The following is a 43,256-nucleotide window of genomic DNA, read 5'->3' as shown; positions in this document are numbered from 1 at the left end:
TCAAAGTTTCCTCTGTAACATCAACCACTTGCGCTTTCGATCTCTCGTTAGCGGGAGGCGAATTCTACAGCGTTACACGCTGCTGTCAACACCTCATTTCCTGCTTCGATGACTTGAAGCTGACACCGCCGAAAACCGTCCAACTCATTGAAACTCAAGGAGTTTTCCGTTTCGACTGCGCCGGACGTGGGGCGAATTATAGGCCGTTTGAATCTAGGGTCAAGCACTAATTTGAACTTAAATCGCAGAAGCTGATTTCTTCTTATATAGACGCGGAATCCGGCTCTTCACCATCGGTATGCGCAGTGCCAGCAGACCTACACCTATACAGGCATAAATCGACCATTCCTTGAGGTCCGCCCGCACTATCCAGAGCATATGCAGCAACCCCAAGCCCACTACCACATACACCAGACGATGGAGCTTCTTCCAGCGCGTGCCCAAGCGTCGCTGACTGTAGCGATTCGACGTCACCGCCAACGCCAGTAAACACAAGAACCCCAGGCTGCCGACAATAATGTAGGGACGCTTGCTTAGCTCAACACCCAACTGCGACCAGTCAAACCCCAGCACGAAAGTCAGGTAGGCACACAGATGCAGCACCACATAGGCAAAACACCACAAGCCGAGCTGTCGACGCACCGTGACCCAGCCCGACCAGCCCGTCAGTCTATGCATCGGCGTCATGCTCAACGTCACCAACAGCAGTATCAACGTTCCCAGCCCCAGACGATCGACCAACACCTTTCCCGGGTCTGGCCCCAAGGCAAAGATCCAGGCCTCGTACAACCAATACAAAGGCCAGATGGCCACCACGATAAAGACGCCAAGGCGCCAAGGTAGATGCTTCATCAGTAGTTCTTCCGCAGATCCAGGCCTGTATATAAAGAAGCAACCTCATCGGCGTAACCGTTGAACATCTGCGTATCGCGCACATTGGGACTGAACAGACCGCTCGGCAAGCGTCGCTCACGCGCCTGTGTCCAACGCGGATGATCAACTTGCGGATTCACGTTGGCATAGAAGCCGTACTCATCCGCAGCAATGCTTTGCCAGGTGGTTTTTGGCTGATCCTCGACCAGACTGATACGCACGATGGATTTCACGCTTTTGAAACCATACTTCCAGGGCACCACCAACCGTAGCGGCGCGCCATTTTGATTGGGCAATTCGCGGCCATACATGCCCACCGCCAAAATCGCCAACGGATTCATCGCCTCATCCAGCCGTAACCCTTCTACATACGGCCAGTCAATCAATGCAAAACCCGAACGCTGCCCCGGCATGACCTTAGGATCCTGCAATGTTTCAAAACGGATGTACCTGGCTTTGGAGGTTGGCTCCACCTGCTTGAGCAATGCCGAAATGGGAAATCCCATCCACGGGATCACCATCGACCAGGCCTCTACACAACGCAGACGATAAATCCGCTCCTCCAACTGATAAGGCTTCATGAAGTCTTCCAGCGCGTAACGACCCGGTTTGCCCACCTCCCCGTCGACTACCACAGTCCAGGGCTCGGTTTTCAAGGCACCAGCGTTTTGCGCCGGATCCCCCTTGTCAGTGCCGAACTCATAGAAGTTGTTGTAGTGGGTCGCATCCTTGAAAGGCGTGATCGCCTCCCCCTTCACCGTGACGGCCTGCCATTTGGTCTGCGCTAGCTTGTCGGCAAACCAGGCTGGAGCCTTGCCCGGTTCAACATCTGCATAGCGCACCGCATCTTCGGCACTGGCCAAACGTGGAAGCGCGCCCACAGCCAATCCGGCAAGCGAACTACCCAACAATGCACGACGGGATAAATAGAAGGATTCAGGCGTAACGTCCGACTCTTTGCAGTCGGACGCTTTAGGCAGCTTGATGAGCATGACAACTCCGCAGTATTGGAGGGCTGATGCACCAATAGACTACGGAGTATGGGAGAAATTACATCACTCGGCGTTTTTGTTACGACGCAAACGCAGCAAGTACTGGATCGGCCCCGATGCCGCATATGCCAGGAAGGCCAGCAACAGAATGCGCGGCGGATCGCTGAACACAACCGCGAAGACCAGTACCACAGCCAGAATCGCCACAAAAGGAACACGCCCTTTCAAGTCCAGTTCCTTGAAGCTGTTGTACTTGATATTGCTGACCATCAGCATGCCGGCTGCCGCTACGAGCAAGGCAACCAGGAACGACATTTTCGAACCCTGAATACCGTAATCACTGAATGCCCATACGATACCCGCCACCACACCAGCCGCCGCCGGGCTGGCCAGGCCGATAAAGTAGCGTTTGTCCGCTGTACCTACCTGGGTATTGAAACGCGCCAGACGCAACGCCGCGCCCGCAACATAGATGAAGGCAACCATCCAGCCGACCTTGCCCATGTCCCCCAGTGCCCAGCCAAAAGCCAGCAACGCAGGGGCAACACCAAAGGCAACCATGTCCGACAAGGAATCGTACTCGGCACCAAAGGCACTTTCGGTATTGGTCATGCGGGCTACGCGGCCATCAAGACCGTCGAGCACCATGGCGACAAAAATGGCGATGGCTGCAAAGGCAAAGTATTTGCTGGCCCCAGCAGTATCACCCGCACTCATGGCACTTTGCGCACTCATGGAACTGATGATGGAGTAAAAACCGGCGAACAGGTTCGCAGTGGTGAAAAGGTTCGGCAGCAGATAGATACCACGATGCCGGACTTTTCGGCCTTCGGCGTCATGCCCTTCTTCGACATGCTCATCGATAGGCAGCAGGCTATCGGCGTCTGAAGCCGCTTTTGGCTCTTCGGGACGTTCGCTCATGGACATTACCTTGCAACGATATGGGAAGTTTCGGTAGAAGCTTGGGGCCAACACGCACCCGCAAACGATCCTGCTTTATACCAGAAGCCGCCGCTTAAACGAAAAAACGCGGCCTAGGCCGCGTTTTCTCTACAGGCTGGGAACTTAGTTCTTTGCCTGGTCAACGATTTTGTTGGCGCCGATCCAAGGCATCATCGAGCGCAGTTGCCCGCCAATGACTTCGATACCGTGAGCGGCGTTGTTGCGACGCTTGGCAGTCATCGAAGGGTAGCCGGTAGCACCCTCGCTGATGAACATTTTCGCGTATTCACCGTCCTGGATGCGTTTCAGAGCGTTACGCATTGCCTGACGGGATTCAGCGTTGATGACCTCAGGGCCAGTCACGTACTCGCCGTATTCGGCGTTGTTGGAGATCGAGTAGTTCATGTTGGCGATACCGCCTTCGTACATGAGGTCAACGATCAACTTCAATTCGTGCAGGCACTCGAAGTAAGCCATTTCTGGCGCGTAACCGGCTTCAACCAGAGTTTCAAAGCCAGCCTTAACCAATTCAACAGTACCGCCACACAGAACTGCCTGCTCGCCGAACAGGTCGGTTTCGGTTTCGTCCTTGAACGTGGTTTCGATGATGCCGGTACGACCGCCGCCTACGCCCGAAGCATAAGACAGGGCCAGGTTCTTGGCGTTGCCCGACGCATCCTGGTAGATAGCGATCAGGTCAGGGATACCACCGCCACGTACGAACTCGGAACGAACGGTGTGACCTGGCGCTTTTGGCGCGATCATGATCACGTCGAGGTCGGCACGCGGCACAACCTGGTTGTAGTGAATCGCGAAACCGTGGGAGAAGGCCAGGGTGGCGCCCTTCTTGATGTTCGGTTCGATTTCATTTTTGTACAGCGCGGACTGGAACTCGTCCGGGGTCAGAATCATGACCAGGTCCGCAGCGGCAACAGCGCTGGCAACGTCAGTTACTTTCAGGCCATGAGCTTCAGCCTTGGCGACAGTGGCCGAACCCTTGCGCAGGCCAACGGTAACGTCAACGCCGGAATCTTTCAGGTTGCAGGCTTGAGCGTGACCCTGGGAGCCGTAACCGATGATGGCTACTTTTTTGCCCTGGATGATCGAAAGGTCGCAGTCTTTGTCGTAATAAACTTTCATGATTTTCCCTTATATCCAGGCCATTCAGGCCAATTAGCACTTGTTAGTTTTAGATGCTGAGTACTTTGTCGCCACGGGCAATCCCGGTGACGCCACTGCGAACTGTTTCCAGGATCGAGGCGGTTCCAATCGACTGAATGAAACTGTCGAGCTTCTCACTGGTGCCTGTCAACTGCACGGTATACACACTGGCGCTGACATCAACGATCTGCCCACGGAAAATATCCGTGGTGCGTTTGATTTCTGCGCGCTGTGCACCCGTTGCCTTGACCTTGACCAACATCAGTTCGCGCTCGATGTGAGCGCTTTCCGACAGATCCACCAGCTTGACCACTTCGATCAGCTTGTTCAGGTTTTTGGTGATCTGCTCGATCACTTCATCATGCCCCACCGTGGTCAGGGTCAGACGCGACAGGGTCGGGTCTTCTGTTGGTGCCACGGTCAGGCTTTCGATGTTGTAGTTGCGTTGCGAAAAAAGCCCGACAACGCGAGACAATGCGCCCGGTTCGTTTTCAAGAAGCAAGGAAATAATGTGCCGCATGATTAAGTACGCTCCGTCTTGCTCAGCCACATGTCGCGCATGGAGCCATCTTTGATCTGCATCGGATAAACGTGCTCACTGGTATCAACCTGAATATCCAGGAACACCAGGCGATCCTTCATGGCAAAGGCTTCTTCCATTTTCGGCTTGAGGTCTTTCAGATCGGTGATCCGGATACCTACATGCCCGTAAGCTTCAGCCAGCTTGACGAAATCAGGCAGCGATTCCATATACGAATGGGAGTGACGACTGCCGTAGTTCATGTCCTGCCACTGACGCACCATCCCCAGCACTCCGTTGTTGAGGCTGACGATTTTGACGGGCAAGCCGTACTGCAGACAGGTGGACAATTCCTGAATGTTCATCTGAATACTGCCCTCGCCTGTCACGCAGGCAACGTCAGCATCAGGGAAGCTCAGTTTTACCCCCATCGCAGCCGGGAAACCGAAGCCCATGGTGCCCAGGCCTCCGGAGTTGATCCAGCGGTTGGGCTTATTGAAGCGGTAGTACTGGGCCGCGAACATCTGGTGCTGCCCCACATCGGACGTTACATAGGCATCGCCCTTGGTCACTTCGCAGAGCATCTCGATAACAGCCTGAGGCTTGATCTGGCTGCCGTCGCCCTTGTTGTAAGGGAACAGGTCACCGTCTCCGCGCCACTCGTCGATTTGCTTCCACCAGCTGGCAACCGCTTCCGGGTTTGGCTTGTCGCCGATGTCCTTGAGGATGGCGACCATTTCGGTCAGCACGCTCTCAACAGGGCCTACGATCGGCACGTCCGCCTTGATGGTTTTGGAGATGGACGCCGGGTCGATATCGATATGGATGATCTTGGCATTCGGGCAGAACTTGGACGGGCCGTTGATGACCCGGTCATCGAAGCGTGCACCTACCGCAAGGATCACGTCTGCGTTGTGCATCGCCATGTTGGCCGTGAAGCTGCCATGCATGCCAAGCATGCCGATAAACTGACGGTCGGTGCCAGGGTATGCACCCAGGCCCATCAGCGTATTGGTCACGGGCACGTTGAGCATTTTTGCCAGCTCGGTCAGTGGCTCCGAGCCACCGCCCAAAATAACCCCGCCGCCTGCGTAAAGCACAGGGCGCCTGGCCGCCAGCAGCATCTCTGCCGCCTTGCGGATCTGGCCGGAGTGGCCACGCAAGGCCGGGCTGTAGGAGCGCAGCTTGGCTTTTTTCGGGAAAACGTATTCGAATTTTTCGGCCGGGTTGGTCATGTCTTTCGGGATATCGACCACGACCGGACCAGGACGGCCGGATTGCGCCAGGTAGAACGCCTTTTTCATGACTTCCGGGATTTCCGAAGCATGCTTGATCATGAAGCTGTGCTTCACGATGGGCCGGGAGATACCGATCATGTCGGTTTCCTGGAAGGCATCAGTTCCGACCATGGTACTAGGCACCTGGCCCGAAATGATCACCATCGGAATGGAGTCCATGTAGGCAGTGGCAATACCGGTGATGGCGTTGGTAGCACCCGGCCCGGAAGTCACCAGTACTACACCGGCTTTACCGGTGGCACGGGCGTAGCCGTCAGCCATATGGGTTGCAGCTTGTTCATGACGAACCAGGATGTGGGTAACTTCCGGCTCTTTGAACAGTGCGTCGTAGACATGCAGGAGAGCACCACCTGGGTACCCGTAGATATATTTGACACCTTCGTCGCGCAAAAAGCGGACGAGCATCTCACCACCAGACAAAAGCTCCACGTTGTTCACCTCTAAAACGCCAGAATACCGTCCACAAAAATACGAACGGGTCTTAATAGGTTTACTTTTCAGCAGAGCATGAGCGACGGTGGTCGCCGACTACGTCAGCACTGACTGAGCAAGTATTGGGAACTCCCCAAGTATTGCGGGGGTTTCCCACCCAGCGCGAGGTAACGCGTTGCGGGTGTAACAGGTCGGCGCGGGTGTGCGCCTCATGATCTGCTGAGAGAGCCTGCTTCTGGCAGCCCCTCTACAGCGGGAGTTCGATTCTTGTCATTAGGCCTGTCCAAGTCAAGCCATCAATTCAATTTATTTGCATAAATCGACAGGAACGCACAAAAAAACGCGCAAAATGACAGAAGCCAACAAGAAAATGGATGGCTGCCAGTAAAAACTGGCAGCCATGACCTCAGGAGGCAGGGCTGATCAGGTGGTCAAAGTCTTGGAAATGCTTGAGCAAGGGTTTCCAGTTGCCACGACGCTGGGCAAACACATGCTCAGCCATATGCCAAATACCCGAGACACTGGGCAGAGGCTGCCCCCGTTCGACGATGGTTTTCATTTTCGGCAGGAAGATCCACTGCACCCATTGCTCAAAATCCAGGCGATCGACACTGAACGGCTCCAGGCTGGAAAGGTCGTGTTCGGTCGGGACCTTGTCACTCCACAAGCCCTGGGTGCGCATTTCGTGTTCGATCAGCAGCAGGAACCCGGCAACTTCAGATGTGCGTGCATCCATGACCATCAGAGGCTCACCTTGGCTTTTTGACGGGCCAATGCAGCACCAGCGGCATCACCTTGCTTCTCACGGGCCTGGGCAATCAAACCCCACAAGCTCGCCTGCAAATCCGGACGACCACTAGCGAACGTCAAACCACGGCGGGCAAACTGCTCAGCCTGGGCGGCATCGCCCTGGGCCATACGCACCTGAGCCAGACGATAAAGCACCTGAGGCTCACGAGGGGCCACGCGCTGGGCACGTTCAAGGCTCGATGAAGCGCCGTTCAAGTCGCCGCTCGCCTGTTGTTGCTGAGCGGTGGTAAGCAGCGCCAGCACCGGGCCATCCAGTTGCTCGTCGGCAGCCAGGCCGCCGCTGTTCGACGGAATGCCGCTGGGGGTAATGGCCGTCGGGGCACTGTAGGCCGCGCCCGGTGTGTAGCTACCCGTGCTGATGGGGGCTGCGGCAGGGCCGGGGGTGATCGGCCCCGGCGTAAATGGCTGGGTGCTGATCGGCGTCGACACGCTGGCAGCGCCGCCCGGAATCATCACCACAACCCCCGAGTCCTCGGTAATCGTACGTGCCTGAGCGGCACGCGGCGCAGTGGCCTGTGGATAATTCCCCGCCGTACGCTGGGCCGAAACACGCTCGTTATTCGACACCGCAACACCAGAATCGACCACAGGGATGGACCCCTGCGGCACGCTGGCACAACCATTGAGCAAAGCCAGGGCTGAAACAGCCGCAATCCACAACTTATTCACGTCATACCCTCTTTGCTTAATTCAACCAGCCCTTGACCCAATCCATCACGGCTTCACCGGTGGCGGGCTCTTGCCCACCACAACTGGCACCAGCTGGCGGTTCACTGCCGCGAATATACGGCATCTGTACCGCGCCAGGGCAGCCGGCATCCGATCCTTGACCGGTATGCGGATCAATCCAGGCCTGCACAATGTTATCGGGCTGAGGCATGTCGAGCGGCAGCGGGTCAGCCTTCTTCATAAAGCTGGTCCACACCTGCAAGGCACCGGTTGCCCCCGTGAACGGGGTTTTGCCGTTGTCATCGCGCCCCAGCCAGACCACTGCCAGCAAGTCCTGGCTAAAGCCGGCAAACCAGCTGTCACGGGAATCGTTACTGGTGCCGGTCTTGCCCGCCAACGCGAGACTCTTGGGCAGCACGTTATAAACCGAGCGCCCCGTACCTTCGCGCATCACATGCTGCATGGCGTTCTGGATCAGAAAGATCGAGCCCGGATCAAAGCGTTGCTGGATCTGGAACGGGTAACGTTTGAGCGGCTCGCCTTCGGCTGTCAGCACGCTGCGAATGCCGCGCATCGGCGTATTGAAGCCGCCGTTGGCCAAGGTCTGGTACATGGTCGCCACTTCCATCGGGCTCAAGGCACCAGCCCCCAGCAACATGGACGGGAATGCCGGAAACTCGCGCTCCACACCCAGTCGCGCCAGGGTCTTGAGTACATTAGGCACGCCGACTTCCTGCCCCAGCCTTACCGTACCGAGGTTGTAGGAGTTCATCATGGACTGATAGAGGAAAATCGTACCGTGAGAGCGGCGGTCATAGTTCTGAGGCTTCCAGATCTGACCATCAGCGCCTTTGATCGACAATGGCTCATCCGACAGCCAACTGGTCAGCGTGTACTTGCTCGGCCGCTCAAGTGCTGTGAGATAGACCGCAGGCTTGATCAGCGAGCCAATCGGTCGCACCGCATCCAGTGCACGGTTGAAACCTGCGTAGCCTGGCGCACGACTGCCGATCAGTGCCTGGACTTCGCCGGTTTCAGGGTTGGTCACCACCATGGCGGCTTCCACTTCATCCGCGCCCTGGCGCCCGGCCAGACGCTTGAAGGTCTCGCCCACCGCAGCTTCGGACTTCATCTGCAGGATCGGGTCGAAGCTGGTGAAGATTCGCAGCCCTTCTTCGGTCAAGTCTTCGTCGCGGTAGTCTTCACGCAGCTGACGCTTGACCAGATCCAGGAACCCCGGGAACGAGCTGTCTGCCAGACTGCCGCGCTTGGTCACGCCCAAAGGCATTTTTTTCGCTGCAGCCACTTGCTCGGGCGTTGCAACACCTTGCTGCTCGAGCAGGTCGAGCACCAGATTACGTCGTACAAGCGCACGCTCGGGGTAACGCCGCGGGTTATAGGCCGAAGGCCCTTTAACCATACCGACCAGCAGTGCTACCTGGTGCAACTTGAGCTCGGCCAGCGGCTGGCTGAAGAAGAACTGGCTGGCCAGACCGAAACCGTGCACCGCGCGTTGACCGTCCTGGCCGACAAACACCTCGTTGAGGTACGCCTCAAGGATTTCGCGCTTGTCATAGTGCAACTCAAGCAGCAGCGCCATCATTGCTTCGGTCAGCTTGCGGCTCAGGCTGCGTTCGTTGGTCAGGTAGAAGTTCTTGACCAGTTGCTGGGTCAAGGTACTGCCGCCCTGGCGCATTTGCCCGGCCGAGGTATTGACCCACATGGCGCGTGCAATCGACTTGGGCGACACCCCGAAATGGTGATAGAAGTCCCTGTCCTCGACGGTGACCAGGGTTTCCAGCAGAAACGGCGGTACCTGATCGATATTGATCAGGATCCGGTCTTCAAGGTTTTTCGGGTACATGCCGCCAATCAGCAGCGGCTCAAGGCGCACCACCGGCAGTTTGGAACCATTGGTCGAGGAAAGCTCGGCAACATAGTCGCCAGAAAATCTTACCCGCACCGGCTGCGCCTGCTCGGCACCTTCATAAAACTGAAAGCCACGGGTATTGAGGTCAACCGTGTTGCCATTGACGGATGCCGCGCCCGGGCCGTTGGCCACGCTTTCACGGCGATAACCCAGCGCATCGAGCTCGGTGAGGAAGTCGTTCTTGCTCAGCTTCTGGCCGACGAACAGCTCCAGCGGGCGCGCATACACCTTGGCCGGGATGGTCCAGCGCTTTCCGGAGAATTTCTCCTGAACGATGGCATCCAGATAGACGGCAAAACCTGCCAGCACCACCAGGCCGACCAGACTGAGCTTGATTGCCCAGCCCAGCCAGGGCCTGAGGCCGCCAGAGGGACGTTTGGAACGGGAACGAGGAGATCGGTTACGAGTCATGGCGCGAGATTATACGCACTTTATTCATGTTCATCATGCGCAGCCCGGCGGTTTGCACTCCCGCTGCCAGCCGCCATAATGGCGCATCGAATATTCCCGACCTTGAAGGATCAACCGTGAGCCAGAACCTGATTGCCGCCCTGCAAAACCCGGACCTCTATCCCCATGAAGTCGAAGGATTTCAGGTTATCGAGACGCATATCTCCTGGGTCATCCTTACCGGGCCGTATGCCTATAAATTGAAGAAACCGGTCAACTTCGGCTTTCTTGACTTCACCGAACTCAGTGGCCGCGAACACTTCTGCAATGAAGAGTTGCGTCTCAACCAGCGCCTGACCGAAGGCCTGTACCTGGACGTACTGCCGATCACCGGCAGCGCCGACGTACCAGCATTCGGTGGTGAAGGCCCGGCCATTGAATACGCGTTGAAAATGCGCCAGTTTCCGCAAAGCCAGCTGCTGAGCACACTGCAAGCCAATGGCGAACTGAATGCCGGCCATGTCGACGAAATGGCCCAGCAGATCGCCCGCTTCCACATGCAGGCGCCCCATGTGCCTGCTGCGCACTACCAGGGCACGCCTGAGGCGGTAATGGACCCGGTTCGTCAGAACTTCGAACAAATTCGCCCGTTCCTTTCGGACAAAGCCGACCTGTTGCAACTGGAAGCACTCCAGGCCTGGGCAGAGGCCAGCTTCACCCGCCTCAAGCCGCTGTTCGAGCAGCGCAAGGCCCAAGGCTTCATTCGCGAATGCCACGGTGACATTCACCTGGGCAATGCCACGATGATTGACGGCAAGGTGGTGATTTTCGACTGCATCGAGTTCAACGAACCGTTCCGCTTCACCGACGTCTACGCCGATACCGCTTTCCTGGCGATGGACCTCGAAGACCGCGGTCTGAAATGCCTGGCCCGCCGTTTCGTCAGCCAGTACCTGGAACTGACTGGTGATTATCAGGGCCTGGAGCTGCTGAACTTCTACAAGGCCTACCGCGCACTGGTTCGCGCCAAAGTCAGCCTGTTCAGCATGCCTGCCGAAGCCAGCCCTGTGCAGCGCGCAGCCACTCTGCGTCAATACCGCAACTACGCGAACCTGGCAGAGAGCTACAGCACGATTCCTTCACGTTTTCTGACCATTACGCACGGTGTTTCGGCTGTAGGTAAAAGCTCGGTAGCCATGCGACTGGTTGAAGCTTTGGGGGCGATTCGCCTGCGCTCAGACGTCATCCGCAAGCAACTGTTCGGTCAGCAGACGGCAGAAAACGCAGTCGGCGATGGCATCTACAACGCCGATGCCAGCGCAGCTACCTACAATAAACTGCATGAACTGGCCGGCATCGTCCTGCGTGCAGGCTTCCCGGTGGTGATCGATGCCACTTACCTCAAGCGTGAGCAGCGCGATGCGGCCGCCAAAGTGGCCGAAGCGACAGGTGTTCCTTGCCTGATCCTTGACTGCACCGCCCCGGACGCCGTGATCGAAGGCTGGCTGGCCCATCGCAAGTCCGTGGGTACCGACCCGTCTGACGCCACCCTGGAAGTAGTCAAAGCTCAGCAAGCCAGCCGCGAAGCGCTGGGCGCTGATGAGATCCTGCGCAGCAAGCGTGTTGAAACCCACAACAGCAAAAGCCTCGACACTCTGATTGCCGACATTCGCCAGCGCTTGCCGGGCCTGTAAGGTCCATGTTCGCCGTGGAACCGCAACGGTTTCACGGCGTTTACCTGCGTAACATCGCCCGTTAACACAAATACGACATCAGCTCCGGCGCTGGCGTTTCACAGTCGCCAAGGTCGATTGAATGGCCATGGGCGCTCTACCCTCTTGGGTCCAGGGAACTGATTTGCGCCTTACTACAGCACATTCGCTCAATTCCAACTCCGCCTTGTTCCAAAACCGACTAACGGACTACGAATTTCCTACTGAGCGCTACACTCAATAGAGTCAACATACCCCGTAAACGCTGAGCTCACGCCGTCGCAAGGAGAGCTGATGAACGATGAACTCCAGCATTTGAAAAATCTTGGCAAGACTTCTTCACAATGGCTGCACGCTGTTGGCATTCACAGTGCCGCGGACTTGAAGCGCCTGGGCGCAGTGGATGCCTACCGGGCGGTGAAGGCACGAGGGTTCAGAGCCTCCAAAGTACTTTTATATGCTATCGAAGGTGCCCTGCTGGATGTTCACTGGAACGATATTCCTGCAGAACGCAAAGAGGCCCTCAATCAGCAAGTCGAGCATCTGGCCACACTGAAAAAGGCCTGATACGGCAGGCTGGCAACGAACACGATGAACGGTAAAAAACAGTTGTTGACTTGGTAATGAGAATTGTTATGATTACGCCATCTGGTCGCGAGACCAGTCGATCTTCTGAAAGGCCCTTGGTTCGGACTCTCAGAAAATCTCCTCATCAGGCTAATCACGGTTATTTGACCCGGCTCTTGCCGGGTCTTTTTTTGCCTGTGGAAAAGTGCTTGGGCGGCTGCTCATCGAGCAATTACCATCGGGCAACCCAGCTCCGGGTGCGGCTGCACTAAAACATCGAGCCCAAACACGGCCTTGAGTTCATCCGGCTGCAATACCGCTTGCGGGCAATCCAGAGCCCGTGGGCGCCCCTGTTCCAGCAAGAGCAAGCGGTCACAGTAACGCGCCGCCAGGTTAAGGTCATGCAGGATGATCAACACCGCGGCGCCGCGATCAGCAAATGCCCGAATGGCCTTGAGCGTGGTGTGCTGATGCAAGGGGTCGAGCATTGAAGTGGGTTCATCAAGCAACAGGGTCTGCCCGTTTTGCCCCGGCCATAATTGCGCCAGTACCCGTGCCAGATGCACACGCTGACGCTCGCCCCCCGATAAGGCCAGGTAGCTGCGCCCCGCAAGATGCTCAACATCGGCGGCCTGCAATGCCTCATGGATTATTTCGGCGTCGCGAGTGCGACCCGTCTGATGAGGCAGTCGGCCCATGCCCACCACTTCTTCAACGCGAAAGGCAAAATCCAGGGTCGAGGTTTGCGGCAGGACAGCGAGGCGTTGTGCCCGCTGCGCGCCCTTCCAGTGGCTCAAGGCCAGCTCATCCAGCCAGACCTGCCCGCCACTCGGCGCCAGCTCCCCGCACAAGGCCGCCAGCAGGGTACTTTTACCCGCGCCATTGGGGCCTAGCACACCCAGTACTTCCCCCGGGCGTACATCAAGGGTGACATCCGCCAGCACGATTTTCTGATCGCGACGGATCTGCAGGTTTTCCGTACGCAGCATCAGTGGCGTCCTCGCATCAGCAAATACAGGAAGAAAGGTGCACCGAGAAACGCAGTAACAATCCCGATGGGCAGTTCGGCTGGCGCCAGCGCCAGGCGAGCGATCAAGTCGGCAAACAGCAACAAGGTGGCCCCCGCCAGTACCGAAGCAGGCAACAGCACCCGGTGATCAGGCCCCGCCAGCAGTCGTACCAGATGCGGCACCACCAGCCCGATAAAGCCAATCATGCCTGCCGCTGCCACAGCGGCCCCCACCCCCAGGGCCGTGCAGAACACCAGTTCGCGCTTCAGGCCTTCAACGTCGATGCCCAGGTGATTGGCTTCGGATTCCCCCAACAGCAGTGCATTGAGCGCGTTCGCCCGCCGGGGGAGCCACAGTGCGACCCCCACCGTCACAATCAACAGTGGCCACAGCCGTGCATAGCTGGCGCCATTGAGACTGCCCAGGTTCCAGAATGTCAGGGTGCGCAAGGTCGCGTCATCGGCGAGATAGGTAAACAAACCCACAGCAGAACCAGCCAAGGCTGTCAGGGCAATGCCCGCAAGCAACATCACCGCCACATTGGTCTGACCGTTGCGCCGGCCCAACCGATACACCAGCGCCGTCACCCCCAAACCACCGATAAACGCACACAGCGACAGCAGGTACGGGCCCATCACTTCCGGCAACCCGCCAAAAGCAGCCCCGCCGACAATCGCGATCGCCGCCCCGAGGGCGGCACCGCTGGATACGCCGACCAACCCCGGATCGGCCAGCGGGTTGCGAAACAACCCCTGCATGGCTACACCTGAGAGCGCCAGCACGCCACCCACCGCCAGCCCCAACAAGGTTCGCGGCAAGCGGATCTGCCCCAGGATCAATTCGGCCTGCTCCAGGCCTTCACCCGCAATCGGCACCCCGATCAGGCGCAGTGCCGCGCGCAAGGTGTCAAACAACGGCAGGCTCACCGGCCCCAGTGCCAGCGACAGCCAGATCGACAACAGGCACAACGCGCTCAAACCTGTAAACAGGGCCCGGGGTTTAACCAACGTCCTCATTGGCTGACCGGAACCGCGGGATAGAACTCAGCCGTCAGTTGCTTCAGGCGTTCCGGCAGACGCGGCCCCAGGCCACCCACCAGCAGCGTCGGGTCCAGCTCATAGACACGGCCATTTTTAGCGGCGCGTATAGATGCCAGTACCGGGTTTTCTTTCATAAGCGCTTTGCGCGCCGCCTCACCGGTCAGGCTGCGATCGGCAAATACCAGCACTTCAGGGTTGAGCCCCGCCAGCGCTTCCACAGAAAACGGCTTGTAACCGCTGTGGGTCGCCAGGTTATGTCCCCCCGCTTGCGTCAGCAGCCAGTCCGCCGCCGTATCTTTGCCAGCAATCATCGGTTTACCACCGGCATGGCCCAACAGTAGCAATACCCCGGGTGCCTGATGACTGGCTTGTGCGGCCTTGACCTGCTGTTGATGCTCTTCCAGTTGCTGCTGGTAGTCCTTGAACACTTGCGCTGCCTGCGCCTCATCCCCCAGCAGGCGCCCCAAATGCTGCAAGGTGCCCTCAAGGCTGGCAAGGTCTGCCTGGGCCGAAAACATCTCCACCGGCACACCGGCACCGCGAATCTGCAACAACACCGCGGCCGGGCCCATTTCTTCAGTGCCGATCAGCACATCCGGCTTCAGGCTCAGGACACCTTCTGCCGAGAGTTGGCGCTGATAGCCGATACTGGGCAGCGATTTGAGTGATTCAGGATGCTGGCTGGTGGTATCGACCCCAACCAATTTAGACTCCGCACCCAATACGCTGACCCACTCCGAAAGCGCTCCTCCGGCGCTGACCCAACGTTGTGGCAACTCGCCAGCCAGGCTGACATGACTGATCATAAGGCCTGCACAGAACGTAATCAGGCGGGTACTCAGGCGCATACAGAGGCTTTCCTTGAATAAAGAGGGCTCACAATTTTCACGCTGTGAAAACAGCACATGCAGAGCAAGCCGCCATTTGATAATTGTTTGCATTTGCACGTCAACCTGTTAACCCGCTCAGAAACCCGTCATCGACTCAACCGTTTAGCTGTTATTAAGGATTGTCATGAAGTTTTTATGCTCATCGCATGCACTGAGCGAAGGTACCAGCCGTGGCTTTGAGCTGGATGAAGTGCGGCTGCTGATCACTCGCCGGGAGGGCCGGGTGTATGCCTACAAAAACCGCTGTCCCCATCGCGGGGTGGCACTGGAATGGCAACCCGACCAGTTTCTCGATCCCAGCGCCAGCCTGATCCAGTGTTCAACCCACGCAGCATTGTTCCTGATCGAAAGCGGGGAATGCGTGGCTGGGCCCTGCGCGGGACAATTTCTGACAGCCCTCGACTGCCGTGAAGACAGCCAAGGGATCTGGATTACACCGCAAGCCTCAGAGGATGACGTCTAGACGGCGATCAACCACTACAGCATCCGATGTCAGGCTGACCCCATAAGCCAGCACCTGCACCCCGGCCGCCACAGCCTCGCGCAGGGCAGCGGCATAACCCGGGTCGATTTCTTCAGCCGGACGCACCGCATCGATCCCCGTCAGGTTGACGCAATACAACTGCACTGCACGCACGCCCTCCTTCGCCAGGGTCGCCAGCTCGCGCAGATGCTTGGCGCCACGCTGGGTCACGGCATCCGGAAATGCCGCGACACGGGAACCGTCAAACCCCAGGGTGACACTCTTGACCTCGACATAGGCAAAGCCCTGCGGGTACTCAAGGCGAAAATCGATGCGACTTTTTTCCTGCCCGTAAGGGACCTCGCGCTTGAGCGCGGTAAAACCCTCCAGCTCGGTAATCACCCCGGCCAGCAGCGCCTCTTCGATCAAGTGATTGGCGCGCCCGGTGTTCACGCACGCCAGCCGTCCTTGCGGGGTTTGGCTGATTTCCCAGGTACCCGGCAACTTGCGTTTGGGGTCGTTGGAACGACTGAACCACACCTGACCACCCTCGACCATGCAATTGAGCATGGAACCGGTGTTCGGGCAGTGGATGGTCATCAATTCGCCGGCGCTGGTTTCGATATCCGCCAAAAAGCGCTTATAGCGCTTGATCAGGCGCCCTTCTTCCAGTTCAGGTGAAAAACGCATCAGCCCTTCCAGTTCTTGAGGCCACGGGCAATCCGCTCAACAGCTTCCTGCAGGCGTGGCAAATTTTGGGTATAGGCAAAGCGTACGTGATGCCCGGATTTGTAACGGCCGAAATCCAGGCCTGGGGTAAAGGCGATGTGCTGGGTTTCCAGAAAATGCTGACAAAACGCGAAGGCATCACCGCCAAACGCGCTGATGTCGGCATACAGGTAAAACGCACCTTCAGGCTCAACCGCAATGCCAAAGCCCAGCTCGCGCAAGGCCGGCAACAGAAAATCGCGACGACGGCCAAACTCGGCCCGACGCTCTTCCAGAATCGCCAGGGTCTGCGGTTCGAAGCAGGCCAATGCTGCGTACTGGGCCATGCTTGGCGCGCTGATATAGAGATTCTGTGCGAGTTTCTCCAGGTCGGCCACTGCCTCAGGCGGCGCCACCAGCCAGCCCAGGCGCCAGCCGGTCATGCCGAAATACTTGGAAAAACTATTAAGCACAAACGCGCTGTCATCAACTTCCAGCACGCTCGCCGCATCACAGCCATAGGTCAGGCCGTGATAGATCTCATCCACCACCAGATGCCCATTGCGGGCCTTGACCGCTGCAGACAGGGCTGCCAGTTCGTCACGACTCAACAGTGTGCCGGTCGGATTGGCCGGGGACGCCACCAGCGCGCCTACGCTGTCCTGGTTCCAGTGGCGTTCGACCAGTTCGGCTGTGAGTTGATAGCGCACATCGGGACCTACAGGCACCAGTTGGGCCGCCCCCTCTACCAAACGCAGGAAATGTCGGTTACATGGGTAGCCTGGGTCTGCTAGCAACCAGTGTTTACCCGGATCAACCAGCAGGCTGGAAGCCAGTAACAGGGCACCAGAACCACCGGGCGTTATAAGAATTCGCCCGGGGTCGATATTCAAGCCATAGCGCTGCCGGTAAAACCCGCTGATCGCTTCACGCAGTTCCGGCAGGCCACGGGCGGCGGTATAACGGGTTTTGCCGGCGGCCAGGGCAGCCTGGCCGGCAGCAATGATCGGCTCGGCCGTGGTGAAGTCCGGCTCGCCGATTTCCAGGTGAATCACATCGTGCCCGGCAGCCTGCAACTCATTGGCCCGCGCCAACAACGCCATCACGTGGAACGGTTCGATTGCGCGGCTGCGCGCACTGTATGACTGAGCCATGAGCCTGCCTTCCTGGGTAAGCAAAAAGCCGATTCTACCCAAGCAGTGCTATAAGAGAGAGCTAATTACGGTCTTAGCCCACTTGCCGATAGAACCAAACAACCCGGCCTTTAGTCATAGCTCGACTAAAATTATTAATTAGCCACTAATCTCAAGCACCACAGGCTCTGCACACATACCCTGAGAACGGGCTGGACATGCGGGAGTAGCGCAGCCCGATTTGATCTGGTAAGTTCGCCCGCTTGCAGCCGCAGGGCCGGCAGGTGTCGGTGATGTTGCAATCCTGCGCAATGGATTAGAAGAATGAGAGGCGGTCCATTTCATGCCCACACAAGCAAAGCAACAGAATACTCAACTTAGCGGCTTCGAACCCTACGTTGAAAAGAAGGGTGAAGAGTACATGGGCGAGCCCATGCGTAAACACTTCACCAAGATTCTGCAAAAGTGGAAACAGGACTTGATGCAGGAAGTCGACCGCACCGTTGATCATATGAAAGACGAAGCGGCAAACTTTCCTGACCCATCCGACCGCGCGAGCCAGGAAGAAGAATTCAGCCTGGAACTGCGCGCCCGCGATCGCGAGCGCAAGCTGATCAAGAAAATCGACAAGACGCTGCAACTGATTGAAGACGAAGAATATGGCTGGTGCGAATCCTGCGGCGTCGAAATCGGTATCCGTCGACTCGAGGCCCGCCCTACTGCCGACATGTGCGTAGACTGCAAGACCTTGGCTGAAATCAAGGAAAAACAAGTCGGCAAGTAATCGCCAACTTGACCAGATGGGGCGTGCGAACGCCCCATTTTTGTTTGTGAAATTTCAGTGCCCTGCGTGGGAGCGGGCTTGCTCGCGATAGCATCACCGCGCCAAAGGTTCAAAACCGGGTTGCCCCATCGCGAGCAAACCCGCTCCCACAAGAAATCGGCCCACGTCCATGACTGCACCCTCCTATATCGGGCGCTTCGCCCCAACGCCCAGTGGCCATCTGCATTTTGGCTCGTTGGTCGCCGCCCTTGCGTCATACCTCGATGCCCGCTCCGTAGGTGGCCGCTGGTTGCTGCGCATGGAAGATCTCGATCCGCCGCGGGAAATGCCCGGCGCCCAGGCCGCGATTCTCGATGCCCTTGAGCGCTACGGTTTTGAATGGGACGGCGAACTGGTCCGTCAAAGCGAGCGCCACGAAGCCTATGCGCACGTGCTAAACCGACTGTTCAGCATGGGCCTGGCCTACGCCTGCACCTGTTCACGCAAACAGCTGGAAGGTTACAACGGCATTTACCCCGGCTTTTGCCGCAATGCCGGGCACTCAATGGATAACGCAGCCATCCGCATTCGCGTCCCTGAGCTGGAATATGCCTTCACCGACCGGGTTCAGGGCGAGTTCCGCCAGCACCTGGGGCGCGATGTCGGTGATTTCGTGATTCGTCGCCGCGACGGACTCTATGCCTACCAATTGGCGGTGGTGCTCGATGATGCCGCCCAGGGTGTGACCGATATCGTGCGTGGCGCCGACCTGCTCGACTCCACCCCGCGCCAACTTTACCTGCAAGAGTTGCTGGGTTTGTCACAACCGCGCTATCTGCATGTGCCGCTGATCGTGCAGCCTGATGGCCACAAACTCGGCAAATCCTATCGCTCACCGCCCCTGACCCCGGATCAGGCCACCCCGCTGCTGCTGCGGGCCTTGCGTGCTCTGGGTCAGACAACAGAGCAACACCTGAACGACGCTACCCCGCGTGAGGTGCTGGATTGGGGCATTGCCCACTGGAACGCCGCCAATATCCCACGCACACTGACCCTCGCCGAGGCGCAATTACGCTGACAGCCCTTGCAGGTTGCCAGCCATCCGTTACCATCGCCGCACGTTTTTGGGCATGCGGCCTGTAAAAGTGAGGGCGGGATGTATATCTATCGATTGGTCCTGTTGCTGGTTGTCGGGATCTACCTGTTTTCTCCCGCCATCATGGATTGGTGGATCGATGCGACAGGCGCCTGGTACCGGCCCTATCTGCTCTGGCTGATTCTGATCGTTGTGACCTTTATTCTGCAGAGCCAAAAAGATGCCGATGAGCTTTAGCCTGACCCAGATGATCCTGATCAGCGCCGCCTACCTGCTGGTGCTGTTTGGCGTGGCCTGGATCAGTGAACGCGGCATGATCCCGCGCGCAATCATTCGTCACCCGCTGACCTACACCCTGTCTTTGGGCGTTTACGCCAGTGCCTGGGCGTTCTACGGCACAGTGGGGCTGGCTTACGAATATGGCTACGGCTTTTTGTCCAGCTACCTTGGGGTTTCCGGGGCTTTTCTGCTGGCGCCTGTGTTGCTTTACCCCATTCTAAAAATCACCCGCACCTACCAGCTCTCATCGCTGGCCGACCTGTTCGCCTTTCGCTTCCGCAGCACCTGGGCCGGAGCCCTGACCACGATTTTCATGCTGATAGGCGTGTTACCGCTATTGGCCCTGCAAATCCAGGCCGTGGCCGACTCCATCAGCATCCTCACCCGCGAGCCGGTGCAACACCGCGTAGCCCTGAGCTTCTGCGCACTGATCACCCTGTTTACGATCTTCTTCGGCTCTCGGCATATAGCCACCCGTGAGAAACACGAAGGCCTGGTATTCGCCATTGCCTTTGAGTCGGTGATCAAGCTGATCGCCATTGGCGGTGTGGGCCTTTACGCGCTTTATGGCGTGTTCGATGGCCCGCAACAGCTGGAAGTCTGGCTGCTGCAAAACCAGACCGCCCTCGCCGCACTGCACACACCGCTTCAAGAAGGGCCATGGCGCACCCTGCTGCTGGTATTTTTCGCCTCGGCCATTGTGATGCCGCACATGTATCACATGACCTTCACCGAGAACCTCAACCCGCGCGGGCTGGTCAGCGCCAGCTGGGGCCTGCCGCTGTTCCTGTTGCTGATGAGCCTGGCCGTGCCGCTGATCCTGTGGGCCGGCCTCAAGCTGGGCGCCACCACCAATCCGGAATACTTCACACTCGGTATCGGTATTGCCGCCAACAGCAAACCCCTGGCGCTGCTGGCTTATGTGGGCGGGCTTTCGGCCTCCAGCGGGCTGATTATCGTCACCACCCTGGCGCTTTCGGGCATGGCCCTCAACCACCTGGTGCTGCCGCTTTATCAACCGCCCGCCGAAGGTAATATCTACCGCTGGCTGAAGTGGACCCGCCGCGCCCTGATCGTTGCCATTATCATGGCCGGCTACGGCTTCTACCTGCTGCTGGGCGCCGAGCAGGATCTGGCCAACCTCGGCATCGTGGCCTTTGTCGCCACGTTGCAGTTTTTGCCGGGCGTGCTCTCGGTACTGTACTGGCCGACGGCCAACCGACGTGGCTTTATTGCCGGTCTGCTGGCCGGGATACTGGTGTGGATGGCGAGCATGCTGTTCCCGCTGATCGGCAACTTCCAGGGCTTCTATATCCCGTGGTTGAACATGATCTATGTGCTGGACGATACCAGCTGGCACATGGCAGCCATCGCCTCGCTGGCGGCCAACGTGCTGATGTTCACCCTGATTTCCCTGTTCACCAACGCCAGCCCTGAAGAAGCCAGTGCCGCCGAAGCCTGTGCTGTGGATAACGTACGCCGCCCGCAACGTCGCGAGCTGCACGCGGCCTCCCCGCAGGAGTTCGCTACTCAGCTGGCCAAACCTCTGGGCGCCAAAGCGGCGCAAAAAGAAGTCGAACAGGCGCTGCGTGACCTTTTCCTGCCTTTCGATGAACGTCGCCCCTATGCCTTGCGACGCCTGCGCGACAGGATCGAAGCCAACCTTTCCGGCCTGATGGGCCCCAGCGTCGCACAAGATATGGTCGAAACCTTTTTGCCCTACAAGTCCGGCGGCGAAAACTACGTTACCGAGGACATTCACTTTATCGAAAGCCGGCTTGAGGACTACCACTCACGCCTTACCGGGCTGGCAGCCGAGCTCGACGCCTTGCGCCGTTATCACCGCCAGACCCTGCAAGAGTTGCCGATGGGCGTGTGTTCACTGGCCAAGGATCAAGAGATCCTGATGTGGAACAAGGCTATGGAAGAGTTGACCGGCATCCCGGCCCAGCGCGTGGTGGGTTCGCGCCTGGGTACCCTGGGCGATCCATGGCGCGAGTTGCTGCAAGGTTTTATCGACCTGCCGGACGAACACTTGCACAAGCAGCACCTGGCCCTTGATGGCCAGACCCGCTGGCTCAACCTGCACAAAGCCGCCATTGACGAGCCGCTGGCACCGGGTAACAGCGGCCTGGTGCTGCTGGTCGAGGACCTGACGGAAACCCAGATGCTCGAAGACAAGCTGGTGCACTCCGAGCGCCTGGCCAGCATCGGGCGGCTGGCGGCAGGGGTGGCTCACGAAATCGGCAACCCGGTCACCGGCATTGCCTGCCTGGCGCAGAACCTGCGCGAGGAACGCGAAGACGATGGTGAACTGACCGAAATCAGCAGCCAGATACTTGAACAGACCAAACGCATCTCACGCATCGTCCAGTCTCTGATGAGCTTCGCCCATGCCGGCAGCCATCAACACAATGACGAGCCCGTCTGTCTGGCCGAAGTAGCCCAGGATGCCATTGGCCTGCTGGCCCTGAACCGACGCAATTTCGAAGTGCAATTCTACAACCTGTGCGACCCGGACCACTGGGTCGACGGCGACCCGCAGCGGCTCGCCCAGGTATTGATCAACCTGCTCTCCAACGCCCGCGACGCGACGCCTGCCGGCAGTGCCGTACGGGTCAAGAGCGAGGCCAGCGAGCACACCGTCGACCTTATTGTGGAAGATGAAGGCACTGGCATTCCGCAGAACATCATGGACCGGTTGTTCGAACCGTTTTTCACCACCAAGGACCCTGGCGAAGGTACAGGTCTGGGCCTTGCACTGGTCTATTCCATCGTTGAAGAGCATTATGGACAAATCACCATCGACAGCCCGGCTGACATTCACAGCCAACGCGGAACCCGTATCCGGGTGACACTACCGCGTCATGTCGAAGCGACGTCCGCTGTGAACTGAGACCGTCGAGAGAACCGAATCAATGCCGCATATTTTGATCGTCGAAGATGAAACCATCATCCGCTCCGCCCTACGCCGCTTACTGGAGCGCAATCAATACCAGGTCAGCGAGGCTGGCTCGGTGCAAGAGGCGCAGGAGCAGTTCAGCATCCCGTCGTTTGACTTGATTGTCAGCGACCTGCGCCTGCCCGGCGCTCCGGGGACCGAGCTGATCAAGCTTGGCCAGGGCAAGCCGGTGCTGATCATGACCAGCTATGCCAGCCTGCGCTCGGCCGTGGACTCGATGAAAATGGGCGCGGTGGACTACATCGCCAAACCTTTTGATCACGACGAAATGCTGCAAGCGGTGGCGCGCATTCTGCGTGACCGGCAAAACACCCAGAGCGCGCCGGCCGAACGCCCTGCCAAAGCAGGCACCGCTGACAAAAACACGGTGGATAACAGCAACGGTGAAATCGGCATCATCGGTTCGTGCCCGCCAATGCTGGACATGTACAGCAAGATTCGCAAAGTAGCGCCCACTGACTCCAATGTGCTGATCCAGGGTGAATCCGGCACAGGTAAAGAGCTGGTAGCCCGCGCCCTGCACAACCTGTCGCGCCGCGCCAAAGCACCGATGATCTCGGTCAACTGCGCGGCCATCCCGGAATCCCTGATCGAGTCCGAACTGTTCGGCCACGAAAAAGGCGCGTTTACCGGCGCCAGCGCTGGCCGTGCCGGTCTGGTTGAAGCGGCCGATGGCGGCACGCTGTTCCTCGATGAAATCGGCGAATTGCCGCTTGAGGCCCAAGCCCGACTGCTGCGCGTGCTGCAGGAAGGCGAGATTCGCCGGGTTGGCTCGGTACAGTCGCAGAAGGTCGATGTTCGCCTGATTGCCGCGACCCACCGCGACCTGAAAAGCCTGGCCAAGGTAGGCCAGTTCCGCGAAGACCTGTACTACCGCCTGCACGTTATCGCGCTCAAGCTGCCTGCGCTGCGTGAACGTGGCGCTGACGTCAACGAAATCGCCAACGCCTTCCTCGCCCGCCAAAGTGCTCGCGTGGGTCGCACCGACCTCAAATTCGCCCCCGATGCCGAACGGGCGATCAGCCATTACTCATGGCCGGGTAACGTGCGCGAGCTGGAAAACGCTGTGGAGCGCGCGGTGATCCTCTGTGAAAGCCCGGAAATCTCGGCTGAACTGCTGGGTATCGATATTGAACTGAGCGACCTGCAAGACGATGACTTCATCGGCCTGGCCCCGCAGCAGAGCATCAGTAACGGTAACACCAGCCTTGATCCCACCGAGGACCTGTCACTGGAAGACTACTTCCAGCACTTCGTCCTTGAGCATCAGGACCATATGACCGAGACCGAACTGGCTCGAAAACTGGGGGTCAGCCGCAAATGCTTGTGGGAGCGACGTCAGCGTCTGGGAATCCCGCGACGCAAAACCGGCGTGCCAAGCGAGGGCTAGGTAACAGCGCCAGAGGTAACCAACTGTTACCTCTGTTAAATCACGTAACAAAAGCCGGGTCTTACGGTAACGATGACCCGGCTTTTTTTTGCCCGGAAAAAGGCCAAAACCCTGAAAACCCCTTATTTTGCTGGGCCGCACAAAAGTTGGCACGCACCCTGCTATATGTATTCGTACAAGAACAATAAGAATCACAGCAGCACACAATAAAAATAAGACGTATCGGCTCACGCATAACAAGAACAACACGGCGGAGGCGCAGCTAACTGATTGTTTTGGAGAGGTGTTGTAAATGGGGCTTGCCCCGCGACCAGGCAGAGAACAACAAAAACTGCACTTAAAGCAGAGCCTGAACTGGTTGGATCATTGATCACATCAACGCAGCGACCAAAGCAATCCGTTTGCTCTTATCTCCCGATTGGGAGGGTTGCACAGGCAAGACCTTTGTAACCAGGGCGATTAACAAAAACAAAAAGCCCGCAATCAATAATAAAAATAGAGCACGCAACTAATTCTGGGGGAGCTTCGGCTCCCCTTGTGGTTTCTGCGATTTAACAAATCCCCTCGCAACCGTCTAAACCGCGCCTCTTACAGCTATTTATGCTTACGGCTTGCAGCTTCGCTCGCAAGAGCGGCTAAGCGTCCTACACCATCCCCTGACTAAATGCTAGAATCCCCGCCCATCATGCGGTCATTCTTCGTTTTGGCCGAACATTCCTTCAAACAGTGCATCCCATGCTGAAGAAGCTGTTCCAGTCATTCCGTTCTCCCAAGCGTCGTACGCAACAACTGCGCAGCACCCCTGAAGTGCTCAACAGCAGCCAACACTCGCTGCAACGTGCCCAGTTCAGCCGCTACGCGGTCAATATCGTCGAACGCCTGCAGAACGCCGGTTACCAGGCCTATCTGGTTGGCGGTTGCGTACGCGACATGCTGCTCAATATCACGCCAAAAGACTTTGACGTCGCCACCAGCGCCACGCCCGAGCAAGTGCGCGCCGAATTTCGCAATGCGCGAATCATCGGTCGTCGTTTCAAGTTGGTGCATATCCACTTTGGCCGCGAAATCATTGAAGTCGCGACATTCCGTGCCAATCACCCGCAAAACGACGAAGAGGAAGACAGCAACCAGTCCTCGCGTAACGAAAGCGGGCGCATCTTGCGCGACAACGTCTACGGCACCCTTGAAGAAGACGCCCAGCGTCGTGACTTCACGATCAACGCCCTGTACTACGACCCGGTCAGCGAGCGCATCCTCGATTACGCCAATGGCGTACACGATATCCGCAACCGCTTGCTACGCCTGATCGGCGACCCGCAACAGCGCTACCAGGAAGACCCGGTTCGCATGCTGCGCGCCGTGCGCTTTGCCGCCAAGCTCAACTTTGGTATCGAAAAGCACACCGCCGAACCAATCCGCGAACTGGCGCCGATGCTGCGGGAAATCCCTTCCGCGCGCCTGTTCGAAGAAGTGCTCAAGCTGTTCCTCTCCGGTAACGCTTCCGACACCTTCGAGATGCTGGTTGACCTCGAGTTGTTCGACCCTCTGTTCCCGGCCAGCGCCGAAGCACTGGAGCACAACCCGACCTACACCCACACCCTGATCAGCGAAGCCTTGCGCAACACTGATCTGCGCATCAAACAGGGCAAACCGGTGACCCCGGCCTTCCTGTTTGCCGCCCTGTTGTGGCCCGCGTTGCCTGCACGCGTATTGCGCCTGCAAGATCAAGGCATGCCGCCCATTCCTGCCATGCAGGAAGCCGCCCATGAACTGATCGCCGAGCAATGCCAGCGTATTGCTATTCCCAAGCGCTTCACCATGCCGATTCGCGAGATCTGGGACATGCAGGAGCGCCTGCCGCGTCGCAGCGGCAAACGCGCCGACATGTTGCTCGACAACCCGCGTTTCCGTGCCGGGTATGACTTCTTGCTCTTGCGTGAAAGCGCCGGCGAGCAGACCAATGGCCTGGGCGAATGGTGGACCGACTATCAGGACGCCAATGACAGCGGCCGCCGCGAGATGATCCGCGACCTGAGCAACGCCAAGGATGACGGTACCGGTCCTGCACCGCGCAAACGTCGCCGTACCAGCGGTGCCAAGCGTAAACGCAGCGCCGCAGCGGACGAGTAAGCGATGGAACGCGTCTACATTGGAATGGGCAGCAATCTGGCTGACCCGGCGGATCAATTGCGCAGTGCTGTCCAGGCCCTGGCGCAATTGCCGGACTCCCGACTCATCGGGGTTTCAGCATTTTATCAAAGCGATTCGCTGTTGCCTGGCCAGCCGCGCTACACCAATGCCGTAGCGGCCATCGACAGCTCGCTGGCGCCGCTGGACCTGCTCGATGCCCTGCAGGCCATCGAACTGGACCAGGGACGCGAGCGCCAAGAGCGTTGGGGCCCGCGCACTCTGGACCTGGACATCTTGCTATTCGGCGATCGCCTGATCGACGAGCCCCGCCTTAAAGTCCCGCACTACCACATGCACGCCCGGCCTTTTGTGCTGTATCCGCTGGCCGAACTGGCGCCTGCATCGCTGAAACTCTCCGATGGCCGCACGCTCGCGCAATTGCTCGATGACTGCCCATTTATCGGGCTTGAGCGAATCCCCTCTTAAGCTGAATCGAATCAATACCCGGGTAACACCATTGCGGTAACACCCGGAATTGACTTCCAGTGCCCTCGTCACGACTATAGGCATCCCGCAGCCATCCACAGGATGGTGCAATGTGAAAAGCAGGCTTTATAAGCGCCCTCTATAAAGGTGTGCCTGTTCATAACGATGAATCACACGCGTTACTCGCAGTGGTTACCACACTGCCTGACGAGGATCCTTTTCATGCCAGCTATTACCCTGACCACCCTGCAAGGCCTTAAGCAAAAAGGTGAAAAAATCACCATGCTGACGTGCTATGACGCCACCTTCGCCCACGCCTGCAATCAGGCCGGTGTTGAAGTGCTATTGGTAGGCGACTCCCTGGGCATGGTTCTACAAGGGCATGACAGTACATTGCCTGTGACGACCGCTGACATGGCCTACCACGTGGCCTGCGTCAAACGCGGTAACCAGGACGCTCTGATCCTGGCGGACATGGCCTTTATGGCCAACGCCACCCTGGAACAAAGCCTCAACAACAGCGCGGTGCTGATGAAGGCCGGCGCGCATATGGTCAAGGTCGAAGGCGCCGTGTGGCTGGCCGAGTCGATCCGGGCCATGACTGAACGCGGCATCCCCGTGTGCGCGCATATGGGCCTGACCCCGCAGACCGTGAACGTGCTGGGGGGTTACAAGGTACAAGGCCGCAACGAAAACCAGGCGCGCCAGATGCGTGCCGATGCCATTGCCCTGGAACAGGCAGGAGCGGCCATGCTGCTGCTCGAATGTGTACCCAGCGAACTGGCAAAAGAGATCACCCACGCGGTCAAGATCCCGGTCATCGGCATCGGCGCCGGCAGTGACACCGACGGCCAGGTCCTGGTGCTGCACGACATGCTGGGCCTTTCACTGACCGGCCGCGTGCCCAAGTTCGTGAAAAACTTCATGAGCGGCCAGCCCGATATCCAGTCCGCCCTGCGCGCCTACGTCACTGAAGTCAAAGCCGTCAGCTTTCCTGCTACCGAACACGGATTCTCTGCATGAACACAGTTAAAACCGTTCGCGAACTGCGCGCCGTCATCGCCCGCGCACGCCGTGAAGGCAAACAGATAGCACTGGTCCCGACCATGGGCAATCTGCACAGTGGCCATGGCGCACTGGTAACCACCGCCGCACAACAGGCCGATTTCGTGGTGGCGAGCATTTTCGTCAACCCGCTGCAGTTTGGCGCCAACGAAGATCTGGATACCTATCCACGCACCCTGGCTGCCGACCAGGAAAGGCTTCTGCAGGCAGGCTGTGACTTGCTGTTTGCCCCGACCGTTGAAGAAATGTACCCCAACGGCATGGACGGCCTGACCCGTGTTACTGCTGCCAAATTAAGCAATGAACTGTGCGGCAGCCGTCGCCCGGGGCATTTCGATGGTGTGACCACCGTGGTCAGCAAGCTGTTCAACATGGTTCAGCCCGACCTGGCGATCTTTGGGCAAAAAGACTACCAACAGTTGGCAGTCATTCGCGCAATGGTCAACGATCTGAACTTCCCGATCCAGATCATCAGCGAACCCACCGTGCGCGCCGAAGACGGCCTGGCCCTGTCCTCGCGCAATGGTTACCTGAGCGAAGAGCAGCGAGCCCTGGCGCCAGCGCTGTACCGTCACCTGAGTGAAATGGCGCGCGCCATCGAAGCCGGTGAGCGCGACTACCCGGCCCTGGTGCGCCAGCATCTGGCGCAAATCGAAGCCATTGGTTTTCGTCCGGACTACCTGGAAGTGCGCCACGCACAGACCTTGCTACCGGCGCAGGCGACTGATCGCGACCTGGTAATTCTGGTTGCGGCCTTCCTGGGTGCCACCCGTTTGATCGACAACGTACATCTTAATCTCGACAGCGCGCTCTGACAGAGTCGCCTGTGCGGAACCGCGGAATGACCCGCACTCCATAAAGAAAAACTGAAACGTTTCACCTGCTGTGACGTAACTGTGACAAAAGTTACTTCTCGGTGTCAGACAAAGCCAAGACAGAAGCAGGCGCGAAGGTTACTGTAATCGCCCTGCTTCCAGTTAACGTGCAGAATCAGACCGACCGAACGCCTGAACAAGAAAAACCAGGCGCAGGTGTTTTCAGTGTCCAAAGGCAGTTCAAGCAAAAAGGATATCCGCAGCGATGGCGTACTACCGCACCCCTCACGACGTTACCGCTCTGCCCGCTTGGCAAGCGTTGAAACTTCACCGTGCCAGCATGCAAAACTTCAGCATGCGTGACGCGTTTAACAGCAACCCGAAACGTTTTGAAGAATTCACCCTGAGCAGCTGCGGGCTGTTTCTGGACTACTCGAAAAACCTGATCACCAACGAGACCCGCGACCTTCTGGTCGACCTCGCCAATGAGGTCGACCTCAAAGGCGCGATCAAATCGCTGTTCGGCGGTGAAATCGTCAACGCCTCTGAAGGTCGCCCGGCCCTGCACACCGCGTTGCGCCGTCCGGTTGCCGACAAACTGTCGGTCAACGGCGTGAACATCATGCCCGAGGTGCATAAAGTCCTGAACCAGATGACCGAGCTGGTCGGCCGGATTCACGACGGTCTGTGGCGCGGTTACACCGAGAAGCCAATCACCGACATCGTCAATATCGGCATCGGCGGCTCGTTCCTCGGCCCTGAGCTGGTTTCTGAAGCGCTGCTGTCCTACGCGCAAAAAGGTGTGCGCTGCCATTACCTGGCGAACATCGACGGCAGTGAGTTCCATGAACTGACCGCAAAACTGCGCGCTGAAACCACGCTGTTTATTGTTTCGTCAAAGTCCTTCAATACCCTCGAAACCCTGAAAAACGCCCAGGCGGCACGGGCGTGGTACCTGGCTCAGGGCGGTTCTGAAGCTGAGCTGCATCGCCACTTTATCGCCGTATCGAGCAACAACGCGGCAGCCGTGGCATTCGGTATTCGAGAAGAAAACATCTTCCCGATGTGGGACTGGGTCGGCGGGCGTTACTCGCTGTGGTCGGCCATCGGTCTGCCAATTGCCCTGGCCATCGGCATGTCCAACTTCAAAGAGCTGCTGTCCGGTGCCTACAGCATGGACCAGCACTTCCAGACTGCTCCGTTCGAGCAGAACATGCCGGTACTGATGGCCGCACTGGGCGTGTGGTATGGCAACTTCTGGGGCGCGCAAAGCCACGCGATCCTGCCGTACGACCACTACCTGCGCAACATCACCAAGCACTTGCAACAGCTGGATATGGAATCCAACGGCAAGAGCGTGCGCCAGGACGGCACTCCGGTGTCAACCGATACTGGCCCGGTGATCTGGGGTGGAGTGGGCTGCAACGGTCAGCATGCGTACCACCAATTGCTGCACCAAGGCACCCAACTGATCCCGGCCGACTTTATCGTGCCGATTGTCAGCTTCAACCCGGTGTCCGACCACCATCAATGGCTGTATGCCAACTGCCTGTCGCAAAGCCAGGCGCTGATGCTGGGTAAAACCCGCGCAGAAGCCGAAGCTGAACTGCGCGACAAGGGCATGAGCGAAGAAGAAGTTAAAAAACTGGCGCCGCACAAGGTGATCCCGGGCAACCGCCCGAGCAATACCCTGGTGGTGGAACGCATCAGCCCGCGCCGTCTGGGTGCACTGGTGGCGCTGTACGAACACAAAGTGTTTGTGCAAAGCGTGATCTGGGGCATCAACGCCTTCGACCAATGGGGTGTTGAACTGGGCAAGGAGCTGGGCAAGGGCGTATACAACCGCCTGACCGGTATCCAGGAAGAGCCTGCCGACGATGCGTCGACCCAGGGCCTGATCAACTACTTCCGCGGCCGTCACCGCGGGTGATTGATAGCCAGCCAGTTTTCATCGACTGGCTGGCACCATCGAGAAAGGCATAATGGAATTTATCCGCCGCCCCATCGAGCGCCAGATCATGAGCCTGACCGGGCTTTCCCTCGGCAAGCTCGACCTCGAAAACCCCAAGGGCGACCCCGGCCTGTTCGGCCCGGACTCCATCAGTTGGCAGGTCCACGGTGACTTCACCAGCATGCTGATTGGCGGCATCAGCGCCTTGATGCTGCAAGCCTTGCACCCACTGGCCCTGGCCGGGGTGTGGGACCACTCCAGTTTCCGCGAAGACATGCTGGGTCGGCTACGCCGCACCGGGCAGTTCATTTCAGGTACCACCTTCGGCGCCACTGGCGATGCCAACTGGCTGATCGACAAAGTGCACACCATCCACCTGCAAGTCAGCGGCACCGGTCTCGATGGCCGCCCCTATGCGGCCAGCGACCCCGAGCTGCTGACCTGGGTGCATGTGGCCGAAGTCAGCAATTTTCTCGCCGCCCACCTGCGCTATCGCAACCCGCATTTATCCGCTGAAGATCAGGACCGCTACTACGACGAAATCGCCATGATCGCTGAACGCCTGGGCGCCACCCACGTACCGCGCTCACGTCAGCAAGTAGCCGATTACCTCGACAGCGTTCGCCCGCAATTGCTTTGCGATGAGCGCAGCCGTGAAGTCATTCGCCTGCTGCTCAACGCCCCTGCCCCCAGCCTGCTGGCCAAACCATTTGGTGCATTGATGATGCAGGCCGGGATCGATTTACTGCCCGACTGGGCCAGCGACCAGTTGGGGCTGCAACAACACTCGATGATTCGCAAAGGGGTACGGGCCGGGGTCAACAGCACCGCGCCAATCCTGCGCTGGGCCGTACGCAACGGTTCGGTACAACGGGCGCGACGGCGCATGGGGCTTGGCTGAAAACCGCTACGTTGGCATCGCGGGCAGGCCCGCACCCACTGGATCTGTGGTGCTCTTGTGGGAGCGGGCCTGCCCGCGATGAACTCAACACCGATTTATGCCACCATGCCCGCCTGAATCCGGACACAACACTCCAAGAATAAAGAGGACTCAAGCAATGCAAGACGTCGTAATCGTTGCGGCTACCCGCACCGCCGTTGGCAGCTTTCAAGGTTCGCTGGCCCATGTACCTGCCGTGGAACTGGGTGCCGCCGTCATTCGCCAATTACTCGCACAAACCGGCCTGGATGGCGCCCAGGTCGACGAAGTGATCATGGGTCAGGTACTGACCGCCGGTGCCGGGCAAAACCCTGCCCGCCAGGCGGCAATCAAGGCCGGCCTGCCGTTTGCGGTACCGGCATTGACCCTGAACAAGGTTTGCGGGTCGGGCCTCAAGGCCCTGCACCTGGGGGCCCAGGCCATTCGATGCGGCGATGCCGAGGTGATCATCGCCGGCGGCCAGGAAAACATGAGCCTGTCCAACTACATCATGCCCGGTGCCCGCACCGGTCTGCGCATGGGCCACAGTCAGATCGTCGACACCATGATCAGCGATGGCCTGTGGGATGCGTTCAACGACTACCACATGGGCATTACCGCCGAAAACCTTGTGGCTAAATACGACATCAGCCGTGAAGCGCAAGACGCCTTCGCCGCCGCCTCACAGCAAAAAGCCACTGCGGCGATTGAAGCCGGGCGCTTTGTCGATGAAATCACCCCCGTCCTGATCCCGCAGCGCAAAGGCGATCCGATCGCATTCACTACCGACGAGCAACCGCGCGCTGGCACCACCGCCGAATCGTTGGCAAAACTGCGTCCCGCATTCAAAAAAGACGGTTCCGTCACCGCAGGGAACGCCTCCTCACTCAATGACGGCGCAGCCGCGGTCATGCTCATGAGCGCCGCCAAGGCCAAGGCCCTGGGCTTGCCGGTGCTGGCCAAAATCGCAGCCTACGCCAATGCCGGCGTGGATCCGGCCATCATGGGCATCGGCCCGGTCAGTGCCACCCAGCGTTGCCTGAGCAAAGCCGGCTGGACTTTGCAGCAACTGGACCTGATCGAAGCCAACGAAGCCTTCGCCGCACAAGCGCTGGCCGTGGGCCAGGAACTGCAATGGGACGCGAGCAAGGTCAACGTCAATGGCGGCGCAATTGCCATTGGCCACCCTATTGGTGCGTCAGGTTGCCGGATCCTGGTGACCCTGCTTCACGAAATGCTCAAGCGCGAAGCCAAAAAAGGCCTGGCCACCTTGTGCATCGGCGGTGGTCAGGGCGTAGCGCTGGCGATCGAGCGGGAGTAATGCAAAACGTGTAGATACTCTGTTGCCGGTCAAGCCATCCTGTGGGAGCGAGCCTGCTCGCGAACGACCTTCGCGAGCAGGCTCGCTCCCACAGCGGCTACAAGAGCAACGCAGCAATAATCACCAGCCCTATTCTGCTAAACTGCCGCGCCTTATCTGTCCCCCAAGGCGCAATGCATGTCTTCCTTGAATCAGGCGCTGCGCGCCGCCCTCGATAATCGTCACGACCTGTTGGCCGAACTGCACGCCCAGGGCACCGACTGCTATCGCCTGTTCCACGGCAGCCAGGAAGGCGCCGGCGGCCTGACCATCGACCGCTATGGCCCGCAACTGCTGGTACAAAGCTTTCATCAACGTCTTGAGCGCGATGACTTGCTGCAACTGCACGAAGCCATCAATCGCCACCTGGGCCTCGACCTGCTGCTGGTCTACAACGACCGCTCCCAGGGCAACTCGCGTATCGACCGCGAAGACACCGTGTACCGCGCCGAAGACGCCGCCCTTGAAGACACCGTCGGCCACGAATGGGGCCTCAAGTACCGGGTGCGCGGCCGCCATGCCGGGCAAGACCCGCTGTTGTTTCTCGACCTGCGCAACGCCCGTGGCTGGGTCAAGCAGCACAGTGCCGGCAAAAGCGTGCTCAACCTGTTCTCCTACACCTGTGGTGTTGGCCTGAGTGCCGCTGCAGGTGGAGCCAGCGAAGTCTGCAACCTCGATTTCGCCGAAGGCAATCTGGCGGTTGGTCGCGAAAACGGCCTGCTGAACCCTGAACTGCCAAAAATGAAATTCGTACAGTCCGACTATTTCGCGGCCATCCGCCAATTGGCCGGTCTGCCAATCATTCAGCGTCGTCACAAGCTGCCTGCCTACCCGCGCATGGATCAGCGTGAATACGACCTCGTGCTGCTCGACCCGCCTGCCTGGGCCAAGAGTGCCTTCGGCACGGTCGATCTGCTGCGCGACTACCAAAGCCTGCTCAAGCCGGCCGTACTGACCACCGCACCAGACGGCGTATTGATCTGCTGCAACAATCTGGCAAAGGTCAGCATGGACGACTGGCGCGAGCAGGTTTTGCGTTGCGCCGAGAAAGCTGGCCGCCCGGTTCGCGACTGGCAGGTCATGAGTCCGGCCAGCGATTTCCCGTCCCTGGATCAGCAGCCACCGCTGAAAACCCTGATCCTTCAGTTTTAATCCATTCTCCCAATACGGCGTTCGTCTCGGAACCAGAAACGCGTGCCATACTCCAAGGCACTTCCGACTGCTATAGACGACGCCCCACATGCTCAAAGGATTGATCCGCGCCCTTGGCGCCGTGCTGATTGCCATCGCACTTTACAGCGTGCTTGGGTTCCTGATCTTGCCGGGCATCGGCCTGCGCATCATCAACCAGCAACTGGCCAACTACGCCACGGTGCCCGCCAGACTCGACCGGCTGGAGTTCAACCCCTTCAGCCTTGAGCTGACCCTGTGGGGGTTCAGAGTCGGCGAACCGGGCAAGGAACAGGTCGGCTTCGAGCGGCTGTACACCAATCTGCAAGCCGACAGCCTGTGGACAAAAGCCCTGCACCTGGCCGACGTGCAGCTGGATAAACCGAAAACCGAGCTGCTGTTCAACAAGGACGGTACGCTCAACCTGACACAACTGTTCAAGCTGCCCGAGAGCGAGCCCACCCCGGCCGATCCCGAGAGCAAACCGTTCCCGCTGCGTATCGACAACATCAAGCTGGCGGGTGGCTACCTGCACTTCACCGATATGCGTCCCAGCGAACCCATCGAATTCCTCTATGACTCGATGGACCTGGAGCTGAAAAACCTCAGCACCCTGCCCGATGACAACGCCGATATGACCCTGGTGGCCGCAGGCCCTGCAGGCGGGCGGATCGACTGGACCGGCACCCTGAGCCTGGTACCCATCACCTCGACCGGCAAACTGAAAGTCACCGACGGCAAGATGAAAGTCTGGTGGCCCTATGTGCGCGATGCATTACCGCTGGCCCTGGAAGATGGCGTACTGAATTTCAGCACCGACTACACCCTGAACCTGTCCAAAGAAACCGAAATGCTCCTGAGCAATGCCACGGCCAGCATCGCACCGCTCAAGATCAATGCCCCCGATGGCCGCCCGCTGGTGCGTCTGGAGCGCCTGGATGTCAGCGACACCAGCGTCGACCTGGCCAAACAGGAAGTGGTGGTCGGCAAGATCAACAGCCAGAACCTCGAAACCTGGGCCGCCCGCGAAAAAGACGGCCAGCTTGACTGGCAAAAGCTGTTTGCCAGCCAGCCCGACAAACCATCGACCAAAACCGAAGAAGTGGTGACCGTCGAAGCACCGAAAGCAGCCCCGGTGGCGCCGAGCAAACCCTGGGCCGTGCTGCTCAAGGATGTCGACCTGCGTGACTATCGCATCCACCTTGCCGACAAGGAGCCCAAAACCCCGGTGGAGCTGGAGGTCGGCCCGCTGAACCTGAACCTGAAAAACTTCGACAGCCTGAACCGTTCTCCTTTCACCCTCAACCTCGACACCGGCGTGGGCAAGCAAGGCAAACTCACCGCCAGCGGCGACGTCAGCCTGAGCCCGGTAAGCGCCAGGCTCAAGGTCAACACCAAAGATATCGACTTGCGTATCGCCCAGGCCTATATCGACCCGTTTATCCGCCTTGAGCTGCGTAGCGGCATGCTTGGTAGCGACCTGGCGGTTGATCTGAAAAGCACCGCCCCCCTGGCCTTTACCGTGGCCGGCCGCGCCCAGATCGATCAACTGCACACATTGGACACCCTGAAAAACCGCGACTTCCTGAAGTGGCAAAAACTGGTGCTGGAGGATCTGAAGTACCAGCACGGCGATAGCCTCTCGCTTGCACGGGTCAATTTCGAAAAGCCCTATGTGCGCTTCATGATCAACGATGACCGCACCACCAATATCGATGACCTGCTGATCCCGCAACCTGCAGGCAGTACGTCGGCCAAGGGCACAGCCAGCAAGGAAAAACCGCTGGGCATTCACATCGGCGCAATTGCGATCAACGATGGTTCAGCGAATTTCGCCGACTTCAGCCTGACACCCAACTTCCAGACCGCGGTTCAACAGCTCAACGGCCTGATTGGCACCATCGACAGCCGTAACCCCAAACCTGCCCCGGTCAATATTGCAGGCAAGGTCGACCGTTATGCGCCGGTGACCATCAAGGGCAGCGTCAACCCGTTTGACCCGATGGCCAGCCTGGATATCGCCACCAGCTTCAAGCGTGTCGAACTGACCACATTGACCCCCTACTCCGGGAAGTTTGCCGGTTACCGCATCCGCAAGGGTCGTCTCAACCTCGACCTGCATTACCTGATCACCAACGGCCAGCTCAAGGCCGAGAACAAACTCGTGGTTGAACAATTGCAGCTGGGGGAAAAGGTCGACAGCCCGGACGCCGTGGATCTGCCGATCAAACTGGCGATTGCCTTGCTCAAGGACACGGACGGCAAGATATCCATTGAACTGCCCATCAGTGGCGACCTCAACAACCCGCAGTTCAGCGTGATGCCGATTATCTGGCAAACGGTACGCAACCTGGTGCTGCGTGCCGCCCAGGCGCCCTTCAAGTTCATTGGCGGGCTGATCAGCGGCGGTGGAGCCGAGGACCTGGGCACCGTGTCATTCGCCCCAGGATCAAGCGAGCTGAGCCCTGAGGCACAAAAAGCCCTGACCACACTGGCCCAGGCCCTGAAAGAACGCCCGGCTTTACGCCTGGAGATCGAAGGTACGGCCGCACAGAGCAGCGATGGCCCTCTGATCGCCAAGGAACGTCTTGAGCGCGAGTTCCAGTACACCTACTACAAGATCCTCCAGCGTCGTGGCGACAAAGTACCGGCCAGCGCCGGCTTGCTCACCGTGCCGGACGATGAGAAAGGCCCGTTACTTGAAGGTATCTACCGCACGCGTCTCAAGCAGCAACCGCCTGCTGAATGGAAAGACCTGAGCCGTGACGAGCGCGCGGCCAAAATGACCGCGGCACTGATCGACTTCTGGAGCAAAAGCGAAGTGTTGTTGCGTCAGCTGGGGCAAGACCGTGCAAGCAGCATCAAGGACTACCTGGTGGACAAGGGCGGGCTGGCGGATGACCGCGTGTACTTTATCGATGCCACCCTGGGCCAAGCCGAGAGCGACGGCCGGGTAATCTCGCCACTGCATCTGGATAGCGAATAATGCACAACGTCGCTGATTTGTAGCAGCTGCCGAAGGCACGAGGCTGCGTTCGGCAGCTGCTACGCGGATTTTCGTAGCCCCAATCCCAAATAGACCCAATCCCAAAATAGAACAGCCCCCGACGCAAGCGCCGGGGGCTGTAATGACCACATCCGTGTGGCCGTCGCATGAACCTTTTTAACAATGCCTGCAGGCGTACTGCTTCAATCACCTGCCAGAACCTTGTTCCCCCGGTTCTACGAGAAAGGGTGCTTTATTCCGCTTTCAGGCCATCAGCCGATACAGCTTTAACGCCTTTGATCTTTTTGGTGATCGCAACAGCAATCTCTTTTTGCGCTTCAGTCACCGGTACCATCGAGGAAAGGGAAACAACGCCTTTGTTGGTTTCTACCTTGATGTCCGTGCCCGGAATGCCTTTTTCAGTGACCAGGTCAGCTTTTACTTTGGTAGTGATCCAGGTATCAGAAGTAGCTTCCTTGGCTTTGGTTACTTCGCCTGCAGCCACCACCATGGGTGCCTGGGTGGTCGCCTGGGCAGCAAATGCAGCATTGGCCATAGTCAGGGTCAGAGCGGTGGCAGTTGCGGCAGCGATAGCGAACTTCTTCATACGAGTAACTCCTGTCTTCTTTAGAATCTGCGCCGTCTTGCAGCAGCAGGGTTATCAGTACTATTGCAGGCCGCGTGCCAACTTTTAAAAAGAAATAAACCTATATAAATCAAGAGCTTACAAAATAGCCAAAATTGCCCCGTCGTGCAAAATGCATGGCGCCGGTTAATTCTGCATGCAAGTTGCGGCTTTCGACTCGTGGCCTATGGCCCTAAGGTGCTGACTTTGCTCCAGGCATAAAAAAAGGACCCCGAAGGGTCCTTTTTCAAAGCAGGTGTCGAGAGCGATTAAGCTTCCGAAGCCTTGGCAGCAGCGACGTCCTTGATGGACAGCTTGATACGGCCGCGGTTGTCCACGTCCAGTACCAGTACTTCCACTTCCTGACCTTCTTTCAGAATGTCAGTCACTTTCTCAACGCGAGCATCGCTCAGCATGGAGATGTGAACCAGGCCGTCTTTGCCCGGCAGGATGTTTACGAATGCGCCGAAGTCGACGATACGCTCAACCTTGCCCACGTAGATCTTGCCGATCTCGGCTTCAGCGGTGATGCCCAGAACGCGCTGACGCGCGGCTTCTGCTGCTTCCTTGGACTCGCCGAAGATCTTGATCGAACCGTCGTCTTCGATATCGATCGAAGCCTTGGTTTCTTCACAGATTGCACGGATCGTCGCGCCGCCTTTACCGATAACGTCACGGATTTTGTCGGTGTCGATTTTCATCGCGATCATGGTCGGAGCGTTGGCCGACAGTTCGTTGCGCGATACGGCAATGATCTGGTTCATCTGGCCCAAGATGTTCAGGCGAGCGTCCAGGGCCTGGCCCAGAGCGATCTCCATGATTTCTTCGGTGATGCCCTTGATCTTGATGTCCATCTGCAGCGCGGTAACACCTTTGGCGGTACCGGCTACCTTGAAGTCCATGTCGCCCAGGTGGTCTTCGTCACCCAGGATGTCGGTCAGAACAGCGAACTTCTCGCCTTCTTTAACCAGACCCATGGCGATACCGGCAACCGGCGCCTTCATCGGCACACCGGCATCCATCAGTGCCAGGGAAGCACCGCAAACCGATGCCATCGAGCTGGAACCGTTGGATTCGGTGATTTCCGATACAACACGGATGGTGTACGGGAACACGTCGGCAGCAGGCAGCATGGCTTGAACCGAACGACGGGCCAGACGGCCGTGACCGATTTCGCGACGACCAGCACCACCCATGCGACCACACTCACCTACCGAGAACGGAGGGAAGTTGTAGTGCAGCATGAACGGGTCTTTTTTCTCGCCTTCCAGGGTGTCCAGCAGTTGCGCGTCACGGGCAGTACCCAGAGTTGCAACAACCAGCGCCTGAGTTTCACCACGGGTGAACAGGGCCGAACCGTGGGTCTTCGGCAGAACGCCAACTTCGATGTTCAGAGGGCGAACAGTCTTGGTGTCACGACCATCGATACGCGGCTTGCCGTTAACGATGTTTTCGCGAACGGTGCGGTATTCGATTTCGCCGAATGCAGCTTTAACTTCGCTGGCAGAAGGCTGGCCTTCTTCACCGGACAGCTTGGCAACAACCTGATCCTTCAACTCGCCCAGACGCGCGTAACGGTCTGCCTTGACGGTGATGGTGTAAGCCTGGGAGATCGCCTCGCCGAACTCGGCACGAATAGCGCCCAGCAGTGCGGTCGCTTCCGGGGCAGCAGCCCAGTCCCAAGTTGGCTTGGCAGCTTCGGCAGCCAGCTCTTTGACAGCCTGGATAACCACCTGGAATTCGTCGTGGGCGAACAATACGGCGCCCAGCATCTGGTCTTCGGTCAGCTCTTTGGCTTCCGATTCAACCATCAATACGGCTTCCGAAGTACCGGCAACAACCATGTCCAGGCTCGAAGCGGCCAGTTGCTCGTAAGTCGGGTTCAGCAGGTAACCGGTGCTTTCGTGGTAAGCAACGCGGGCAGCGCCGATCGGACCATCAAAAGGGATGCCGGAAATGGCCAGGGCAGCCGAAGTACCGATCATCGCAGCGACGTCCGGATCGGTTTTCTTGCTGGTGGACAGAACGGTGCAGACAACCTGCACTTCGTTCATGAAACCTTCTGGGAACAGCGGACGGATCGGACGGTCGATCAGACGCGACGTCAGGGTTTCTTTCTCGGAAGGGCGACCTTCACGCTTGAAGAAACCGCCTGGGATTTTACCCGCGGCGTAGGTTTTTTCCTGGTAGTGAACCGACAGAGGGAAGAAACCCTTGCCTGGATCCGCTTGCTTGGAACCGACCACAGTCACCAACACGCTGACGTCGTCGTCAACGGTGACCAATACTGCGCCGGAAGCCTGACGGGCGATACGGCCAGTCTCGAGAGTAACGGTCGACTGACCGAACTGAAATTTTTTGATAACCGGGTTCACGGTGTCCTACCTTCTTTGTGGCTCTTGGGGAACGGGTTTCTTGCGAAAGTCATATGCAACATCGGGTGTTGGCCCGACTCAAGATGCTTACGAAAACAGCCCTATAGGCAAGCTTTCGTAAGAATCCGGGTAGTCCAGATAAAACTTGAGGCTGGAAGCCTGCCATGAGACTGCGGGAAACCCGCAGACACACGACAGACAACCAGCCTCTAGCAACATCGCTATTAGCGACGCAGACCCAGGCGAGCGATCAGCGCTTTGTAACGCTCAACGTTCTTGCCTTTCAGGTAGTCCAGCAGCTTGCGACGCTGGTTTACCATGCGGATCAGACCACGACGGGAGTGGTGATCTTTGCTGTTAGCTTTGAAGTGACCTTGCAGCGTGTTGATGTTAAAGGTCAGCAGTGCAACCTGCACTTCTGGAGAACCTGTATCACCTGGAGCTTGCTGGTAGTCTTTTACGATTTCTGCTTTGTGTTCAACTGTAAGTGCCATTTGGCTTTCCTTTCAATTAGGGCCTGCTTGCGAACAAGACAGATCCAATAGGCCGAGGACAAATCCTCGTATTTAAATGTGAGATGTGACCGTGCCTAATAACAGCCACCCTCATTCCAGTCTGCGCCGGTAATACTACACCCGATGCAGCCTGGTTCCGGTCATTCCGACCGAATCAGTCGACGCGGCGCAATACGCCCGTCTTCGCTCACTTCACCGATACCGATAAAGCGACCGTTGTGATCCTGTACCCGCACCATACCGAACTTCGGAGCATCCGGAGCACGCACCGGTTGGCCATTGAGCCAATAAAACGAGCTGGCTTCCGAGAAGTGCAGCAATGGCCAGTCGAGCAAACCGCTGTCCGATGGCATCAGGAAGCGATCAACCGCTTCATTGCCGCCTTCGGCATGCACCGCCTCCAGCTCTTCCAGGGTAACCGTCTGGGCCAGGCTGAAAGGTCCGGCGTGGGTACGACGCAGTTCTGCAACGTATGCCCCGCACCCCAATTGCTCACCGATATCTTCCACAAGGGTACGGATATAGGTGCCTTTGGTGCAGTCGACGGCCAGGCGCGCAGTGTCGCCTTCGCTGGCCAGTAATTCGAGGCGGGTAATAGTAACAGAACGCGGTTCACGCTCCACCACTTCGCCTGCACGGGCCAGCTTGTAAAGCGGCTGTCCGTCACGTTTGAGCGCAGAGTACATCGGCGGTATCTGGCTGATTTGCCCACGAAAATTGGGTAAAACAGCTTCAATATCGGCGCGACCAACGGTCACCGGGCGAGTCTGCAAAACCTCGCCTTCAGCGTCTGCCGTGGTCGTGGTCTTGCCCAATTGCATCAGGGTTTCATAACCCTTGTCGGAATCGAGCAGGTATTGCGAAAACTTGGTGGCTTCGCCAAAGCACAGCGGCAATACACCGCTGGCCAATGGATCGAGGCTACCGGTGTGCCCTGCCTTCTCGGCATTGAGCAGCCAGCGAACTTTCTGCAGGGCCGCATTGGAAGTAAACCCAAGTGGCTTGTCCAGCAGGATGATGCCGCTGACGTTACGACGGATACGCTTGACCTGAGCCACCGGTTACTCCTTGGTGTCTTCGGGAGCAGTGGTTTCAGGGTGCTGATTGTCTTCAGCCACTGCACGCTCGATCAAGGCGGACAGATGAGCACCACGCACGACGCTTTCATCGTAGTGGAAGTGCAACTGCGGAACGCTGCGCAGCTTCATTTCACGCGCCAGTTGCATGCGCAGGAAACCCGCTGCCGAGTTCAGCACCTTGATGCTCTGGGCGATATCTTCAGCGCTGTCCTGACCCATCACGGTGATGAAGATCTTGGCGTGACCGACGTCACGGCTGACTTCAACAGCAGTAATGGTGACCAGGCCCACGCGCGGGTCTTTGACTTCACGACGGATCAGCTGTGCCAGCTCGCGCTGCATCTGATCGCCAATACGTTGGGTACGGCTATATTCTTTTGCCATGTCTTGTTACCTGTTACTCACCCATGGGAAACCCATGCGGTCTGAAAGCGGCAAACGCCCGGCACGACAGAAGCCGGACCGGGCGTTGCGTTTAGAGTCCAGGCCGAGCGCTGCGCATTTGCATGCGCGGGCTCGTCCTCGCTCTTGAGGCTCGCGAGTTAGAGGCTGCGAGCAACCTGGACCTTCTCGAACACTTCGATCTTGTCACCGACTTTAACGTCGTTGTAGCTCTTGACGCCGATACCGCATTCCATGCCTGCACGCACTTCGGACATGTCATCTTTGAAGCGACGCAGGGATTCCAGCTCGCCTTCGTAGATAACGATGTCTTCACGCAGTACGCGGATTGGACGGTTACGGTGAACAACACCTTCCAGCACCATGCAACCTGCAACCGCGCCGAACTTAGGCGAACGGAACACGTCACGGACTTCAGCAATACCCAGGATGTTCTCCCGAACGTCGCTGCCAAGCATGCCGGTAAGGGCTTTCTTGACGTCTTCGATGATGTCGTAGATGACGTTGTAGTAACGCATGTCCAGGCCTTCCTGCTCGACAATCTTGCGAGCGCCGGCATCGGCACGCACGTTGAAGCCAAACAGTACAGCGTTGGAGGCCAGTGCCAGGTTAGCGTCGCTCTCGGTGATACCACCGACACCGCCGCCCACTACGCGCACTTGCACTTCGTCGTTACCCAGGCCGCTCAGAGCGCCCTGCAGAGCTTCCAACGAACCACGGACGTCAGATTTGAGGACGATGTTAAGCGTCTTCTTCTCTTCCTGGCCCATGTTCTCGAAGATGTTTTCCAGCTTGCCTGCGTGAGCACGCGCCAGTTTCACTTCGCGGAACTTGCCTTGACGGAACAGGGCAACTTCACGTGCCTTCTTCTCGTCGGTCATTACGCTCATCTCGTCGCCAGCATCTGGCGTACCGTCCAGGCCGAGAATCTCGACAGGGATGGATGGACCGGCTTCCTTGATAGGCTTGCCGTTCTCGTCGAGCATGGCGCGGATGCGGCCGTAGTTGGAACCGACCAGTACCATGTCGCCTTGGCGCAGGGTACCGTCTTGAACCAGAACGGTAGCAACAGGACCGCGGCCTTTGTCCAGACGGGACTCAACCACTACGCCACGGCCAGGAGCCGATGGAGTTGCCTTGAGTTCCAGAACTTCAGCTTGCAGCAGTACGGCTTCGAGCAATTCGTCAACGCCGGTACCCATTTTCGCCGAGACCGAAACAAACGGAGTGTCACCACCCCACTCTTCCGACGTCACGCCGTGAACGGACAGTTCGCTACGAATGCGATCGAGGTCAGCACCTGGCTTGTCGATCTTGTTCACTGCAACAACCAGAGGCACGCCAGCGG

The 43,256-nt window shown here is 58.2% G+C and carries 36 protein-coding genes and 1 pseudogene (1 of these 37 running past the window's edge); 17 read left to right on the top strand and 20 right to left on the bottom strand.

The features are described 5' to 3' along the window. Positions 1-237: 237 nt before the first annotated feature. The 9 genes from msrQ to mrcB all read right to left on the bottom strand — a co-directional run bounded on the left by msrQ (position 238) and on the right by mrcB (position 10,038). Positions 238-852, bottom strand: coding sequence for a protein-methionine-sulfoxide reductase heme-binding subunit MsrQ (gene msrQ / locus PPTH39_RS22690; RefSeq protein WP_095018779.1), 615 nt, complete (start codon positions 850-852; stop codon positions 238-240). Then, on the bottom strand, positions 852-1,865 hold the full coding sequence (gene msrP, locus PPTH39_RS22685; RefSeq protein WP_095002582.1) for a protein-methionine-sulfoxide reductase catalytic subunit MsrP: 1,014 nt from the start codon (positions 1,863-1,865) through the stop codon (positions 852-854). Before msrP ends, msrQ begins: the two co-directional genes overlap by 1 nt. A gap of 63 nt (positions 1,866-1,928) precedes the next feature. Next, entirely contained in the window at positions 1,929-2,786 is an 858-nt protein-coding gene (gene pssA, locus PPTH39_RS22680) for a CDP-diacylglycerol--serine O-phosphatidyltransferase (RefSeq protein WP_095002581.1), read from the bottom strand. 144 nt (positions 2,787-2,930) lie between these two features. After that, entirely contained in the window at positions 2,931-3,947 is a 1,017-nt protein-coding gene (gene ilvC / locus PPTH39_RS22675; protein ID WP_095002580.1) for a ketol-acid reductoisomerase, read from the bottom strand. Between the two features lie 49 nt (positions 3,948-3,996). Next, positions 3,997-4,488 carry an acetolactate synthase small subunit gene (gene ilvN, locus PPTH39_RS22670; RefSeq protein ID WP_016783407.1) on the bottom strand — a complete coding sequence of 164 codons (492 nt, stop codon included), beginning with the start codon at positions 4,486-4,488 and terminating at the stop codon, positions 3,997-3,999. Between the two features lie 2 nt (positions 4,489-4,490). After that, on the bottom strand, positions 4,491-6,215 hold the full coding sequence (locus tag PPTH39_RS22665; RefSeq protein WP_095018783.1) for an acetolactate synthase 3 large subunit: 1,725 nt from the start codon (positions 6,213-6,215) through the stop codon (positions 4,491-4,493). A gap of 409 nt (positions 6,216-6,624) precedes the next feature. Continuing rightward, positions 6,625-6,954 (bottom strand): YqcC family protein, encoded by a 330-nt coding sequence (locus tag PPTH39_RS22660; protein WP_095002592.1) that lies wholly within the window; start codon positions 6,952-6,954, stop codon positions 6,625-6,627. Between the two features lie 5 nt (positions 6,955-6,959). Continuing rightward, complete coding sequence (locus tag PPTH39_RS22655) at positions 6,960-7,697, bottom strand: tetratricopeptide repeat protein (RefSeq protein WP_095002579.1); 738 nt, start codon at positions 7,695-7,697, stop codon at positions 6,960-6,962. A 16-nt stretch (positions 7,698-7,713) separates the two neighbouring features. After that, positions 7,714-10,038: a penicillin-binding protein 1B gene (gene mrcB, locus PPTH39_RS22650; protein ID WP_130872505.1), complete on the bottom strand. Its 2,325-nt coding sequence runs from the start codon at positions 10,036-10,038 to the stop codon at positions 7,714-7,716. A gap of 116 nt (positions 10,039-10,154) precedes the next feature. Between mrcB and PPTH39_RS22645 the strand changes: the two genes are divergently transcribed. Both PPTH39_RS22645 and PPTH39_RS22640 read left to right on the top strand, forming a co-directional pair. Beyond that, the gene (locus tag PPTH39_RS22645) at positions 10,155-11,711 is read left to right on the top strand and encodes a bifunctional aminoglycoside phosphotransferase/ATP-binding protein (RefSeq protein WP_095018776.1); all 1,557 of its coding nucleotides are present in this window, start codon (positions 10,155-10,157) and stop codon (positions 11,709-11,711) included. Between the two features lie 312 nt (positions 11,712-12,023). After that, on the top strand, positions 12,024-12,296 hold the full coding sequence (locus PPTH39_RS22640) for a TfoX/Sxy family protein (protein WP_095002576.1): 273 nt from the start codon (positions 12,024-12,026) through the stop codon (positions 12,294-12,296). 221 nt (positions 12,297-12,517) lie between these two features. Here PPTH39_RS22640 and PPTH39_RS22635 read toward each other — a convergent pair. From PPTH39_RS22635 to PPTH39_RS22625, 3 genes and pseudogenes are all read right to left on the bottom strand, one after another. After that, positions 12,518-13,237 (bottom strand): annotated as a pseudogene (locus PPTH39_RS22635) (heme ABC transporter ATP-binding protein); the annotation flags it as partial. A gap of 47 nt (positions 13,238-13,284) precedes the next feature. After that, positions 13,285-14,268: a FecCD family ABC transporter permease gene (locus tag PPTH39_RS22630; RefSeq protein WP_169917069.1), complete on the bottom strand. Its 984-nt coding sequence runs from the start codon at positions 14,266-14,268 to the stop codon at positions 13,285-13,287. Positions 14,269-14,318: 50 nt separating this feature from the next. Next, positions 14,319-15,194 (bottom strand): heme/hemin ABC transporter substrate-binding protein, encoded by an 876-nt coding sequence (locus PPTH39_RS22625; protein ID WP_095002573.1) that lies wholly within the window; start codon positions 15,192-15,194, stop codon positions 14,319-14,321. Between the two features lie 166 nt (positions 15,195-15,360). On the opposite strand from PPTH39_RS22625, the gene PPTH39_RS22620 reads away from it, so the two are divergent. Continuing rightward, the gene (locus tag PPTH39_RS22620; RefSeq protein ID WP_095002572.1) at positions 15,361-15,699 is read left to right on the top strand and encodes a Rieske (2Fe-2S) protein; all 339 of its coding nucleotides are present in this window, start codon (positions 15,361-15,363) and stop codon (positions 15,697-15,699) included. Here PPTH39_RS22620 and sfsA read toward each other — a convergent pair. Both sfsA and PPTH39_RS22610 read right to left on the bottom strand, forming a co-directional pair. Continuing rightward, on the bottom strand, positions 15,682-16,389 hold the full coding sequence (sfsA, locus tag PPTH39_RS22615) for a DNA/RNA nuclease SfsA (protein WP_095002571.1): 708 nt from the start codon (positions 16,387-16,389) through the stop codon (positions 15,682-15,684). The genes PPTH39_RS22620 and sfsA overlap by 18 nt on opposite strands. Further along, entirely contained in the window at positions 16,389-17,561 is a 1,173-nt protein-coding gene (locus PPTH39_RS22610) for a pyridoxal phosphate-dependent aminotransferase (protein WP_130872504.1), read from the bottom strand. Before PPTH39_RS22610 ends, sfsA begins: the two co-directional genes overlap by 1 nt. A gap of 322 nt (positions 17,562-17,883) precedes the next feature. Here PPTH39_RS22610 and dksA point away from each other — a divergent pair, with 322 nt between their 5' ends. The 14 genes from dksA to PPTH39_RS22540 all read left to right on the top strand — a co-directional run bounded on the left by dksA (position 17,884) and on the right by PPTH39_RS22540 (position 36,912). Beyond that, complete coding sequence (gene dksA / locus PPTH39_RS22605; protein ID WP_016783419.1) at positions 17,884-18,324, top strand: RNA polymerase-binding protein DksA; 441 nt, start codon at positions 17,884-17,886, stop codon at positions 18,322-18,324. Between the two features lie 169 nt (positions 18,325-18,493). Continuing rightward, on the top strand, positions 18,494-19,381 hold the full coding sequence (gene gluQRS / locus PPTH39_RS22600; RefSeq protein ID WP_130872503.1) for a tRNA glutamyl-Q(34) synthetase GluQRS: 888 nt from the start codon (positions 18,494-18,496) through the stop codon (positions 19,379-19,381). A gap of 78 nt (positions 19,382-19,459) precedes the next feature. Next, positions 19,460-19,636: a hypothetical protein gene (locus PPTH39_RS22595; RefSeq protein ID WP_003176118.1), complete on the top strand. Its 177-nt coding sequence runs from the start codon at positions 19,460-19,462 to the stop codon at positions 19,634-19,636. Continuing rightward, positions 19,620-22,574 carry a sensor histidine kinase gene (locus tag PPTH39_RS22590; protein WP_165446546.1) on the top strand — a complete coding sequence of 985 codons (2,955 nt, stop codon included), beginning with the start codon at positions 19,620-19,622 and terminating at the stop codon, positions 22,572-22,574. Before PPTH39_RS22595 ends, PPTH39_RS22590 begins: the two co-directional genes overlap by 17 nt. 22 nt (positions 22,575-22,596) lie before the next feature. Then, positions 22,597-24,030, top strand: a complete 1,434-nt coding sequence (locus PPTH39_RS22585; protein ID WP_095002567.1) for a sigma-54-dependent transcriptional regulator — start codon at positions 22,597-22,599, stop codon at positions 24,028-24,030. 735 nt (positions 24,031-24,765) lie between these two features. Continuing rightward, positions 24,766-26,160: a polynucleotide adenylyltransferase PcnB gene (locus tag PPTH39_RS22580; protein WP_095002566.1), complete on the top strand. Its 1,395-nt coding sequence runs from the start codon at positions 24,766-24,768 to the stop codon at positions 26,158-26,160. Between the two features lie 3 nt (positions 26,161-26,163). Beyond that, positions 26,164-26,646 carry a 2-amino-4-hydroxy-6-hydroxymethyldihydropteridine diphosphokinase gene (gene folK / locus PPTH39_RS22575; protein WP_095002565.1) on the top strand — a complete coding sequence of 161 codons (483 nt, stop codon included), beginning with the start codon at positions 26,164-26,166 and terminating at the stop codon, positions 26,644-26,646. A 222-nt stretch (positions 26,647-26,868) separates the two neighbouring features. Next, complete coding sequence (panB, locus tag PPTH39_RS22570) at positions 26,869-27,669, top strand: 3-methyl-2-oxobutanoate hydroxymethyltransferase (RefSeq protein WP_095018772.1); 801 nt, start codon at positions 26,869-26,871, stop codon at positions 27,667-27,669. Then, complete coding sequence (panC, locus tag PPTH39_RS22565) at positions 27,666-28,526, top strand: pantoate--beta-alanine ligase (RefSeq protein WP_095002563.1); 861 nt, start codon at positions 27,666-27,668, stop codon at positions 28,524-28,526. The genes panB and panC overlap by 4 nt, the downstream gene beginning before the upstream one ends. A gap of 265 nt (positions 28,527-28,791) precedes the next feature. Beyond that, the gene (pgi, locus tag PPTH39_RS22560; protein ID WP_130872502.1) at positions 28,792-30,456 is read left to right on the top strand and encodes a glucose-6-phosphate isomerase; all 1,665 of its coding nucleotides are present in this window, start codon (positions 28,792-28,794) and stop codon (positions 30,454-30,456) included. Positions 30,457-30,508: 52 nt separating this feature from the next. Beyond that, positions 30,509-31,378, top strand: a complete 870-nt coding sequence (locus tag PPTH39_RS22555) for an oxygenase MpaB family protein (protein WP_130872501.1) — start codon at positions 30,509-30,511, stop codon at positions 31,376-31,378. A 157-nt stretch (positions 31,379-31,535) separates the two neighbouring features. Next, entirely contained in the window at positions 31,536-32,717 is a 1,182-nt protein-coding gene (locus tag PPTH39_RS22550; protein ID WP_130872500.1) for an acetyl-CoA C-acetyltransferase, read from the top strand. Positions 32,718-32,894: 177 nt separating this feature from the next. Then, positions 32,895-33,908 carry a class I SAM-dependent rRNA methyltransferase gene (locus PPTH39_RS22545; RefSeq protein ID WP_095002559.1) on the top strand — a complete coding sequence of 338 codons (1,014 nt, stop codon included), beginning with the start codon at positions 32,895-32,897 and terminating at the stop codon, positions 33,906-33,908. A gap of 88 nt (positions 33,909-33,996) precedes the next feature. Continuing rightward, entirely contained in the window at positions 33,997-36,912 is a 2,916-nt protein-coding gene (locus PPTH39_RS22540) for a DUF748 domain-containing protein (RefSeq protein ID WP_095002558.1), read from the top strand. A 253-nt stretch (positions 36,913-37,165) separates the two neighbouring features. Here the strand turns inward: PPTH39_RS22540 and PPTH39_RS22535 are convergent, their stop codons facing one another. The 6 genes from PPTH39_RS22535 to infB form a co-directional block, all read right to left on the bottom strand. Next, positions 37,166-37,519: a BON domain-containing protein gene (locus tag PPTH39_RS22535; RefSeq protein ID WP_095002557.1), complete on the bottom strand. Its 354-nt coding sequence runs from the start codon at positions 37,517-37,519 to the stop codon at positions 37,166-37,168. Positions 37,520-37,806: 287 nt separating this feature from the next. Further along, the gene (gene pnp, locus PPTH39_RS22530) at positions 37,807-39,912 is read right to left on the bottom strand and encodes a polyribonucleotide nucleotidyltransferase (protein WP_095002556.1); all 2,106 of its coding nucleotides are present in this window, start codon (positions 39,910-39,912) and stop codon (positions 37,807-37,809) included. Positions 39,913-40,136: 224 nt separating this feature from the next. Then, complete coding sequence (rpsO, locus tag PPTH39_RS22525) at positions 40,137-40,406, bottom strand: 30S ribosomal protein S15 (protein ID WP_016783433.1); 270 nt, start codon at positions 40,404-40,406, stop codon at positions 40,137-40,139. Positions 40,407-40,567: 161 nt separating this feature from the next. Continuing rightward, positions 40,568-41,485 (bottom strand): tRNA pseudouridine(55) synthase TruB, encoded by a 918-nt coding sequence (gene truB / locus PPTH39_RS22520; protein ID WP_095018769.1) that lies wholly within the window; start codon positions 41,483-41,485, stop codon positions 40,568-40,570. 3 nt (positions 41,486-41,488) lie between these two features. After that, positions 41,489-41,890, bottom strand: a complete 402-nt coding sequence (rbfA, locus tag PPTH39_RS22515; RefSeq protein WP_016783435.1) for a 30S ribosome-binding factor RbfA — start codon at positions 41,888-41,890, stop codon at positions 41,489-41,491. 158 nt (positions 41,891-42,048) lie between these two features. After that, on the bottom strand, positions 42,049-43,256 hold the end of the coding sequence (gene infB / locus PPTH39_RS22510) for a translation initiation factor IF-2 (RefSeq protein WP_095002554.1). 1,297 nt of this gene lie beyond the right edge of the window; only the last 1,208 of its 2,505 coding nucleotides appear in the window; its start codon lies off the right edge, out of view — the gene reads right to left on this strand; its stop codon occupies positions 42,049-42,051.

Origin of the sequence: Pseudomonas bubulae (assembly GCF_900618535.1) — a bacterium.
GTDB classification, from domain to species: domain Bacteria; phylum Pseudomonadota; class Gammaproteobacteria; order Pseudomonadales; family Pseudomonadaceae; genus Aquipseudomonas; species Aquipseudomonas bubulae.
This window is presented reverse-complemented; position numbering and strand designations above follow the sequence as displayed.

Bases quoted from the DNA above. Each gene is read 5' to 3' on its own strand.
- msrQ (WP_095018779.1), bottom strand. From the start codon at position 852: ATGAAGCATCTACCTTGGCGCCTTGGCGTCTTTATCGTGGTGGCCATC.
- msrP (WP_095002582.1), bottom strand. From the start codon at position 1,865: ATGCTCATCAAGCTGCCTAAAGCGTCCGACTGCAAAGAGTCGGACGTT.
- pssA (WP_095002581.1), bottom strand. From the start codon at position 2,786: ATGAGCGAACGTCCCGAAGAGCCAAAAGCGGCTTCAGACGCCGATAGC.
- ilvC (WP_095002580.1), bottom strand. From the start codon at position 3,947: ATGAAAGTTTATTACGACAAAGACTGCGACCTTTCGATCATCCAGGGC.
- ilvN (WP_016783407.1), bottom strand. From the start codon at position 4,488: ATGCGGCACATTATTTCCTTGCTTCTTGAAAACGAACCGGGCGCATTG.
- PPTH39_RS22660 (WP_095002592.1), bottom strand. From the start codon at position 6,954: ATGGATGCACGCACATCTGAAGTTGCCGGGTTCCTGCTGCTGATCGAA.
- mrcB (WP_130872505.1), bottom strand. From the start codon at position 10,038: ATGACTCGTAACCGATCTCCTCGTTCCCGTTCCAAACGTCCCTCTGGC.
- PPTH39_RS22640 (WP_095002576.1), top strand. From the start codon at position 12,024: ATGAACGATGAACTCCAGCATTTGAAAAATCTTGGCAAGACTTCTTCA.
- PPTH39_RS22625 (WP_095002573.1), bottom strand. From the start codon at position 15,194: ATGCGCCTGAGTACCCGCCTGATTACGTTCTGTGCAGGCCTTATGATC.
- PPTH39_RS22620 (WP_095002572.1), top strand. From the start codon at position 15,361: ATGAAGTTTTTATGCTCATCGCATGCACTGAGCGAAGGTACCAGCCGT.
- sfsA (WP_095002571.1), bottom strand. From the start codon at position 16,389: ATGCGTTTTTCACCTGAACTGGAAGAAGGGCGCCTGATCAAGCGCTAT.
- PPTH39_RS22610 (WP_130872504.1), bottom strand. From the start codon at position 17,561: ATGGCTCAGTCATACAGTGCGCGCAGCCGCGCAATCGAACCGTTCCAC.
- dksA (WP_016783419.1), top strand. From the start codon at position 17,884: ATGCCCACACAAGCAAAGCAACAGAATACTCAACTTAGCGGCTTCGAA.
- gluQRS (WP_130872503.1), top strand. From the start codon at position 18,494: ATGACTGCACCCTCCTATATCGGGCGCTTCGCCCCAACGCCCAGTGGC.
- PPTH39_RS22595 (WP_003176118.1), top strand. From the start codon at position 19,460: ATGTATATCTATCGATTGGTCCTGTTGCTGGTTGTCGGGATCTACCTG.
- PPTH39_RS22590 (WP_165446546.1), top strand. From the start codon at position 19,620: ATGCCGATGAGCTTTAGCCTGACCCAGATGATCCTGATCAGCGCCGCC.
- PPTH39_RS22585 (WP_095002567.1), top strand. From the start codon at position 22,597: ATGCCGCATATTTTGATCGTCGAAGATGAAACCATCATCCGCTCCGCC.
- PPTH39_RS22580 (WP_095002566.1), top strand. From the start codon at position 24,766: ATGCTGAAGAAGCTGTTCCAGTCATTCCGTTCTCCCAAGCGTCGTACG.
- folK (WP_095002565.1), top strand. From the start codon at position 26,164: ATGGAACGCGTCTACATTGGAATGGGCAGCAATCTGGCTGACCCGGCG.
- panB (WP_095018772.1), top strand. From the start codon at position 26,869: ATGCCAGCTATTACCCTGACCACCCTGCAAGGCCTTAAGCAAAAAGGT.
- panC (WP_095002563.1), top strand. From the start codon at position 27,666: ATGAACACAGTTAAAACCGTTCGCGAACTGCGCGCCGTCATCGCCCGC.
- pgi (WP_130872502.1), top strand. From the start codon at position 28,792: ATGGCGTACTACCGCACCCCTCACGACGTTACCGCTCTGCCCGCTTGG.
- PPTH39_RS22555 (WP_130872501.1), top strand. From the start codon at position 30,509: ATGGAATTTATCCGCCGCCCCATCGAGCGCCAGATCATGAGCCTGACC.
- PPTH39_RS22550 (WP_130872500.1), top strand. From the start codon at position 31,536: ATGCAAGACGTCGTAATCGTTGCGGCTACCCGCACCGCCGTTGGCAGC.
- PPTH39_RS22545 (WP_095002559.1), top strand. From the start codon at position 32,895: ATGTCTTCCTTGAATCAGGCGCTGCGCGCCGCCCTCGATAATCGTCAC.
- PPTH39_RS22540 (WP_095002558.1), top strand. From the start codon at position 33,997: ATGCTCAAAGGATTGATCCGCGCCCTTGGCGCCGTGCTGATTGCCATC.
- PPTH39_RS22535 (WP_095002557.1), bottom strand. From the start codon at position 37,519: ATGAAGAAGTTCGCTATCGCTGCCGCAACTGCCACCGCTCTGACCCTG.
- rpsO (WP_016783433.1), bottom strand. From the start codon at position 40,406: ATGGCACTTACAGTTGAACACAAAGCAGAAATCGTAAAAGACTACCAG.
- rbfA (WP_016783435.1), bottom strand. From the start codon at position 41,890: ATGGCAAAAGAATATAGCCGTACCCAACGTATTGGCGATCAGATGCAG.